Origin of the sequence: Haladaptatus sp. DYF46, from assembly GCF_021083305.1 — an archaeon.
In the GTDB taxonomy this organism is placed as follows: Archaea; Halobacteriota; Halobacteria; order Halobacteriales; family Haladaptataceae; genus Haladaptatus.
Window position 1 is genome coordinate 57,137 of the sequence record NZ_JAJFAY010000009.1, and the last position, 57,671, is coordinate 114,807.

A 57,671-nucleotide genomic window follows, 5' to 3' on the forward strand; every position below is an offset into this window, starting at 1 on the left:
CTCTTCTATGAAATCGGTATCAAAGGGAGCTTCTTTTTGACCGAGGTGGAAGTCGTTCGTCTCCAGCTTGTCGAAGGTCTCATTCTCATTGCTGGCTTCGTCATCTTGTTGTACTCGATCAGCAAAAACTGATCTTTTCTTTTTCTTGCCGTTGTATTCCCCCTTTATGCGTAGAAATAGATCATATGATGATACTGTTTGGATTGTTCTCTAATGCGCCACTGCTTTGTTACGGTCGTTTTTTGCTATTGCTACTCGCCTATGTTTGATCGGACCCGAGTTCCGAACTTTCTTCCGTTTATTAAACGTTTGGGTCAGCTACAGCGCATGAGGCTCTGCTTGCATACTATTCCCGATCCGGATACTCTAGTGAGAGAAGATGAACCGACGAACAATCTTACGAAAGACTGGTGTCGTCACAGTAGGTCTCTCGCTATCCGGTTGCCTCGGCAGCTCATCAAGTGATTCAAATGAAGAAAACGCCGGAGCAGAGTCTACCAATACAAAAACAACCGAGAGCAAATCTTCGACAACGAACAAAGTCCGTACGCTTCAGATGGGTGCCACAGCAAAACTTCGAAATGGTGTTCAGTTCGCGGTATCTGGAGTCGAACTCAAAAACCAAATCGTCCGACAAGGAACCTCGGTAGAACCAGCACCAAAGAAACAGTTTGCTATCGTCTCCATTGAGAGTCGAAACAAGGGCGATGAGAAACAGCAGTTACCAAGGGCGATAACGATGTCCCTCAAGGCGAACGGGAAGAGGTACTCAGCGACTAGTTATACTGGAAGTGAATACAACCAGTATCGGTACAGAGGAGGCGAAAGCGATCCTGGCGCGATTCGTGACGGTGAACTCCGTTTCGAGATTCCAGAGTCCGTTTCAAAATCGGGTCTCACTGTTCTGTGGACGTACGAAGGGTTGAAACACCCAATCACTATTCGGTGGCAGACGTAGTGAAATTTTTTCCTTTTGAAAGGTTGAATAGGCAATTGTAACGCCGCTACGTTACGATTCTGTCTCTTAATTGCTCGTCAAATCAGAGCATAAATACCGGCCGTTTCACCCTGGATACGGAACATACGAGATCACGTTCCAGATGCAGCCGTCCTATATTTGCACACTGGGCTTCCGCCGTTGTTCGACGCTATTGTTCGATGAGCGACTACCAAGTGTGAGCTTTTTCGTCTTCTTCTCCCCGTCCTCCAAGAAGGAAACTGTAATCGTCTCTCCGGGACTTTTCTTGAGTATTAGATACTGTAGCACATCTCGTGGTGAGGACATCTTCTTCCCGTCGATACGAAGAATGATATCTCCTCCTGTCGGGACAGCAATGCCATCTACAGTTGTTTGTCCGGCGCTTCCGTCGAGGACGCCAGCTGCAGGACCATTGGTTTGAACATCAGTCACGAGTACCCCACGTGGCGAGGACAGATCATATGCAGTCGCCACTGCAGCAGTGACGTCAGCGAGCTGTGCGCCTAAGTATGGGTGCTTATATTTACCGTTCTTGATGAGCCCAGGAACGACTCGATTGACCAAATTGGCTGGAATTGCGAATGCTACGTTATCACCACCACCTGAATTGATAACACCTACTACTTTTTTATTGAGGGTCATCAATGGGCCACCACTATTCCCAGGATTAACAGCCGCATCTGTCTGGATTGCGTTGGGAATCGTAAGCGGACTCCCTGGACTAGGAATAAATCGGTTGACTCCACTAACAATCCCTTCCGAGAGTGATCCTTCAAGACCATAGGGGCTCCCGATAGCAGCTACTTTTCGCCCAACAGCGGGTTCCTGTTCCAAGAATGGGAGTTTCTTAGCATACTTGGGTCTGTTTGAAACTGATACAACAGCGAGATCACTATACGGGTCCTTCCCAACGACAGTTCCTACCTGAGATTCGCCCTGTGTGAATTGCACATCGACTGTATCTACATCTTTAACAACGTGATAGTTCGTAATAATGTGCTTGTCGTCAAAGACGAATCCGGAGCCCAATCCCTTTTTTTGTCCGGCTGATATCCGCAACAAAACGACCGATCCAATTGTTTCCTGATAAACTCGTGTATAGACACTTGAGGTATTATCTGCTTTCGTTTGCGGTTGACTTGTTGTTTTCTTCATTCCCTCTTTTGCTGTTCCAGTGGTTGATTCGGGAGTACTGGAAGTGTCTTGAGAACCAATGGATGCACACCCTGCAGTTGCTGCTGTAAGACCTGTTCCAAATAACTGGAGGTATTGTCGTCGAGTTCGCTGTTTGCGTCCCATGTGTCTTATTTCTTCTTTGCCAGCCAATTATATCGTAGAGCACTGTTAAATCGGATGCAGCTGAAGAAAACCTTTAAACAAGTGAAACACACAGCGTGTATACTATGTTTATATTTGTGAAGGTCTCTTTGCCATATGATTGAGGTTGATGTCACATCTCAGTCGGCACTTTCCGGGTTCTTCGGTTCTGTACCCATTGCGTCACGGATGTTCAGAGTAGTGCGGTCGATAAGCTCTCGCACGCTCTCGTGACGTTTGATGAACAACCCGACTCCTGCCACGATGTAGATCACAGTATAGACGTATAGAATGAGAATACTGAGATTTGCAGTTGTGGGCTCCGTGGTGCTTTGAATAACGTAGAATTCCGCAACGACCTGCGAGACGAACAGGAAGAGCAACGCTACTGCCTCACGAGTACTAATCTCGAAGTTCGCCAGAATGGCAAGTGCGAAAAGACTCTGGGCGGCGGTGATCCAAATCTCGGCGGCCTGTTTCTGATCGAAGACGAGTGTCCCGATGTGGCCAGCAGCTATGGAGTACACGACCGCAAGTGTGCCAATGAGCAGCGTCCACTGATTGAGTTTCGAAGAAATCAATGCGTTGAACCCAGCAGTTGAGCGGGCTTTGTTCACGAGATAAGCGACGACGATAAGTTCGGGGCTTTCGCTCGCGAGCGGCGCGAGCCACTGAATCATGAAGAAGGGTGGAACTCCAAGAGACGTTCCGAGTTCCTCAAGACCCGATGCAAATGGATGCACCGCTTCGAAGATAATTAGCCCGGAGTACGCGAACAAGAAGAGGACGGTGGCTATACGCCGACCCCTCGGATACTCTTGGAAGTATGCTGGGACACCAACGTGCGCTTCGCTTTCCTCGACATCACCTCGAATAATAATGCCGATGTAGAGAACATAGAGTCCCACCAGGAATAGGGTGTCGGCGATACCGATACCACCCCCAAGCGGGACGAAGAATGCGTATATCGTCGCCACGAGGAGGAATGTGATCTCGAGCGAGATCCCGCGATCGATTGTGACGGCGTTATTGAGAAACCCTGCGCGTTGTTTGACAGCAGAGTCGCCAGATCGCTTTGCCCGATAGATCGTAAACAAGGCGATACCTGACCATCCGATCCCGATAAGGATTCGGTTCGCTCCAGTCATATTCGCGACCGCAAGGTTAGCTGCTTCGCTCGGGCCGGGATTGGCTCCCGCTTGCCAGGCGTATAGTGCGTCGACAGCGTATTCAGGTGCGACGGCAAGCACTGCTAATACAGCGATGGCAAAGGCGGTTGGAACGTCCTTTTCAGCGGTTTCTGCGGCCCAGGCGAGTAGAAACGCTGCCCCAAGGATGGCAAGCCCACCGACGAGAACTGCCATCATTGGGGTAATATTTGCGTGTGGATTCTCCGGAGAGGATGCTGGATCGAGGTGATAGCCGTTCAAGACGAATAACCCGACGAAGGGCATCGTCAGGAGCAACGCGGCAGCGACAGCAGCAAGTGGATGACGTAGGTAGTTACGCATTGATGTGATAATCAAAGCGAACTCATCTACCTTTTGTGGTATCAGTTAGGTTCGTGCCCAACGTGTGATATGGATATTTAGATTTCTCGACACACCTCAATACCGTTCTCCGAGAAGGTCGCTAACAGAGACACGTACAATTTAATCTTGCAATTCCGCTCAATGAGAGACGTTACTCAGTATCGTAGTCAATCGTCTTAGCTGAGTGTTTTGTTTCTTCGTCTCAGTTATAGCCATCTCCATCTGACAAGGCTGTCGCTTGCTGATTAGCCTCTTTGTACAATCCTCGGTATCGGTTGAGCTTCCGATAGAGCAAATAGCCGAAAAACCCGTCGTACACAATTACGAACCCGATGTACGCCATCATGTGTGGGACAGCAGGAACGACGGTGGAAATTAGTCCTGGCACGAAGCCGACGAGTGTATTGTATGTAGCATGGATGAACGCCGCAATGAGTAGTCCCTTGACGACGATTGGCCCGGCTTTTTCACGGTTGAACTTCGCCAGCCCGAGATAATATCCGGCGAACGCAGAGTAGATGACGTGGCCCGGTCCGGCGAACAACCGAACGACTGCAGTTTCCCCAGCTCGTAACAAGATGTCGGGACTTGAGGACTTGAGGACTTCTTGGCTGATATAGATCGCGTTCTCGATAGTCGCAAACCCAAGTCCAGCCATCGCCCCGTATACTGCTCCGTCGATAACGGCGTCGAACTTATCGCTTCTGTAGGCAAACAATCGGACCGCTAACCACTTTACTGTCTCTTCGACGGGCGCAACGATGAGATAGAAGAAAATTACCATTCCAACGACGGGGATCTGGCTGAAGATTGGTTCCGTATAGGAATTGAATATCGCCGCAAATCCAGCGAACAGTAAGCCGAGGAGGAATGTACCAACGAGTATCGGAAGTGGCTCTGACATTGTTACGTCTGCGTACCAGAGATAAACTGCGAACGCGAATGCAGGGACGATAGAAAGGAGAGCGAACAGCCCAATCCATGGATTTGTTAGCGCAGCTAACCCGCCTAATGCGATCTGTACAAAGAGAATCGCCAGTGCGAGTAGGATTACGATTGCTCGCCCGGTTGTGACGATTGCTCCATGCAGCTTCGTAGCAACCCGGTCGAGACGCGACCGTTGTTCCCACGTCGAGATACCGTAGAGATCAACCGAGTCGTCCATTCCACGGCTTACTGGGTCACTCTTCTTCTCCATGCTATCTTTTCTCTCACAGGTAGGGGATAAAATAGTTCGGAAGGATAGGCACTGTCTAGATAAGGAAAACCAAGCGATTGCGGTACGATTGGCGAGGTTTTTGCACTGCTTTAAATGACCAATAATTAATGATGTCGTCGGCTGTACCGTGAGACGATGGAATTCAACTGCGTCACGAAAAACCTAGTTATGATGAGGCAAAGTGATTCGTTTGCCACTCACGTTAGAGCTGTTGGAACGCCACTCTACAACTGAATCGCTTAACTAGACAGTATCGAAGGATATATTATAATACCCGACCCGAATGGTTTTTAGATGTAGAACAACCATCAACGACGGACATTAGTCGGTATTGCGACCAAATACGTGACGGTGGGTTCCCTAATACTTTCCTCGCGATCGATGCGGAGTTCGTGGTATAGTTACCGCCCTGTTGTCCCTTTCTTGATCCTGATGCAAAGGAGATTAGTGACTGCTCTGATTGCTTGACAGGTGTCTCGATAGCCATCTTTATATTCGATCTCCGGGGTTCTATCCGTCCTCGCCGCTTTCACCCTCATCGCCGCCTCCTTCGCCGGTTTCTTCTCCACCACCATCTTCACCATCTTCTCCTCCTCCTCCTTCGCCATTTTCTCCTCCTCCCTCTCCTTCTCCACCTTCACCGCCTCCGCCAAATCGTGCACAGCCAGAGAGGCCGCCGATGAGCAGTCCGGTTGCACTAAGCAGTTGACGTCGAGTGGTCATACTTGGCGCTACGCGTGTAATCGTAGTAAATCGGACGGCTTGACAGCAAAAATACCACCCCCATACAATCTTCTGAGTAAAACGGAAACATCCCGTTCTGGGCTGGTGTCTAGCTATTTTCTGTTTGACCCACACGTGGAATGCCTGGTGCACCATCGACCAGCCAGAGCAGGAATGCTAAAAGATAGGGTATTGAGTAGATTGCAAGAAAAATAAAATGTTCTGGAGTCAGCATTTCGTCGAAGAACTCGCTGAAGACACGATTGAGACGCCCGATTAGTGACGCTTCTGATTCATACGGGGGCAGTGTGACGAGGGGCCAGAGCAGTCGATCACTTGGCGTCACACCAGATTTTGGAACTGCGAGAATCGCATCACCGAGGAGATGCGACCAGTAGCCAACCGTGAATGCAACACCGAGGTCGAATCGGCTTTTAATAGTCGCTACTCCGAGAACGAGAAGTCCAACTGGTATCGCAACCAAGATTGAATGGGCAACTGAATACCCTTGCGGGAAAAGGTGCAGTCCCCATGAGAGGGTTTTATCCACAAGATCCGGCAGTTGAGTGCCAAATAATACTGCGAGGACCACTCCGAGTCCCGCTGGTGGTTTGCGTGTTACAAGCCGGTGTCCGAGCGAGTACAAGACGTATCCAAAAGCGGCATGCCCCCAGGGCATCATGGTTGGGTCACCATCAGAGGCCCACAGGAATCCTGTAATCGATCGGTGCGGAAAGCGACCATGGAATTGGTATTATCTGGAGGGCTCATCACGAGCAAATAGCAATTCAAACCCTAAAAGCCCATGCTATTCATCTGATCTGCTTTATCCGGCTGAATATTCTTCTAACCTCTATGGACTTTTTTCGTTATACGGGCGAGCAGAATGAGTACTTTGAGAGGTGGTACATAATAAAGACGACCATGCCGGTCATAAGGAATCCATCAATGAATAATATACTGATTGCCACAAACATCAGCGGCAAAGTTCACTGACTATCAATCATAGAGATCAGATAGGAACCATCATTTTATCGTCTTCAAAAGCCGGTCACGAATCCTGATCCGGCAGTGTTGAACTCATTAAGTCTTGTGCATGACTACAACAGATAAAACCACACTTGATGGTTAATCCCGATTCGGATCTTGTGCTTTGATGCAGCATGAACCGACGAAAACTCCTACAAACGACAGGTGCAATCGCGGCAGGTATCTCACTTGCCGGTTGTACTGGTGGAATAACTGGCAACTCGAATGAACAGGACAAGGGCGATGAACCAGTTAATACCGAAAATCCCGGATGGTTCGATATTGACTCTAATATTCTGGAAGAGAAGATGGGTCAAGAGGTGATGATCACTCAGTCTTCGCTCCTTAGAACCGCTGACAACTTTGGTGTCTTTTTCACCGTAAAAAACAAACACGGGGAACCGCTGAGTAACGTGACTGCTCACGCCCGACTAAAAGATCAGAATGACGAGATCATTGATGACTTCGAGACGACTCTTGCCGAGATTGAATCCATCGACGACCTCGCCCCGAACGAAATGTGGCGTGGTGAAATCATCTTCGAAGACACCAATCCAGACATCTTTTTCAATGAGGTCGTTGCATATGACATCTGGGCAACTGCACAAGCCGAGCAAACAGTAGCCGATTCTTCTGGCAACCAATCTGCTGGCAACGCAACGGAGGGTAATAACAAAACCGACGGCGGAAATAGCTCCTCATCATAACTTACCCTGTGCGAAAGTCATCAAAATTCCTTTTATTCAGCCAAATTGCTGTGACACCGTCCAGATAACGTTAACTTATTAGCTACTATTGAAGAGATAGGTTCTTCAATAACGCCCAGAGGAGAATGGATGAGAGTATCTCCTCCAGGGAAACAAAGTCGTAAAAGAGCCGTAATCGGTGTATAACAAACTACTGAACTACTGACTGTTCTGTAGCGATCTTAATGGCACCAAGCTATATCTCAAATCAACGTACAGAAAAAGTAGCACTCCTTATTGGATTTCTATCGCTTACAATATCGGCGCTTATAGCACATAGGAACCCGGCGAAATCATACGAACTCTCGATCTATCAGGCTACTCCAGTAGCGTTTTGGATTGGTGTTAGTATTGCGATTTTCATTGCTGCTATCCTAGCGTTCCGGACGATTGGATCTCTACGGCACCTTGCACTAATCCTCTCTGGAACTTGTATTCTGACGGTTGTAAGCCTTCCAATTATTCGTGGATATTACTTTTTTGGCCATGGAGATGCATTGACCCATCTCGGATGGGCACGCGAAATCAGTACCGGATCCATGGACCCTACCGAGTTACTCTATCCGGGGATTCATACGATCTCTGTCATCATCAGTACTGCTACCGGAGTTCCTCTCAATAGAGCCTTGCTGCTAACTGTTATCTCATTTGTTCTTCTTTATCTTCTATTCCTTCCACTCTGTACACGAGCGCTTGACTCTCACAAATACTCAATAGTGTTCGGATCGCTAGCTGCGTGTCTGTTGCTACCGATCAATGGAATCAGCCTTTTTGTGCAGCCTCACCCCGCATCACAAGCAGTACTCTTCTTGCCTCTTGTTCTCTTCCTTGCCGTGCGGTATCTCACCGGTAACGAGAAAAGTAAAATTCCCTTCGTTAAAACTCCATTTGGAGTATTACTTGCGCTTTCCTCCATTGCAATTCTACTCGTGCACCCCCAACAGACGGCTAACGTATTGATCGTGTATGGTTCTATTGTTGGTGTTCAGTGGCTCTATTCTTTATTCCGTTCCGATCACGTTATCGCTGGACAGCATCGGTCATTGTTCGGCCAGACTGTGTTTCTTGGTATTTTGTTCCTGATATGGATGCCAACGCATCAGCGTGCCAGTGGCTCAGCGAGATATCTCGTCCGTCAACTTCTCTTTCGATCGAATACTGCTGCAAAAGATATCACCCAACAGGCTGGTGGTCTCACACAGATCGGTGGAAGCCTTGAGTCGATGTTTCTCAAACTGTTCTTGATCAGCTTCATTTTCTGCGTGATCACCGCCCTTACGCTGCTCGCCGGTGTGAGCAATCGTCTTTCCACACCGCGAGTTAATCGATTTAGCAACTATCTCTTCGTCGCCTATATCCCCTTATTTGCACTTTTTGGAGCCTATCTCATCACAAGCACCGGAAAATTCCATTTTCGCCAACTTGGGTTTATTATGGTGATTACTACGATCTTCGGTGCGATTGGATTGACACACTTTACTGACTATCTTAGTCACCGTGTAAAACGGACGGAGCTGGTGAAATCTCCTCTCACAATATTTTTCATCGTACTACTGGTTCTTTCTGGAGCGACTCTATTTCATTCACCGTATGTTTTCCAGCCATCGGAGCATGTAACCGAGGGAGAAGTAACTGGCTATGAAACCGCATTTGCCAACAGGGGAAACTCGTCATTTATCGGGTTACGTGCGCCCGGAACGCGGTACGCTGATGCATTGTATGGAGTTCGGGAAAGAGATCCTCGCGAATTCCTCGGTGACAGTCTCTATGCTGATACGCCTGCAACCGGGAAGAATTTTACCGGGTCGTACTTAGTGAACTATTACAACTCAAGTCACTACTTGCCAATTACCGCTACTGGTCGACAGCGTGAAATTCGTGTATATAATGGACTTCGGTTCCCTCAACGAGGGTTCCGGTCATTAGAGAGCCATCCGAGGATCGCTCGGGTGCAGTCTAGTGATGGATTCCAATTATATTATCTTCGCACATCAGAATAGCATTTGTGCCACAAAGCTGTTTTTGTTCCTTGATTGGCTATCGATATGCTATCTTTTCTCTCACAGATAGGGACTAAGATAGTTCGGAGGGCAGGTTGAAACACTTACCCTGAATGGCCTTTTTGACTTATAATAAACATCAAGAACGCACATTTAGTTGGAATTGTGCCGATAGTCCGCGCTGTGAATCAAAGTGAATCTATGAGATGTCATAGTTGTAGATGTTTTGGCTTGCTCACTGCGCTCTGGTTGAGAATCAAATTCCATAATCTTGAGTACTGTCTTCTTCAATAATTTCCATAACTTATGGAATAGATTTACACTGGTATTAAGATGGTTGAGTGTATCTATCCCGTATGGTATTTACTATGGCTTTAGCGCAAGCGGGAGGGATTCCACCAATTACAATTAGCATGGTAGTTGTATTCGGAATCGTCTTCCTCGCGCTTGTTCTCTTTGTGACAGAGTTACTGCCAATTGATGTCACTGCAATTCTGATAATGGTCCTTCTTATGTTTCTTGAACCATGGACCAAAATCTCTGTTTCAGAAGGGCTTTCAGGATTTTCGAATACAGCGACCGTTGCTGTCCTCGCGATGCTCATCCTCTCTACAGGGATCAGTAGAACGGGACTAGTTCAAATCATTGGTCGAAAGATGGCTGCGTTTGCGGGTAACAACCCGACAAAGCAACTTATCGCGACGATCAGTGTTACTGGCCCCGTCTCTGGGTTCATCAATAACACTCCAGTAGTTGCCATTCTCGTGCCAGTTATTTCTGACCTTGCTCATGAGGGAAACACGTCCCCCTCGAAACTTCTCATCCCACTTTCGTATGCCTCGATGTTTGGTGGGATGCTCACACTTATTGGAACCTCGACGAACTTACTCGCCTCGAGCGTTTCTGACCGACTGATCGGCCAACCGTTTTCGATGTTTACGTTCACCGGACTCGGCGTCATTGTGCTTGCCACTGGCACTATCTACTTGCTGACTGTCGGTCACAGACTCATTCCTGAACGTGTTCCAGCACGGGAGGATTACATTGAGGAGTATGATCTGCAGGGCTACGTGTTCGAGGTCATTGTTCGCGATGAATCATCGATTGTTGGGAAAACCGTCCAATCTGCGATCGATGAGTCACAGTTCGACGCAGACATCGTCCAACTGATTCGCGACGGCGAACAGTTTTTCGAGGGTATCGCGAGCAAGCGCATTCGTTCTGATGACATCCTCACTGTACGTACAGATCGGAAAACGCTTGAAAACCTCCGCGAACAGGAGGGCCTCGACCTTGTTGGGACACAACCAACTGACTCAGAACTCGAACCGGAGGAGAACGGAACACAAACGCTCGTTGAGATCGTTATCCAATCTGGATCGTCACTGCTCGGTGAGACGATTTCTACCTCGTCGTTTCGTGAGCGATATGACGCAAGTGTCCTTGCCTTTCGATCCGGCGGAAAGACGATACGGAGTCGGCTCAATAATATCGAACTACAAGTCGGTGACACACTTCTTGTCCAAGCGCCGAGTGATAGTATTGACCGACTCAGTCGCAACCCGGAATTCATTGTCGCTCACGAATCTGACTCGCCTGATTACCGGACAGAGAAAATCCCATGGGCAGTGGGTATTCTCATTGGTGTTGTCGGTCTCGTTGGAATGCCGTGGGGGCTATTGGCTTCAGTGACTGGTATCGAGGCGCTTGCTGGTCTCGAATTCAATATCGTTCAGACAGCACTTGCAGGTGTTGTGTTGATGATCGTCGCTGATGTAATCAAGCCTGGTGAGATATACGAAGGCGTCGACTGGAGTGTTATTTTCCTCCTTGCAGGTGTCATTCCTCTTGGCGTTGCCTTGGAACAGACGGGTGCGGCAAACCTCCTTGGATCGCTTGTCGCTGCAACCGCGAATTTCCTGCCGCTGATCGGTGTCCTTTGGGTGTTCTACATCGCAACGGGGATTATCACGAGTATTATCAGCAACAATGCGAGTGTCGTCTTGATGATTCCCGTCGCTGTCGAAGCGGCTCGAGATATTGGTGGCAATCCCTTCGCATTTATTCTTGCAGTCACCTTTGCTGCGTCAACGGCATTCATTACGCCTGTTGGATACCAAACGAACCTGTTTGTCTATGGCCCGGGTGGATACAAATTCACAGACTATACGAGAGTTGGAGCTCCACTTCAGCTTCTACTCTCTGTTGTGACAATCCTTGGAATTGCGTTCTTTTGGGGAGTTAGTGCACCTGTCTAACGAAGTTAGACGAGTATGACGCTGGGTTCGATCAGAAGTTATTGATTTGTGCGGCAGCAAGTGGGTATCTCCGCTCGGGTGGTGTGGGCCAGTTACCGCAGCATTTGGGCAAAGGCGAGTAAATCAGTCCTCTTCGAACATGCGCTTGAGTCCCACCCCGGTGATGCCTGCGAGGCCGGCGAGAACGCCGAATCCGGGTTGACCGGCGGTATTTTCGCTGCTATCATTCGTATCACTGGATCCTCCCGACCCGGGATTCTCCTCGTCCGTTCCGGCCACGGTCGCACCCATCGGCTGCCCGTTTGCGGCGTACGTCGGTATCGACTGTGCTTCGAGGCCGACGTAGTTACCGGAACAGGTCTTGGTGTTGTTGATGATGAACGGCTGTCCGATTTCGATCTGCTCTTTGTTTCCGTTCATGTAGAGGTCCGTTCGTACCGACTGCTGTGACGTGCTCTCTTTTCCGAGGTTGTCGATGAAAACGCCGTTGTACACCCATGTCTCGTTCGCATTCCAGTTCGGGAACTCGCACGTCGAAATAACGTCGGGATTCGCCTGTTTTCGCTTCACGTCGGCGACGATGACGAATTGCCCGGCGTAGTTGTTCTCGAACAGTTTCGACTGTCGAGCGACCATCTGTCGCGTCGTTCTGTTCTGTGCTGTGTCGGTCGTGGTTCCGTCCTGTGCTGCTACTGTCGTCGATGCGAGGGTCGCACCGACAACACTACTCGCTCCCGCGAGGAACGTCCGCCGTGTGTGTGATCTCTTATTACTCATTGTTCTGGCTCACGCTTGGTTAGAAACTTATTCGAGAGCGCATCCAGGAGACCGCTCTTCTGGTTCGGATAAATCATTCTCTCCTGAGTATACTGACTCGTTCAACGTTAATCGGCAGCCATAGTATTAGCGATTGCAGTTGAACCAAAGATTTATTAGGTCCTCTTCGTCACCCAGAGATGATCTCTCCATGTACCTACTCGGTTTTGCCACAGCTATTCATCTCCCTTTCGGAAATTCTCTTAGTATTAGCCGTAGTGAGTTGCGACTTCCCGGTAGCCTAACCGTGCAACCATCACGTCGTTAGTCTTGGCGACGCTCTTCGCATGCTCGAGGACGTTGAGGTACTTGTCCTCTCGACCTTCTGACTCTCAGCACGCTTTTCACGGAAGTTCACGCGTTCGGTGTCCTGTTCTGAGCGCTGGACTGTCTCGAAGAGCTGACAGCCTGCATCTAAGGCCTATGATTGAGTCATTTTCTCAGTATCAGTACTGGTGTCATGGTTTGGGAACCATACATTAAGGTGACCTATTATAAAGAAAAAATACCCCGAACTACTGCTATTTTGGTGCTGATGTCGAACCATAGCGATCAAAAGAAAAGTAGCATTAATCGACGAATGGCCATAAAATCACTCGGAGCGGCTGCCATTGGTGGCGTCTCAATTGCGACGCTCGATCCCGAAATCGTAACAGGAATTACACCGCAATCAACAGATGGCAAAGCTGTCGGCTGGGAGGGCGGCAAAAAGAGTAAAACGATGTTCCCGCTCTCCGTGATGAGTGGCGGTCCCACGTCATCAGGAGTTATTCTCTGGACGCAACTCTCTGCGGATAGCTGCCAGTCTTCGTCACCGGTTCATGTACAAGTAGCAACCGATGACTCGTTCTCGGATCCTGTATACGAAGGGAAGGTCACAGCAGAGAAGGTTTCTCCCGACCATAATAACATCGTCAAGATGGATCTCGATGGGAAACTTCCCGCTGATAGTCATCTCTTCTATCGATTCCATCATGCTGGTGTGACGAGCCAGATTGGACGGGCTCGTACACTCCCGAAAGAAAATGCGAGTCCCGAAGCAGTTCGTCTTGCGGTTGTCACGTGTCAGTCGTATCAACAAGGGTATTATCCTGCCTACAGTCACATCGCTCAGGAAGATCTCGACTATATTGTTCATCTTGGCGATCAAATCTACGAATACGCAGGTAAATCCGATCTCGAAGGACGTTCAGTATCGCTGCCGAGTGGCCATGATCTCGCTTGGACGCTTGAGGACTTCCGTCATCTTTGGGAGACTTACCGCGGTGATGGGTTCTTCCAAGATGCACTGGAACAACATACATTCATCCCGACGTGGGACGACCACGAAATCGTCAATAATCGGTATTGGGACTATGAAAACGACCGACCATGGACGAAGGATCATCCACTCAACGACGACTCCGAAGCGATTACCAAGCTGTTCGCAGACGGGATACAAGCGTGGTGGGAGTACAACCCTGCACGAGTGACGTACAATCCTGATGCGGAGTCACTTCTTGAACAATTCCAGATGTGGCGCAGCATTCGGTTCGGTGATCTGCTGGAAATGCCGGTTACCGACGAACGGCTGTTCAGTTCGCTTCCACCAGGTGGCGACGCAGCTGGACAACGACAGTGGGGGATTCCGCCGAACGCACCCGAAGCTGATGATGCTGATCGGACACGCCTCGGTTTCGAACAGCGTGAATGGCTGCTTGATACACTCAAGGAGACCAACGCAACCTGGAAGGCATGGACGAATGAACTCGCGATCTCACCACTGTGGCTCTCATTTAGCGACAATATGCAAATTTCGAAGAACTATGATGCGTGGGACGGCTACCAGCATGAACGAAACGAAATCATGGGCCAACTCACTCACTACAACGTCGACAATTTTGTCGCGTTTACCGGTGATATGCACACATACATGGTGTCGTATCTGATGAACGATTGGGAACGAACCGAGAGTCGAACACCGGTCCCATCGAAAGAAGAACTAGTTGGTGTTGAGCTTCTCACACCGGGAATTTCAAGCAATTCAGGAACCTCAGACTTCTGGGGTCCAGGCGAAGAAGTCACAGAGGAGTCCGCTTCGGAGTCGCTTACTAACGAAGAAATGGTTGAGACGGTACTTGAGGAGAACCCGTGGGTTGAGTTCTTCAACGCGAAGTACAACGGCTATTCAGTTGCCGAATTTACGCCTGATGCGTGTACATGGACGACGTATGCAGTTGACGATACGGTTAATAAAACGGATGCACGTCGTGAAGTTCTCCGGAAGTACGAAATTCCGGAAGGCGCTGTCGAACTCAACGAACTCGAATCGAATGATTTGAAAAACGGATTTGCCGCACAAGATTCGTAGATGCCTTTCTAAAGATTCTACTCTATTCTAATCGTAGGTTTCTTGAATAGTACGTCCGTCAAGGGAACAGTCACTACTGGCTAGATTTGACATCTGCCCCCTCCCTTCAGAGCGAGGTTTTGCACCTGTCACCTCCGTACTCATGGATCGGGTTTCGAAGCAACAGGAGGACTACAATCGACGCGGAGTGTGGCAGTACTGGAACGGGCGGCGGATTTAGGGTTGGCACGTGGTCCGATCGTCTCGAAGAGCTGACGGCCTGCATTCGCGGTTTACTCAGAATTCGGCTGTAGCAGTTCGATTCCGCGTTCCACAATTGCATCAGTAATAAAGAGGCTCGTCTCTGTCTGGAGGCTCCGCATCAGTGATGCAGCCTCGCTGCTGGGTACGATATCTCGATGATACGCGAGTGCGATAACACCAATCGAGCCGTGGACTTCGATATTTTGGTCTTGAGCGAACTCTCGTGCTGCCAGGTCGTCGGTAAGAAAGACGGTGTCTTCTCGTTCATGAGCTACTGCCAGTGCCGCTCGCTCGCCTGCGTCCAGTTCAGCACTGCTCTCGATAGGATCCACAACCTCGATCCGTTCCCACTCAAGATCTGAGAGCTCCGTCGGAATTCCCCCTTCTTCGAGTTCTTCATACACTGTATCAGGGATCAGTAGCTCGTCAATTGCCGTCAACAAGTCGAGTGCATCGATTTCTGCAAGGTGGATAAGTGGGCCTGTATCCGCGACCGCAACAATCGTCACGCGTTGAGACCCCAGTCAACATCATCTTCAACGGCTGCTGCTTCGCGGTCGGCTCGCTGGACGTTTTCGAGTCCAACCAATTCGATTGCCTCTTCGCGAGATAGCTCACCGTCGATATATTTCCCGAGGACGACGTTCTCCCACAGATCCGCGATCCCGAGTTCAAGGGCTTGCTCGAAAACCTCCGACTCAGGGACACCTCGTGCATCGGCGATTTCACGGACACGATCGGAGATTTCAGCTGCCATAGTACAGAGTATGGGTTGCGTCACTTAAATATCATCGACAGTCGTGGTTCGACACCAACCAACTCGATAGACTCAATCACTTGCTTCCGACCACAGACACGGTGGCCGGTACAACCTCTCCCCCTCCCCTGGCTTTGAGCCGATAGATGCCGATACAACTGCCGTACTCACGAGTAGCCGTACGGCGTCTGTCCCGAACTGTGTCAATTCGGGACGTCCACAACCGCGTTTGCGTTGGTGTTCGTGTTAGAGTTATGTCCCTCTCGGGCGTGATTTCGTCCCGACCACGCTACTCTCCGGCACCCCCGTCTGTGGTCGGACTGTCGTCCGTCGTTTTGCTGTTCACTTCACCGGGCAGCTCGACATCGGCCTTGAGGACGAGACGCTTCTCTTGGTAGCTCAATCCGTCCTTCGACCGTTGGCGCTTGATCTTTCCAAGACGCCCGTTCGAGAGTTCGTGCATCGCATCCATCGGCTGTTTTGATCTATACTCTGAAACTGACTATTCTGTGATTTTCAGTGATCTTTGAGTTTCCGTGGATACCCACTCGTCTCACCTGCTTGTTCGCTCTTCGTACCTACCCTTTTCTTTGGACGATTTTCGAGGTGCGAAAGGCGATATAACGGTCTTAAAATTGCATATAACAACGGAGGACTGATCTCAGCGTGTAAAATCGTGTTTGCAACTGATTTCGATCTCTGGAAAAGATAAATACACCGATTTCAGCCCTCTTCCGGCTAATTACGGCATTTGACGCCAATTGCTCGTTTCATGTTACCAATGATATATGAAACTGGTCATCAATCGTGCATGAATATGGATGGTGGAAAACGGCTCACACTGCTCTATTCTCCAGTGAGAGCCTCGTAATCGTATTTGCAAATCCGTCGCTTCGAACAGTACGAATCAGCAATTTCGGAGTGGGTACTCACTGTGATAGGACAGGGAGATCATCTTCTTACAACAGGCTATCACCTGCTAAGGTTTCAGGAGAATGGATAGAGGATTGTACATGGCATCGTCGATAGTGTGTGGGTGACGCCAATCGACGAAGAAAAACAGACGTCGCTTTCAGAGCTTGTTTCGGAGATCTCTAAGCAGGTAGAGATTCGGCTTGAGCATGAAGCCCACTACGACTGGATATCGTTTGTGCCGTTGTGTGATTCGGATGCGGGGGCGTTAACGAAGTATTTCGGATAAGTCGCTGGTGAGGACGAGTACAAGTATCGGGGCATCGAGTGCCGTCAGCGGAGTACGCCGTCGTATATCGACGAAGCGCAGAAAGCGTTGATTCGAGCAGTGGATGCGTATCGGGATCCGGAAGCGGTTTGTGAGGAATTGCGGACGTGGGTTGATCGCCTTGAACGGGGTGCGGTCGATCCGAATGAGTTGGTAATCACGAATCGGGTTTCGAAGCAACGAGAGGACTACACGGGGTTATCGAGTACGATCGGCGAAACAAGGATATTCGCTATCGTGATGGCACGATACTCGAAGATTTGCTTGAGGTTGTTTCTGTTAATTCTCAACCGGCATAAGTTACAGTTTAGAACGTCTCAAAAGGCACAGTAGTTCACGCCAATCATAAATGCGGTTTATGCTATTGCGCTGAAAAGCTCCACATTCTATCCTCTATGACTACCGGAATAGCTCAATGCATGTGTGAATAAATACATTATAATTGGTATATCCGTCCAGTGCTATTGGGCGTAGCTATTATGCTCTATCCGAACTGTAAGCGACACTCGCGATTGTGGCTCAAATGGCTGGTGTCCCTGTTAAAACGGGGCAATAAAAGGGACAAATACTTATTATCGAGGATAGCAAGAACAGAAAGGTTATGTCACTCTCTACTGCAGTGCGGCAGTGGTTAGCTGACGGAGATGACCTCATTTACGAATGTCGACGCTGTGGAACGACGCTGAAGCCCACCGAGCAAACGTGTTCAACCTGTGGGTCGACCGAAATCGTCGAATTCGATGTTTTATGATCTCTCTCCTACTTACCTGACTCATTATCACGATCTTTTAACCACTGATCAAGGAGGTCACGGATTGCTGCATCACGGTTTTCCCGATGGTGAGCAAATGCAATGTCATCGATTTGCTCGAGTTCCTCGGCTGTGAATTCGAGCGTGACCGAGTCCATACCGAGGAAATCCTGATCCATTGAGAAATGTCACGGATGCCAGCCACAAATATATTTGTCAGACGCTCGTCTGGCTTACGGACATATTCTCATATGTGACCATGGATGGCTGCGACTCTCGAACTGCTACAAACACCACTGACATACGATCCCGATTCTGTGTGTATGGCGGGGGTAGGACGGAAATTATATCGATGAAAATCAGTTGTTATCTATCTAGTTTCCAACCATCCATGATTCGGACAGTGGGGGCGAAAGCATCCGAAATGTTATATCGGTCCTCGCTCTTCATTCCTTCATCGAATGGTGTTACGCCACCGCATACCACCATGACTCACCAACCTGATCACAATACAGATACCGAAGAGTTCGCGGTGCATCTCGATGCTGAAACCACCTTCTTTCGTGACCTTGTCGAACACGCACTCGATGGGTTTCTCACTCTTGATCCGAGTGGGAGAATCGTATTCTCAAATCAGGCGGCTGAACGCCTTTTCGGCTGGTCTGAGGATGCTCTCATCGGTCGATCGATGGTTGAATTGTTTCCCGAGCGCCATCGTGATGCCTACCGTACATCGTTCCAGCAACAGGTTCACGACGACACACAGGAGCTCGATCATGAGTACGTTGAACGAGTTGGATTGCACAAGGACGGGTCCGAGCTGCCCTTGGCGTTCTCGTTTTATGAACATGAGTATGATGGACAGCGACTTTTTACGGCGATTATCCGTGATATCTCGGATCGAAAACAGCGAGAAAAAGAACTCAAGAATACCAAAGAAAAGTACGCAAAACTCGTTGAAACCGCTCCTGACGCGATTTTTATCGCGAACGCTGACACTGGGACGATCGAGGACGTCAATCAGGCTGCCGTCTCGCTCATGGGTAAACCACCGCATGAGCTCTGTGGGATACACCAGTCGGAGCTCCACCCTCCTGAACAGGCCGAGCAGTATACTGCAAACTTCCAAGAGCACGTCGAACGTGGTGGTGTCCGCGGTGATTCAACGAGTGTGATTCGGCACGACATGGACCAACACGTCGTTCACGACGATGGCTCTCGCGTTCCTGTCGAAGTGAGTTCCGGTGTCACTGAATTGGACGGGAAAACAGTCATACAAGGCATCTTCCGTGATATCTCTGAACGGCAAGAATGGGAAGAAGAGCTGCGGCAGGAACGAGATCTTACTGAACGAATTCTCGAAACAAGTCCGATTGCAATTGGTGTCTTCACACCGGATAGGCAACTCGTCCGGGCGAATGAACAAGTCGAAGAGATCCTTGGGGTTTCAGTCGATCAGTTGACGAGTCTTTCTACCTTGGATGATGCGTTTACCCTGTATGATTCCGAGAATCGACCCATCGATCCGAACAACGGTTTAATGGCAGAAGTCATCGAGACTGGGTCCGCAGTGTATGATTATGAAGCGATTCTTGAGCGAGCGGATGGAAAGCGATTGTGGATTTCACTCAACGCTGCACCGCTCTGGTCGCCAGATGGCGAACTCGAATATATTGTCTTGGTTGGCGAGGACATCTCCGAACGAAAAGAGCGCGAAAACGCTATCGAACAGCAGCATGATCGCCTCGAAACACTGAATCGAATCAACCGACTCATTCGCGAGGTCAACCAAACGTTGGTTCGAACGACAACGCGGGACGAGATTGAGACCAGCGTCTGTGAACGACTCGCTGCGTCCGATCTCTACCAGGACGCGTTCATCGGTGAACGGTCCTTACCGAGTGGCGGAATTGAGCCCCGCACCGGTGCAAACCTTGATTCGAACTACTTCAATCTCCTTGACGAAACGGATTCGGCCGAGACGAGCACTGGCGGTGCTGCCCAAGCAATGCGGACTCAGGAATCACAACTCATCACATCGATCGAATCTGATCCCCGATTTCCCGATTCATTGCGAGATGAAGCACTAGCACGTGGCTATTGCTCTGTGCTGTGTATCCCGCTTGTCTATGGTGAGACGACGTATGGTGTGTTGGTCATCCATGCGTCCCGGTCTGATGCGTTCAGTGAACGAGAACAAGTCGTCTTCGAGGAACTAGGCGAGACAATTGGCTACGCGATCCATGCCGCAGAGAGTAAAAAGCTCCTCCATACGGATAGCCACTATGAGCTTACATTCGATCTCACCGAGACGACCGCGTTCTTTGTCACTGCATCTGCTGACTTACAGTGCTCGATCACCCTCGAAGATCTCGTTCCCTCAACGGACAAAGAACTCCTCTACTATATCACACTAGAGAATGCTCCAGTCGAGTCGTTTCTCGAGATGGCACGCCACCAGTCGATTGTTAAAAAAGCCCGCTGTATCAGTACAGAGGCGGAGACCAGTTTGCTTGAAATCGTCTTTATGGGAGCATCGACGTCTCCACAAGTTCTCATCGAACGAGGTGCCCGCATCAAACACGCGAAGGTGACTGAAGGGAGGGGATCACTTGTTGCTGAGGCGCCTGCTGATACTGATATCCGAGCGCTCACGGATGCTGTGCAGTCAATTTATCCGAAGGCTCGTCTTACAGCGAAACAGGAGGTAAAGCGTTCTCTCCCACCGCTCAGAAGACAGCACGCGCGCCTGAGGGACCAGTTAACTGACCGCCAGCAGGCGTCCTTGACCGCGGCATATAATGCAGGCTTCTTCGAGTGGCCGCGTGAGAGTACTGGCGAAGAAGTTGCAGATTCGCTCGGGGTTTCGGCACCGACGTTCCACCAGCATCTCAGAGCGAGCGAACGTAAGCTCTTGGCAGTGTTCTTCGGAGAAGCAGAACCAGTGGAATAGCACGTCGTTCCTAACTGTTTAGGAAAGCTGCTTTTTGAAAGTGATACACAATTAGGCTCCATGAGTACACCACAATCGACAAGTTCAGGAAATCTCTCCAAAGAGCAGGTGGTAGGCCTGTTGGGGCATGAACAGCGTCGTGCAATCATTACGTATTTCGATCAGAAGACGACCGATCGCGCCAGCGTTGACGACCTCGTTGAATATATTGTCTCTTCGGGCTTGAAGAGAAAGAACCCCTCGGCTGAGCACCGTGAACGGGTCAGAATCGGGTTGTTTCACAATCACTTGCCAAGATTAGCGGATGCTGGTGTGCTTGAATACGATCAGCGGAGTGAAACAGTACGCTATTGGGGTGATTCTCGACTCGAAACCCTTCTCAAGGTTGCTCCCAGCGATGAATACCCAATCTAACTCTTTTCCAACTCGTTTGATGGTAAATTTGGGTGAGAGAACATACGTTCTACAGTAGGTCAAGAGTTGCACTCATGAGGTCTGTGTGTTGGCTACACGGACACTGTACGGTCGTCGATTACATACTCGGTCCTTACCGTCGGTTGTCGCCAAACTGTACCGCCGATTACACCGTTGTAATAGAGAGGGATCGCGAACGCGACCCCCTCCATTTCGCAGAAATAGACGCAGAAATAGACGCACTCCACCGTACCCAAAACACTAGTACCACCATGTGTCACCGGCAATGCGGTGTGAATCTCTTGTGGTGGTGCCGCCGAAATGGGGGTTCTGTGAACCCCCGTGATTACAACGCTATAATCAGCGCCCTCCGTTCTCCATTTCGGCGTTCGCTTCGTGGGCTCGCATCCATCCAGCTAAGTCGGGGTGGGCGAACGTGATCTCAATGTGGCGGCCTCCAACGCCCATTGCGTCGTCCATACACAGCGTTCGGGATTCCTTGTAGGTCACACCGGGCACACGCTCGGCCATCTCCTCCATCACCCGATAGCCATCGTTTGTGTACGCACAGCCGTAGTGAGTCGCGACTTCGCGATATCCAAGTCGTGCAACCATCACGTCGTTCGTCTTGGCGACGTTCTTCGCATGCTCAAGCACATCGAGATACTTGTCCTCGACTTGCTGACTCTCAGCGCGCTTCTCGCGGAAGTTGACGAGTTCGGTGTTCTGTTCCGAACGCTGAATCGTCTCGAAGAGCTGACGGCCTGCATTGGTTGCTTCCGCGGCGAGGTTCGGAGAGTCATCGTCAACACTCTCTTCGGTTTCGTAATCGCGTACGAGGTTGATTATACGCGAGACTGACGCCCGAACTTGTGCATTCTTCTCCTCTACATCGGTGAGCTCGTCGACATTAGCTTGTATCGTCTCGGTCGTCTCTTCGAGACTATTGAGCTGCTGTCGATCCTGGGCACGCTCTTTCGACGCCTCGGTGCGATAGTTTTCGAGTTCATTGACTCACTGAGTTCGTTGATGCAGTGATCAACTGGTACGTTAATCATTTGCTGTCGTTGGTCTATATGAACGACTGATTCGCTTCCAGTGGCCCCCATCGAAGCGATAATACGTTACGATCGCTGGAATGCCAGTTTCGACGATCAAGGTGAGTGACAGGGCAATGAGCCCGACGGAGGTCGTTGCACCGAGGTACGCGACGGGAAGGGCGAAGAGATACAAACCCAACGTCTGTCCATAGAATGGCCACCGGGTGTCCCCTCCTGCACGGAGTGGACCAGTTGCGCTCCCGATCACACCATAGAAAATGACGCTCACGCAGGTTGCGTAAATCAAGTTCTTCACAATTGGGAGAACGGCTGGATCACTGACAAACACTCGACTGATAGGATGGGAGAACACAGCAACAGCGATTGCAATGAGCACGTACACAGCCACTGTGAATCGGAATACGTCTCTCGCGTATCCCTCGGCTTTCCGTTCGGCACCAGTCCCAAGTGCTTGTCCGACGAGGCTGCTCGAAGCAAGACTCAATCCCCAGCTAGGTGTATCCATAAGTGCTCGAATCCGAAGCGCGATGACGAATGCAGCAACAACGTTCGGGCCGAAGAGGCCAACGATGGCAATCAAGGGGAGCCGCCCTCCGGTTCGAGCAAGGTTCGTCAGAACGAGTGGTGTTCCAATCTCCGTAATTTGGTGCATGAGCGGCTGATCGACATGTGGACCATCGAGAGTAATCGTCACGGGGAATGCCCCGATCAGTGGAAGGCTCCCAGCTATGAATCCCCAAGCAAAGAGAATCGTCACGAGGACTGTGCTAACCACCGTTCCGATCGCTGCACCGAGAACCCCGAAGCCAAGTCCAAATATTAGAACAGCATTAATGCTAATATTTACCACTGCACCACCAGCACGGAGGAGCATCGGTATCCGTGCGTTATCAGCACCGACGAGCGTTCGGCTTCCGATCAGATTCACTGCTGCGAAGGGGATCCCAAGTGCAACGACTTGGAGATAGCTGGCCCCGTATCTGATTGCAAGGCTATCGGAGCCAACAAGTGAAATCAAGGTATGAGGGAGGAACCAAAGCAGGAGTGCCAGCGGTATCGTTACGGCAACCGCTAAAAACGTGCTCGTCTTGACGATACGGTTGAGTTCGTCATATCGGTCCGTACTAAACCGCTGTGAGATCAGTCCGATTGTGCCGTCTGCGATCCCCCCACCAAACGAAAAGGCGAGCCCCCAGAGCGGTGACGCAAAGCCGATACCTGCAATTGCCGCAGGACCCACTGCTAGTCCGACCATTGCGATATCCGCTGCTGATTTCGACATTCGAGCAACACCGGTGATAATCCGGGGCCATGCAAGTCGAGTGGTGTGGTAGACTCGATGCTCATCGATCAGGTTTAGCGCAGCCAACAAATGGCCAACCTGAAGGAGAACACCTCTCACGGGATTGTATGATTTGAGTTCCACAGAACGTACCGCGACATATGGCAGTTGTGTATAAATCACTTGTGAGGCATTGAGAAACAATCTAACAAACATTCATGATTGAGAAGAGATCTCAATATATACCCGTCTTCTGAGAGTAGTCTACAATATGATTGTACTTGCGTAAATCAACGAGCGTCGAAGAGTCACTCGACTGCGGATACGAAGAACTGAAGATGTGGGCGACACGTGAAGCACTACGAGACGTCGATCTCTGCCCGGACGATATTGGCGGTTCGCGGTCGGCTCGCTGGACGTTTTCGAGCTGTGACTAATATATTTACGTTGGTCCACCACTGTCGTCTGAACACGTGGGTGCCGTTGCAGTCGTTGTTACATATCGGTGACGGGGTCTAAGGGCAGTTAGTCGCCCTCGTACTACCTCACGAACAGAACCCACAAATATCGTCGTTTGTTTCCATTCTGTTCCACTGATGATAGCTATCTCGGACGATTCAGACGCGGTTCTGACCACAGACACGGTGGCCGGTACAACCTCTCCCCCTCCTGCTGGTTTCTAGCCGATAGATGCCGATACAACTGCCGTACTCACAAGTAGCCGTACGGCGTCTGTTCCAAACTGTGTCAATTCGGGACGTCCACAACCGCGTTCGTAGTGGTGTTCGTGTTAGATTCGTGTCCCTCTCGGGCGTGTTTTCGTCCCGACCACGCTACTCTCCGGCAACCCCGTCTGTGGTCGGACTGTCGTCCGTCGTTTTGCTGTTCACTTCTCCAGGTAACTCGACGTCCGACTTAAGCACGAGACGCGTCTCCTGGTAGCTCAATCCGTCTTTGGATCGTTGGCGTTTGATCTTCCCGAGACGGCCATTCGAGAGTTCGTGCATCGCATCCATCGTCCGCCGGGCAAGTTCCTGGCTGTACTTCTTGCTCACACCAGACTCTTTCAGCCGAATCCAATCAGCCAGCTCTGACGCATCAAGGTAAGCTCGGATCTCCCCACTGCCGGTCGACCAGAGTGAGTAGCGACCGGCTTCATCGCGTTCGCGCCACACCTTGCCTGCGAGTTCGTCGGGCTTCCGATTCGTGACCGACGCAAGCATCTCGTCGTCATAGCGGGAAAGTCGCTGAATCGGAAGGAGGTCCGCTGTCGAATGGGCGACGGCACCACCGCGACCGAGCGCGTCTTCCTCACCAGGAAGACGGAAATAGGTGTTACCGTCGTCTTTCGTGATGCGTTCGAGTTTATTGCCATCGACAGTGATCCGCTCTTTGTCGACGTTGTCGGCAAGCAAGTGTGCACCTTTCTCGAACTCGCGAGCTTGCAACTCATCGATACATTCGCCACAGGACTGCGTTTTGCGGGCCAGTGCCTTTCTGTGGGCTTTCGCTTTGGCTGCTTTGTCTTCTCTGGCATCGACTCGTTGTTCGAGTTCATCGATTCGCTTGTCTTTCTCGGCGACTTCTGCTTCGAGGTCGTCAACACGGTCAGTAAGTGACCGGATGTGCTTGGCGAGGTCACTGATCGAGACGTCGTTGTCATCGAGAACACTGGACGCTCCGGACGTAGTGGAGTCACTCATTGGCAGGCACCTCCACTGAAACCACAGTGTCCTCTGCTGGCGTCGAGAGGCGCGGCAGGCGGGCGATGGTGGTGAGCGAACCGATACAACGGGTAGTCGTGTCAGTGGCGGTGTGAGTGTACTCGAGAACAGTCATGGCGGAATCGGGTTGACTGGTGCAGTGGAAGGTGGCTTGCTGAATGTCGTCCTGTGCCGTCGTCGTAATCGGTGGAGCCGTCAGAACCAGATGCGGTCCACAGTGTGTCGGTGCGTTTGTCTCCTTGACGGTGCAAATCGTCCGTGGCAACTCCGTGGTCGTGATACGAACGCAGTCACTCGGTGAGAGGTGTGTCACGAGCGAGTCGGCATTGCGTGGATTCAACGGCGTTGGTGCAGACCAACTCACGCTTGCTCACCTCCCGTCGGACTGACGATGCACTCGACCGTGGCATACGTGCGCAACCAAGCATACGAGCCGGAGGGGGTGCGTCCGTAATGATCGAGTTCTGTGTCGGTGTGTTCGATTGCGTCGTAGTAGCGGTACTGCAGGCGGTACAGATCGTTCGATGGCGTGGCGACGTACAGGACGTGTTCACCGGGTTCGGGACCACGACAGGAGAGTGCGGGCTCTGAATGCTCACACTGATAGACGATACCCGTGAGCGTGCGCTTCTGGGTGTGGATCTGAATCGGATCCGTACACGCCAGTGCGAGGACCGTTCGCTGGTCGGTCATCGCTCGGCCTCCCGTTTCTGGCGAAGACGCTGACAGAGCTGGCAGGGTGCGTACTGGTCGTCTTGTGCCTCTGTGCGAGTGCAATAGGCGAGTGGGTTGTCGGTATGCAGCGTACAGAGGGTGTGGTTGTCCGCATCGAGTTCGTGATAGGCGAAGGCGTCGCCGACAAATTGATCGACGATAGCGACCGTCTCATCGCCAGGATAGGGGTCACCAGCGATGCGTTGGTTGCGTTCGGTGTCGGTGAGACTGCTTGTGAAGCGGTTGTCACAGTAATGGGAGTCGGTGATCTTCACCGCGTAGGTGCCACAGGCCGGACAGCGTTCGAAGGTGTTCTCGATCTCCTCGGCGGTGATCGAGGTGGACGTGCGGGTCATCGCCCATCACCTCTGATGGCTGTCGCTCTCTGGGAAGGGCGTTCTGTGGGGTGCATCTACGCGTGCACCTCAGTTGGGGTGGTGTGGGTAGTGGCGTCGATCCCATAGCACCGTGCGAGGATACGCTGGTAGTGTGCGCGGGTTTCTGCGTGGGTTTCGCCCGGTGGTGTCGAGGGGAGGTTGGGATTGCCCGTTTTGGTGGTGGCGACCGAGCGGTAGGTGTCGGTATCCTCGGGAATCTGGAAGCCCTCTTCGTCGTAGTCGATCGGGCAGCGGCGTTCGAAGAACTGCTGGCAGTCCGGCGTGGCGTAGATGCAGTACAGGTAGGGCTCTTGACTGGTGGTCTTGGTTCGGGTTTGAAAGCCCACGCGGAGTTCGACAAGATACGCGCGGGTGATTGGCTCGTCGGTATCTGGAGTGGGTTGGTCTGGGTCGTGGGTAGCGGTGTCGGGTGTGGGTTCGAGGCGTTTGACGGGGTGGAAAACTTTCTCGCCGAATTGGGCCTCGAGTGAGAGCAGCCCGCCGTTGGGTTTCTCGTCGAAGGACGCCATTAGTCGTGTCCTCCGTCGAAGGGTGGTTGGTAGTCGATGCGTTTTTCTACGGAAGGGGTATTGCTAGTCATGCTTCTGTGGCACGCAGAAGCGCGGTCGGTGTGCCAGCACCGGCCTTTTCAGGCGAACCACACTTCTGACTTGTAGTGTGAGATCTATCCTCTTAGTATTTACGTTGTAAATACAAATGTAGACTGTAACAGAAACGACTATGATTGAACAAATAGATATTATAACCATCGCCCAAGAATGACTATTCATAGAATGGCCAACGAAGAAAACTTCGACGAGCTTCACTGGAAGATTATCGAGATTCTTCGCGAAGGTCGTGGAACACCAAGCTATCTCGCGACTCGAACAGGAGAAAGTCGACAACTCATCTCAAAACGCCTTCGTGATCTTCAGATGGCGGACGTCGTTCAGCAGATTCACCGCGGATTATATGAACTCGCCCCCGAAGAAGTCCCAGACCGAAGCTGATAGCTTGATTTGGCGAGATTAGAGATTTGAATTACTGTCTATTCTCCTTTTGAGAACGCCACAGACTGCCAATACGTCATCTTAATCAATGACATGACTTGCAAATTGATGGTCTGCATGTGCCCGCACCACGTCCACACAACTCCTACTGTAAACACATGGTTGCCGTCGAGAACGCGACCGACGACGGGACGCTCGATGCATTTCCATCGGACGACGAGACCGAACCCGAAGACTGCGACTGTGACGGCCTCGGTGGCTTCCCGTGCTGGCCGTGCGTGCGAACGGGACGGAAGGAACTGCCGAACTAACCCCGTTCGGCTTGTCTATCGTTTGAACCCACAGTTATACCGTCGTTCATCCAAACGTCTATATGCCATCAGTTCTTGTGTATATATGAGCGCAGAGGTGCTGCGTGGAGCCTGTGTGACCATGCCCCGGAAGCCCGGCGGTGCAAACCAATGGGCGTTGACGACGGACGTGGGCACAGGAAATGCACCTGTCTCTAAATTTCAGAGAGTTGCATCGCCAGCTCTTCATACCCATTCTCGTGTACATACCGAATAATCGGCTGTAGGGATTGCTCAAACGAATATGGTTCCCCACCACCCATATAGCCTTCAAACCAAGAACAGACACGCTGACTAACAGTTTCTGCACGACGCTGTTCAAGACATTCTGTCGTAACCCGATGTGATGAGTTCACCATCGAGTTGTATGCTTTGCCCCAGTGGTTGTGATACACTTCTTTCGAGATTGGTGCAGGTGGTTCTACGGTAGCGCAATGACGGGGGTGTTCAATTGTGTGTGCGAGATGGCTGGCACACAGATCCGCAAGTAGGGCTGTCGGGTAGTAGAGTTCTGATTGAATGCAGGTCGCAATCGGTGGTATGGCAGATGAAATCCCGCGAATGGCATTGCCAAATCGATTCGCCTTATCTTCGTTGCCATCGAGAATCACTATTGCTTCTGGTGTTTGCAGTTCTTCGACGAGAATTGCCGATTGGACGGCCTCTATTCGTTCTTGATCTGAACCGTCATGTCCCAGATGAGCTGTTGCCTTCAATCGATGCCCATTAGCAACGATAGCGTTTTCAAAAAGGTGGATACTGTCCTCGTGGTTGAGATTGTGGGATTTGTCTCGAAACGGGAAGAAGTTGTGTCCATCAGCAGCGGTATACAGACTGTCGAGAACCGCAATTTCGTCCGTTCGTTCTGCATACGCAGCAACTGTGACAGTAACGTTTCCTACGGTACTTGCATCGATCACAATGGATCGCTCGTAGGTCGACTCTTCAGCTCGAAATGGGCGCACAGCTTAGTTGTTTGTTTCCGCTAATCAGCTTTTCAGCCTTCCGTTTTCACTTCGCTGAACAGAGGTTAGTTTCACCGCCATGTCGATTTCACTGTAATCTCCGAACCAGCCCAACTGCGATCCCCATTGCTATGTTATCCATCGTAACTCTGATACCGACTCGAAGGTGTGCACAAATTCATGAGTAACTGAATCGATAACGAGAACACACCTGTCCGGTGCTCTTGAAGCTGACGAGACGGCACAGCAACGCGCACAGGCCGAAATTTTGCCTTCGGATGCCCCCGGGCTCGTTGAAGTCACCAATAAGAGCCACGAGAACCCCGCAGCCCACCAGTACACAGTCTCCATCGACGACGTGACCGAGGAACTGATGGCTTGCACGTGCCCGCACCACGTCCACCGCAACGCATTCTGCAAGCACATGGCTGCCGTCGAAAACGCAACCGACGATGGGACGCTTGAGGCCTTCCCGTTCGAGGACGAGCGTATTAGTGGCCCGTACACCGGCTATGACAAGTACGGCACGGTCGATCACACCTACTGGACGTGTGAGGACTGTGGCGCGGAAGCCACTCGGAAAGACGCGCTCACCGACTGCTGCTAACCCCGTTTCCCTTTTTGATTTATGTCTCGCCAAACAACGTTGTCCGATGGTGCCCAGCGAACGCTCACAGAGAGTGAAAATAATGTGTCTGATGACTCTCCTAAAGTGTCTGGGGCCCTGTTACTCGAGTGACACCGTTTCAATAGAATATTAATTAATATTATTTAGCACTTTCAATATCTTAATCTTGCTCAGGAATTGTGATCGTTGATTCGCCATCGATCACCCGAAAGCCACCAACTTCCTCTCGCGCCGACACTTCTTGCTGTGGATATGGAATTTTGATTCCCTCTCGGTCATAGGCGAGTTTGACTGCTCGAACCACGGCAGTCACTGCTCGCCACTTCTTGCGGCTACTCGGTTTTTCGATCCAGAACCGAAGTTCAAGAAGGACTGAAGAATCCCCAAATTGCTTTAGAACGACGTCTGGACTCGGCACCACCAAAATATCGTCGATACCTTTCATTGCTTCTTTTGCAACTGCCATCGCATGATCGGGGTCAGCTTCATAATCTACCCCGACCTCAACACCGAGTCGAAGTCGTCCTTTGCGCCCGATATTGATGATTGTACTACTACTGACAACGTCGTTTGGGAGCATGACGTATTTCCCTTCGAACGTCTCGATACGAGTCGTGAAAATCGTGATGTCAGTTACGATCCCCTCATGCTCATCGATTTGTACCCAATCGCCAATCTCGAACGGCCGAGAAAACATGAGCTGAAAGCCAGCAAGCAGTGATCCAAGCGTTTCATTCGCTGCTAATCCGATTGCGGCACCAAGCAGTCCAGCACCCACAAATAGTCCTTGAAGGTTTATCTTCCAGACACTTAATAGAGCAAGAAGTCCAACGACATATACACCAATAATAGACAATCGGGAAACAACCTTTCCCTGGTGGCGTGTGATCTCTTCGGTCTGTTGTAAGAGCCGGTCAACAACTCGATCGACCATTCCAGCACTTACGTACGCTGCCGTACACACGCCGAGTGTCAGCACGATCTGAAATCCGGTCCTTCGGACTGCGCCGAGTGCTTCTACACCTTTGACCGCTTGGTGCGTCTGTTCCCAGATTACGACGTAGAGACTACCACTCATCCCAATGAGAATCAGACTCGTGACGAGTAGACCAACATTTACCAGACGAGATGGATATTCACGCTTTGCAACCCGTGAAAGTCTCCAGAGTGTCCACTCACAAAGGATGAACCCGATACCCACAATGAGTGACAGGAAAAACTGCCCCTCGGAACCCGGAAACTGATTAACGACCCACTGGAGGAGCGATATGAGAATCATCGACATTGCCCTCTCGTGAACAGGTATTGGGAGGTGCTATCAACGCGGGATATCCAGGTCTGGTGGTGTGATTGTTGTACGATGCGTGCCATGCGTCACATTCGAACACAGTGTCGTCACAAGAATGTACCGAAGTTATATTTCGTCTACAATTAAGATATTCTCAATCCGATAATGAGCAGATGACTGCTGCAATGATCCCAATTATTTATCCATCTTGGAGCCTGCTACCTTACATAATGTCACCCGCAAATTTTCAACAATCACAGTCGGAGATTACCGACGATCTCCCGGCGATTGATTGTGATGCGTGTCAGTCTGCTCTCGACCCTGCTAGCCAGCAAGCCATGTCATTTCTCCTTCTGGATCAGCTTCGAGTTCCTGTGCTCAGTTGTGATGACCATCTTGAACAGTTCAGTTCGATTTGTGGACTCACCTCTGATGACACAGCGACGCTTCTCCATCACCACCCCGCTGGTGGTATCTCATGTCCTGGCTGTCGCTTCGCGTCATACTCTGCAGCCCAATCCATAGTCCCGGTCCAAGACGGGGCAATTGTACCCGTTGCATGTCCAGAACACCAGTCGAAGATTATTCAGCGTTTCCAGACTGGGCTCCAAACACACCAACAACTAACCTCCAGTCTCGGTACTACCACTAGCTCATTCCTGTGAATTCTAGCGCCCTGATCGAGATTGAGAATACTGTTACAGTAGCGAAAAACAGTGTGTTAATCGCTTGATGATCTGTTCTCGAAAAATAGCGATATTATCTCAACTATACTCCTGAGGAATCAACGAAGGTGTCTAAATACCGTCGAAATCGTTTAGAGTGATTCACAGGCAACGCCGTCATCATCGCCGTCAAGCCGATGAGGGTCACTCGGATCCTGCTCAAGCACGGCTTGGGCCTGTTCCTGTGTATCGAAGTGACTACAGTCGTAGTCGCCATCCGACGGCAGTGGTGGGATATCTACGCTATCAGATGGCGCCTCGGTCATTTCAGTCGCCGATGGAGTTGGTTCGGGTGTCGAAGTTGGTTCGTCAAAATCCCACAATCCAACTTCGTTCTGCTGGGCGTTCGCTTCAGCAGTCTCGAAGTCGCTTCGTTTCGAGAACGAACTCTCGTACAACCGGGCATATCCGTTTGTCAACAGCTGACGATTGAAATTCTCACCATCGACGTAAATATAGACCAAGAGCCGCCCAAAGGTCCCACGTCGGTCAGCTTCCGGATCGGTCTCTATTTGGACTGTTTTCCCGTCCAATTCGTCAGTCGCAAACTGGCTTGCCCACTCGCCCCATTCGTAGAGATGGTCGCGTCCAGCCGTCGAATCTGGGATTCCCTCGAACTCATCGGGATTGACTCGACTTAACGTCGTTTCTGGCGTATCAACTCCTAAAAGGCGGAGTGTGTCGGTTTCACCGTTCGGGAACTCGACTTCCATCGTGTCGCCATCGATGACTCGGGTGACAGTGACTGTCCATTCAGTCCCGCTTTCTGGCCCACGGGCTGCTTGTGTTGTCGGAGTTGGTTCCGGTGTAGTTGTCTGCGTTGGTGTCCGAGTCGACGCTGTGGTTTGTGTTGGAGTTGCTGTTGGCGCCGATGTTGTGATTGTTGTCGGTTGCGCTGTCGTGGTTTGAATTGTGGTTGTACTAGTTTGCGTCGCTGTTGACGAAGTTGCTATTAATGTTGTCGTGGTCTGTGTTCGGGTAGGTGTTTTGGTTGTTGATGTTTGCGTTATCGCTGATGACTGCGTAGTATCGGCTACAGATGTTGTCGATGTTGTTGTTGTTGTTGTTTCGCTAGTAGTACTACATCCTGCTACGACGAGCATTAGAGCAAGTGCAACCGCAAGTGGTATCTTCGAATAGATCACGTTGTTTATAAAAGATGTTGAAATAGATAAAACTATGTTTTCTAGACTGGTTCTCTACTCCTCTCAACACGAAGCCATCTCTTAGCGTCCTCTCATAATTAGTAAACCACTTATTCCGAACGAAGTAATCTATCGGTGAGCGAGGGTTGCTAAGCCAGGCCAACGGTGGTGGGCTTAAGACCCGCTCGTATAGGCGTCCATGGGCGAATCCCATCCCTCGTATTCGGATTCACACTCAATCAAAACTATAGCCGGAGGAGAGCAGTTTCACCCCGACAGATGTCTCTGCCATATCAACGGTGTCTTGAGTTGCTAGCCACATTTGTCGTCTAATGCAACAACGTGTACAAGCTCCAGAAGACACAGACGATCCACAAACAAAACCGCCGACCGACGTTCTTGCTGAACTTCCACCAAGTGCAAAACTGGTTGCGAAAGTACTCGAATATAATGACGACGCGCTCACGCAGGCTGAACTCACCGACAAAACCTTGCTCCCACCGCGCACGGTTCGCTACGCGCTCACTCGACTCGAAGAACACGATCTCGTCAGCTCACGCTTCTCATTTGCTGATGCACGAAAACGCTGCTATTCTCTTGCCTTCGACTAATCACGCACAACAAACGTGAAAACCCGACAACCACTCTCTAAGGTACCTATTGTACCTATTCTTCCGGAATCCACCTGCAGACTCAATTTCTCCGTTCTAACGCACCGCATTCATGCAACTCTTCGAGCCGCTGATGCACAGGTTGCCGTTCCATTGCAACCGCATCTGCCACCCATCGAGCGGTCACTGCCAGAAACTCGGACTCACGAATCACTCGAAGGATATCGTTATCAGTGATCGGAATTACTGGTCTTTTTTCGACTATTCTGCCACTGCCCTTTTGTAGTATTATACCGTCTGAACGTTTGTATGGCCAGTTTGATTGTCAAAGCAGCAGTGAAAGAACAGCTCGAAGGACAGAATGTGGCGAGTGACTTTTACGATGCACTCGATGAGGAAGTTGAGACGATTCTTGAGGACGCTGCTCGACGAGCCGAAGAGAACGACCGCAAAACCGTCCAAGCGCGCGATTTGTAGCTGCGCATCGTCTTACTATAGCAGTAATCTGTTTTTTGTCACCGCTCGGAATGCACTTCTTAGCAGTTGACTGCTATTCTGTTCGAATTCAGATTACACGACGCGCCTTGGGCTTCTTCTTTCGAATTTCGTCGCTCTTATGGAGTCAAGTGAGAACGTTACATGCCGACCGTCGCGACCATCCAAGTTCGTCCGCGATCTCGCTCGTCATGTAGGGTTCGAGCGGTTTCATGATCTCCAAGACGGCCTCTTCGGTGTGTTCTTGGACATATTCTCCGCTCTCATTGCGTGGCCTCTCATCGTTCTCTGTCATATCTACCTCTTCATTTCCCGTGACGTGGACAGATTCTTTCACGGAATTTGTGGTTTTATAACCAGTTCCTTATAGAGAATAGGAGAGAAGAACATTCCTCTCGGGGAAATCAGATTTCACCGCGCTGCTGAGACAGCGCGGAAGTGGGCTTCTCACAAGCCAAGGGAGAAACCCGTGAGTACGAAATCGCCTACGCAACTTGAAGCTGACGAGACGACACAGAACCGTGCACAGGCCGGAGCAATTTTCATTCGATGTCGATTCTCAAACGACGACCTCGTCAACTATATAGGGACAACTTGCCCCCAGATTGACTGCTGGGTCGTGAGAATTGGAGATATCAAAAACTCCTGCAACGATTTCCATACGACGTAAGATCACCACCACTATGCATCTCTATTGAAAACGCGTCAAAAAATCGATGATCGAAACACAACAAGAAAAGGAGACGAAAGTGATGACCAACTAGATTCCAACGTAGTCAGTCCGTTTCAACTACCCTTGAAGCGAAGTACTGAGCAGGTTGAGTTCGCTGCTGAAGATGGACGCATCACCGCTGAACCGCCGCGTGTCCCCTTGGCTTAGGGACTGGCCACCTTGTTTGAACATGAACGTGGTGATCGAACCCTGCCCACCACCGCCATCGCCACCGAGCAGGTAGCGGATGATGTAGCCGTTGTAGTTGTCCGGCTGGCTGATCTCCGGCACGTTGCCGCCACCAGGCCGTTCGAGGAGGCGAACCGTTGTCGCTGCTTCCAACGAGTTCACGACCCGGAACTGCACGTTCGGGTGGTAGTCGTAGGTGTAGACCAGTACGTTGGTGGACTGTGCTGCCGCGGTGCCAGCACTCCCCAATCCCAATGCGAGCGCACCCGTCGCGAGCGCGCCTTTCTTCATGAACGATCGTCGATCATTCGACTCGATGTTGGTTCCGTCTTTTATTGTCTCTTCTGACATTCTTTAATTCTCCGGTCATAACTATGCTCATCTCCAGTATAAAGCACCCATAATGTTCAGAATTTCAACATACTCCTACTGTAAGCCCCCTGTTGGTAGTGGTGATTTCTGGTGTGGTATCGAGGATTACTAGCCTCCATTTCTCTCCCAAACAGCGGGAATCATCAAGGGTGAGTAAAGGACGCTGTAGACGAGCCCGGTATTCATGGGAAGTGATATTTACCCATGAAAGGATCGCCGAGATCGCGAGCGAGCCCGAGACAATTCTTCTTCCGATGCTCGCGGAGGCAGGGTTCATTGACTGGGATCGAGAGTCGGGGGAGATCCGCCGTGGGCCGAATTTTGAGGGGTTACGCCCGTTACTTGAGTTGATCGTGGTCCATCAGGACGAACTGCCCGATGGGCGGTTATTACGAACGAATTGGGTAGATTAGTGCTTTCCGACGCAAGCAGCACAGCGCACCACCGCAACGCATTCTGCAAACACATGGCCGCCGTCGAAACCGCAACCAAGGACGGAACACTTGACGCATTCCCATCGGACGACGAGCGTATCAGTGGCCCGCACACTGGCTACGACAAGTACGGCACCGTCGATCACACCTACTGGAAATGTGAAAACTGTGACGTGGAAGCCACCCGGAAGGACGCACTCACCGACTGTTGCTAACCCGTCTCCCTTTTTTCATTTCTGTCACGCCAAACAACGCTGTCCGATGTTGCCTAGCGAATGCCCAGCGAAAGCGCGGATACGACCGAACGCGACGACACGCCGATGACTGAGCGCGCCCTGCTTGACTGAGCACAAGCGCACGCGGTCGCTATCGCCTTGCATCGGATTGAGAGTGCGCAACGAGTTAGTATATCATACTAATCTTCGTGCTTTAATTCTCCAGTTATCTTGAGGCATTTTGGTTCGCTCTTAGTCATCGAGTGCATCGATGGACTCGAGATAGTCACGAATTTCGACTACGAACATTCGATAGCGCTCAAGATCCTGTAAGGCATTATAAACCGTGTCATGGTCGATAATTCGGCCATATGTATGTGAGAGTACGTTCCGGAATCGTGCCCCCTGTGCCATTTGCTCAGCTGTGGCGGGAGTCAGCACGCCGATTTCACCAAGCGCCCGCATCGATTCCGGATTACTTCGTGGTGGTTGCCCACGCTCATACTTTACGAGTTCTTCTCCAATATCGATCGATGCCTCGGTCATCTTCACAAATCTCTGCTCGACAATATCACGGGAATCGGAATTAGCCTTGTATGCTTGCCGACTCAATTGTTGCTTCCGCGCAAGAACTCCCAGACTCTCCTCGATAGTTTCAACTGCAGTCAGAATTCGATTGAGACGATCCGCTGGGAAGCCTTCTGTCGTCATCTCTCTTCCCGTGATCCATCGGTTGCTGGTACAGCCGACCCGCCAAGGTGTTGGTCGATCTTCCCAAGTGCGTCATCGAACCGATCACGCGGCGATCGATTGTCAAAGCCTCCATTCGTCACCTCGTGACGAAGCTCTTCGGCGTGCTGTTGGTCGCCGACGAGTAGGACACCCTCTTTAAAAATATTCTCCGCAATAGCCGGTGAGAGAGTGTGAACATCCACCAGATCTACATCATCGGTCCCAAGCGTGGCACTCAGGTCGGCACTCAGGCCGAAAAACGCCTCATTGTACGCAGGATCGGCCCGCTGTGTGATATTGAGTTCAACTGCAATGTCGATATCACTCTCTGAATGCAGCGTTCCTGTTGCGTGTGAACCGAAGAGGATTGCGAGTTGCACCGAATGCTCTCGGAGAACCGATTTCAATCGGTTGATTGGAAGAGAGTTATCGATGGAAGCTGTCTCGACGGTTCTCATTGTGGAATAGATACGCGCTAGGGACATATAAAAACCAAGCGTGAACCCATGGCAGCCGTTGTAGGCACCGCTACTGACGGAATACTCGATGCGTTCCCATCTGAGAACGAAGCTTATGTGGACAGATCCATGAGTGCGGAAAACAACTGCATCCCTTGAAGCTGCCGAGACGGCACAGAAACGCGCACAGACCGAACAATTCAGTTTCCAGATCGAGGCTCCCGGAATGGTCGAAGTGACCAACGAGAGCCACGACAATCCCACTGAACACCGATACTTCGTGACGCTGGACGACGTGACGGGCGACGCAATGGCCTGTACGTGCCCACACCACGTCCACCGGAGCGCATTCTGTAAGCACATGACGGGCGTTGAAGATGCCGCTGCTGACGGCGATCTTGACGTCTTCCCCTCGGAGGACAACGACGAGAGCGACGACGTTGAGGCTCCTAGCGACGACGAGAACAAGCCGCCGGAGGATTACGATTGTGACGGCCTTGGTGGCTTCCCGTGCTGGCCGTGCGTGAGAACGGGACGAAAAGAACTACCGAACTAACCACCGCTTCAACCCTTTTTATCCATGGCACGCCAATTGGCGTTCTCGGATACAGATAACTAGCGAACATTCGTAGAGTGTGATAATACGGCAACCAACAGTTCTACTGTTCATATTGTAATACTCAGCTCGAACACGAGTTAACAAAGAGTGCGATTTATGTTGGTGTCGGTATAGTTATGTCCTGAGCAGGGGGTTTCATGGCGGGAGAACATCACACGGCACAGACGCAGATTGAACCATGTGAGAACTGCAAGCGTGAGACCACACATACAGTTTCGATCGAGATCCGAACTGAAAGTATGAAACAAGAGAATACCGAGTTCTCGCGTGAACCATATCGAGTTGCAACGTGCCAGAAGTGCGGTGAGACAACAAGCCAACGAATGAACAACGTGTAATACTAGTAGCCTTTCACTAGCTATTCTCCGATCGCATTTCACGAAACAAGTTTCCGTCCCTGTGAACTCGCCCACGAGATCACACTCTTGCTGACCTGGAAGGCCTACCGATACCATGATTGAAACAATTCAGCGAAACCGTCCGGCACGTGATTCATTCACGCGTAGCAGTACCATGAGTTCGATGACACGAATCACAGAGCAACGTTTACCGCTGGGTGGATAGCTTCTACTCCACGTGCTGCGAGCGATTTACCGCATCAGAGGATGACTTGTTCATGAGGAAGTGGATACTGTTCGTCAGCACTTTTCTGTCGTCGGCAGTACTATCATCTCTTGACCCAGTTCATTTCAGTCATTACACCCCACAGATAGTGTTATTCAACCAATACTTATCCTCTTGTCCGCTGTTGAGAGCGGGTATGGTACCATCACCAGGATTTGACATCATTGGGATCGCTGGACCCCAGTGGACTGAATCCGAGCTTCAATCGCTCTCCAAGGAGTTAAAATCCCACGTCGGCGGCGATTTCACCTCCGCTGTTATCGGGGCCGAGACACTGATGCGAGTGTTCGGTGCGGATGACCCGTATCAACTACTCTCATTACCGAAATAGAGCTGTGACCCACGGAACAGCCGGTCTTTCTCGCATGCTCCAACCTCGGTTTAAATGTCCTTGTCCTGTCACAGTTCCAAATTGTCCACTTTCTCTCTGACAGCAATCGAATGACACACAACTAGGTTCATTCTCTGTTACTCATCTCCCGTCGTGATTTAGGCAGCCAAGAACAAATTGGCTGTACTCTCTTTTTCTGATGACCCACGTGATAGCGTGGAGGAGACCTAATACAATGACACAACACGACATCGTCACCAGTACTGTCCTACAAATCAGCGGCATTCCCGGATGGCTGCAAGACCCAATTTCGGGGTTCATCGCACTGCTCCCACGGCTCATTGGTGCACTTGTTATCCTGCTCATTGGCTGGGTGATCGGACGCGCCGTGGCGGCAGTTGTCCGACGAATTGCCGATCGAATTGAACTCGATCGAATGGTGCTCGATACACCACTCGGACGAATGTTGGGCGGCACCGAAAGTGCAGTGTCGGGTGCATTCGGCAAACTCGCTGCATGGTTCATCTATGCACTCGCGATTTTGGCAGCAGCAAACGTCCTCGCAATTTCGACACTTTCACAGTGGGTTGCGACAGCTGTCTCGTACCTCCCAGCACTAATCGCTGGTTTGTTGGTCATCATTCTCGGATTCGTGGTGGCTGATTTCATCGGCGATGCCATCATGCGAACGCGAGCAGCAACACATACTGCCTACACCAATTGGTTCGCGACGGGAACTCGACTATTCTTGTACTTCACCGCCATTGTCATTGGTCTCGACACGATGGGAATCGACGTCGGTATTCTCTATGTCTTTGGTCGTGCCCTTGCATGGGGATTCGCAGCCGCCATCGCTATCGGCGTGGGCGTCGCGTTTGGATGGGGTGGACGTGACTACGTTGCCGAGCATATCGGTGAATGGATGAGCAGTGCCCAGCAGGGAACTCCAAGCCCACAGCCAAGTGACGACGATTAAAACCCCTTCTGGAGGTTTTCATTTGTAGGTTTACTATGAAACCCTATTACTAGCAGGCGGAGTTGTCGAGAACGATAAATCCGCCCTCAATTCAGCGATCGTCGCTATAGAACGTCCTCAATTGTGGCGGCTTGCGTCAGACCATCGAATTTGGAGATGACCGCTCCATCATCGTCGAGAACGATTGTCGACGGAACGGACCGAGCACCGTACTCGTTGGCTTTGGCTGTCGCCTCCGTCGCATCGATTTTCTCGAACTGTACACTCGGTCGGTCCGCTGCCAGCGATTGAAGGATTTCTGCTTGCTGCGGGCACTGACCACAGGAGGGTGTCGAAAACTGGAGTATCTCTGTCATTGTTGTCCGTCTTCGGTCTAGCCAATCGATCCACCTTAATTGTTCTCTTGCTTGCTGGCTACCATGAAAATCACATATATTGTATAATATATCCGTCATACACACTTTTTACTGGAGGAATTGTATGGATGACGTGCAATGGACGTGCGGTATTTTCGTCCGACCGAGTCAGTCATGAGTTATCATCCGAATTTAGGTCCCGCTGTTCGAACGGCAGAACGGTACATTGACGGAGGAATGGATACGGCAGACGCGATCTCAGAAGCCGCGTTCGAACACGGAATCTCCCGGAATCTCGTCTATCGGGAATATATCGAATACATCGAATCATAGGGTTCAGAGGGTTCTACGGGGCTACCCCGTTATCCTTGGAGTGCATCATAACCAGAGAGTCGATGTACAGCCACTCTCGTCCATAAGCGCTAGCGACCAGTTTAAAATCTGGATGGTTAGAGCCAAGTCGGATCGATTTTTCAACTCCCAATGTTCTGGGGGTCGTCAATAACACAAAAAACGGATGGGGTGAGTCTCACTGCAGATGGCGCTATTGCATGGCGTATCGGATACCCGCTAAAACGAGCACAACTCCAGCGAAGGCTGCAGCAGTGACGAAGACTGTTCGAACCCCGAACGGATCGGCAATAACTCCGAAGAGGATCGGCGAGAGGAATTGTCCAACGTACCCGGCTATCGCCACGTAGGAACTGAACTGACCTTGTCTATTGGCAGGAATCAACTCCTCGACCCAGAGCAGGACGGTCGGAAAAACCAATCCCTGTCCCACGCCGAACAGCACAACCGGAAGAATTGCGAGAAGGGGTGATGTGGCAGCTGCGGCGAGACTGAAGCCGACAAGCCACAGTACAAGAGCTACACCAGTGAGCTGACGATAGTTGAATCGTCGCTTGATCCGGTCGTAGAAGTACGCGCTCACACCGCCGGCGATACCCAGCGCCGAGAGGTAGAGGCTGATGACGAACGACGACGACACTCCAAACCCAGCGAGTAACTGCGGATAGTAAACAACAATCGAGTAGAGCAGTGCATTCGTTGCAAAGTACAGCCCGTAGACGAGCGGTAAGAGCGGTGTTCGCTGGAATTCACGGATGACACCACTGATACCGCCGTTGTCGGGATCGTTCCCACCGCGAGTTGAATCCAACGTTGGCTCCGGGACGGTGAGATATGCGAGGACACCGAGTGGGAGGGCGAGCAGGTAGACGCCAAAGGGAAGATGCCACGAGATGGTACCAAGCACACCGCCGACAAGTGGCCAGACCGCGGCCCCGAGACTGTTTGCGCTTCCGCGCAGTCCCATCGCCTTATCCTGCCGTCTGCCAGCGAAGAGGTTGTAGATGAGCACCGTAATCGAAGTGTAGACGAATGCCACTGCGACACCGAGTACTGCTCGGGAGGCAAGAAGGACAACGAACGAATCAATAAATAACCCCGCTCCACCCGCGATAGCGTACAGGAGCAAGCCGAGAACGTACGGCTGGCGGGGACCATACCGATCGATGAGCGACCCCGCGATCGGACTCGTGAGAACGATGAATAGGCCGTGTGTCGTGATAATTAGTCCAGCGAGCGACCCCGAGACGCCGAGGCCGTTCTGGATGCCGTTGACGACCGGGCCGAGGATCGCACCTGCCATCACGGTCAACGTTCCCGATGCGATGATGACCCAGAGGGCAGTTTCCGGTGAGCGCGATAGCAACGACTCTTCCCCTCCGTGTCGATGTTTGGTCGGCGATTCGTCGGGCGGTTCGGTCATTGATGATCCTCTATCTCTGCTTCTATATCGACACCGAGATTCTCAGTGGCGACCTGCAACCCTTTCGCGAGCGTCGCTATTTCGTCGTCGCTGAGTCCCTCCACTAGTTCGGCGTCGATGGTCGTTTTCAGGTCCTCTATCTCCGACCGGATGGCTTCCGCGTCGTCCGTGAGATAGAGCAGCTTTCGCCGCTTGTCGTCGGGGTCAGGGTGGCACTCGACGTACCCTTTCTCTTCGAGTCGCCGGACGACGCGAGCGATGACTCCCTTGTTCAAGTGATGCCGCTCGACGATCGTCGTCTGTGAAATCCCTTCCTCGTTATACAGCGCGAAGAGGACACGGTACTCTCCCCGACCAATGCCGTATGGTTCAAGCCCGCGTTCGATACGGACACTCAATGCGCGCCCTGCGAGTGAGATTTTAGGGGCGATTTCTGTATCGGTCATAGGAAAAGTAGTTGCTGTAGCAACTTAATCGTGCCGATTAGTTGCCTCCGCAACTAAATACCTAGACGTCGAACCATGGTCTAGACAGTAGCTCATGACTGATCCCCCCATAAACGGAATTATAGTATCAATCATGTTGTGGAAGGCGTCGGTTACTGACCGAATTCTTATTTAAGTAGTTCTCGCAACAAGGAACAGATACGAGGGAGATTTTCACGGGTTGCAGTGTTCTGCGTGAGTCCGTTCTCTCACTCGTGCTTGGACTTTGAACCTGTTGTGAGTTAGTAGATCATACTAACCTTTATGTTTCCACTTCGCTTCGGTCTCTGAACGGCGCCAACGAGGCCAGGACAACCTCGTCGAAAACGCGCTCATCCTCGGACAGGGTGCCGCTGACCGAACGCAACGGGCGTCCAAATGAATCCCTTGGAAACGCAACCGCGCTGATCAACCGACGCCATCTCTGACCTGCGCATATGACAGATGAACGGATCCTCAGCTGCGTTGAATGTCAGTGGCAAACAAGTACACGCGAGCATTCGTCGCATGAAGTCAATCAGCGTGCAATACGGCATTTTCGTGCGACCGGGCATCAAGTAACCTCTCCATCGTGGGATTTCTATGACGTGGCTGATCCGTCTCGGCAGCCAGTACTGCAGTGTTCCTCGTGGTTTCTCCGTCGGTAGTCGTAATCCGGTCACGACGACCACGGAGAACGAGCGTGTTTGTCTCCCACCAATGGAGAGGGCGTTGAACGCAGACAATCGTGTCACCAAAACACGGGTCTTGTGCTCTTCGTCACGCAGAACACGCTCTTATCACGCATTCTAACCACGATCACCCACTCATTCCACTGTTGACTGTCACGCTCAACTCGACCGAATCTTCTAGTTTTTGCAACCGCTAGAATTGGGCGAACAGTATCGCTACCAATTGAACACAACGGTTTGATCGCTTTGTCCGCTTCGTACAAGGGGCCGGATCTTCGGCTACGGCCTCTGCTGCAGTGAATGAGCTACCTCCACCACTCGTGTCTGGATCTATCGATACCAATCAGCTATCGTACTCTCACAGGCGGTGCGTGAGCTGACCGGCATTAGTCCAGCCACGCAGTTTTCCGCTCTCTCGATCGTACTTAATGACATCGTGCTCGGCGAGGAGTGGCAAATGATCGCTCCAGACGGCCTCCGTAATCTCTTCGAAGAGTCGAGTTGATCTGTCTCCCGAGCATCCCTCCAATTCTTGGTAGGTGAGGTGTTCGATTAGCGATTCGATTTTGACCGGCCCGTCACATACCTGTAAATACGAAAGAATCACTCGTCGGCGCCGGTTCGAAAGCAATTCGTTGATTTCCGTTTCCGAAAGACTCCCGTCAGTTTCTTCGTTAGTGATGCCTTCGAGATTGTTGATCGTTTTTCCAGATATCATATGTATGACCGAATAACGTGTTATAACTGAGTTGCGTGGCCATTTTTCACGTCGGTGCCATTCATGCAATCTAAACACCCATGAACGCTGTTTTGATTGTCACCGAAGACACGTGCAAAATCACGCGTCACAAAGCTGCCACAGTTTTGACAGCGAGTGTCAGCGATTCGTGACTCTGGTTGGCGTGAGATGGTTGTCTGAGACATTATTTACTTTTTGTTCACATGTTGTTCGCGCGCTGTTTGGTTGTCGTACCACACTGCTGGCACTCTGTGACGCGGTAAGGCTCTCGAGAGAACGCTGCATTTGAATTGTCTTCGTTCTCGGTGATAATCTCGATCGTTATCTGGTGCGGTGTCATCGCGTTGCAGTTCTCACACTGTTCCCCGGAGTGGCTCTCGGCAGGTGATGTTGTTACCATGAGTTCTGGTAGTTCTGCAGGACTGCAGTGCATCCCAATCAGTTGCGCTTCGGTACAGGAAAATAGAACAAGTGGAAACCGTCTTTAAGTATGGGCTTTGAATGCAAGTCGTATTTAACCCGGGAGATAACACTATTTTGCCGCCATCGAGGATATTGCTTAAAAATCATGAAGTGTATACACCAACTTGCGTTGTTCCGCTGTGTTTGCTGTTGCAGGTGATCGGGTCAATACTCTTGATGACACGTGCTTGGAAGCGCACCGAATAACTGCTATTGGTAACTGGAGGACAGTCGGCCGGCAGAAACAGGGTGCCTACTCTGTTGTCAACCACCCCGCTTTTCAAGTGAAATTCAATATCATAGACAGTCGACATCTGCTATCTGGACAATCCACTACTATCACACCACAGTTCCGGAGTAAATCTACTGTACACTACCGTGAGACGCTCTCTTCTTCCATAATCACACTCGCTCTCACAGACAGTCCTAGTAGCTCACTCCTAATGACAGTCCTGCTGCTGTTCACGGAAAACAGTTCGTTGGCCTAAACCCGCCCACTTCCTAACTCGTTGCAACATGCTGGACAGTCCCTTGGCTGTCATCGGATACGCCCAACTCCTGCTAATGCAGAGATGACTGTCCCACGAGCTGCAACACTACCAACATCCATTGTAGACGGGCGCGTTAAGTCGTTTTAGTCATCGGTCTTCACCCGGAGAAACCGACGTGGCTGGCCTTTTCGATCTCGAATCCGTATCGTGGACGGAAGTTGCCAGAGTCGATACACGGTGGCAATGTCGGAGTCAACCCCCTGAATCGACCCAAACGTATTCGTCGCGAACACGACCACCCCAAGGAACCACACCATGGAGAACGGGACACTCAGGGCGATCACGACGAGCGCAACCTCATTGAGAACGACAAGCGGTGCCAGAGAAATTACAAGCTGTTCGTTACGTGTCTTAGTGCCTGCTGAGACAACATACGGTGTCAGGTCCCGTCGTTTAATGTCGATGCCAAAGGATACCTGACACCCATACCACCAGCCAACGAGCGCATGTAGCCATTCATGCAGCACAAAGGTCACGCAGACCGTGATGACTGGAACGATAGCCATCGCGAGCGTCTGGGTTGGAAAGAGGAGAAAGGCCGCCATGTCGATGAGCACAAACAGCGCCCATGCCACACCCACGGCTAGTGGGAAGAACGGCCCAACAGTCCACGATGGCTCAAACGGTTCGTAGGCGAGCCCCCTGTTCTGGGTCATGTGCTCATAGTATTCCTTCTGCTGTTCTTCCTCGGTCTAAGAGCGCTTACAGAATTCAAGACCAGTTATAGAGTATACTCAGTGAAGTCGACGCCATTTGTAGTCATTAACAAGTGTTCGGAGGCGGGTAGCACCACGGATGAGAATCCGCACTGCTCCGATAACCACTCCAATCATCGCACCAACAAAGACGGTTTGTTCGACGATTCCATAAAGGGGAAGAAGTCCTACTTGAGCACAAATGAGCAGTATCACTGCCGTGATCCAGAAAAAATATGCCCCGATGAGAAGGCGATACCGGAAGTACATGAGTTACCAATAAATTCATTACAAAATAAATATTTGCATAGCATCATCTTCTGGGGTAGGGGGACTGTTATCCCGACGTGCAACACCCGCGTTTACGTGAATTCTAGGTCCCCTGATCGATTGCCAAAGCCCGATCGAGTTGCCATTCGCAAGTTTGGAATCTACTCGTGCAACAGCGGCGCTTGCCATGGGATGTTGAATTTAACCGGCCCAATAGGAAGCCGGGCAGAGCTCGATCCGCTGGATGTTCTCTCTGGCGCTCGGTCACCTTTCACCCGTGCTGCTCGACCACGGGGTTCCTCTTCTCTCACTGATCGGGGGTTCCGGTGTCGTGTTCCTCCTTGGGGTTCGCCCTCTCGATACTAGCTGGGGTTCCACCCTGCTGTAGCAGCCTGGGATTTTTCTCTGTTGTGCTGTCGTTGATCGATACCCGCGGTAATTCCTTCTCTAGTTCTTGTTGTAGATTCCTCAACTGAGCTCTCATATGGGATTCAGCTGGTCGAACCAGAAATGGGATTCAGATGTAGCACTCCATTGTGGGATTTCAGGTGTGTCGTCTCATGTGGGATTCACCCTTGCTGATGCTGTTGGCTGTTTGTCTCTGATTGGTGCTGCTCGAGTTCAGCTTTGCTCGCCCTGCTCGGCTGATCGACCGTCGTCTTGACTCATTTCACCACACCGGACTTCCGCTGTAACACTGCCTCTGTTTTGTTGCCTGCTGGCTTCCCCTCTCGCTGAGAACTATAATATATTTGCCATTAGTGTATAGCTGCTGACTGCTGTTGCTCTATATGCTGAACTTGATCTGACCTCTCCTCGTTGCCTTCCACTTTTGCTGTCTCGCTTTCGGTTTCTCGATCGCTGTTCTCCCTGTTCCTATCCTTGACATTTCCACCGGCTGTAGCACCCTTGGAACACCACTTTCTCGTTCTCTATTGGATACCACCCTGCTGTTATTCTCGGCTGATTGCTGTCGCTCCTCACTTCTTGTATCACTCTACTGATTCCCTCCTGAACCCCCTCTTTTCTCGACTCAGTTGAACCCCTTCTTTCTTGTTCTCGTCCTGTTGTCTGCTGTTTGCTCTTCCTGTTTTTCCCCTTGCTGTTCGCCTAGTTCTTGTCGCTCTGCTGTTCTCAATTCAATATCCACTTTTTGATACTTCTTCGATTTCTGCTTGGCTGTTGCTCTGGTGAATCCCCCCTGTATCGAACTGTACTCTGGTCGGTCTGTCGCTCTCAGTTGAATCCCTGATTGCTTGTTCCTGGTTGAATCCCTTCTGTGTCGTTTGTGTTGGTTGTCGGCCTTTGTCGACCTCGGCTTTGTCTGATTTCAATTATTTATTTTTTTTCTGGTGTGCCTCGCTTGGTTGGTATCCAGATTGTGTTTCGTAACGGGTGGTGTTCCCGTCTATTGTTATTGTGCTTCCTTTTAATACCCTCAATACCCCCTACTAACACCCCTTATTGTGGCATGTATTTTATAGCCGTCAAATTAAGGCCTATATTTGAGGGCATTGGTTTTATGTATATAGATATGTGATAGGTAGATATGGTTGATTCTCGGCCAGACTTTAATTCGAATCTCGACTGGATTTCACGCCAGATACTCGCGGCCATCCATGAGTCAGATGGGACCGCCGATACGAGTGAGATCAAGGCGATCACAGGTGTCACCGAGGGAACCAAGGTGCCATATCGACTCAAGAACAAGTTGGCTCCCGACTTCGTTGATCTGATGCAGCCCGAGATGACTGATGATGGTCAGATACCACCCAAGGTTGCTACCCTCACAGCCGACGGAGAAGACCTAGCTGAGGCGATTGTCGAAGAGGAGTTTGACACTGCTGATCTCTCAGATGACTTAGAGAATGTGAAGGCGGATGTCTCTCGGTTAGCCGCTCGGGTTGACGACCTGGAGAACGGGAGCGAGTCAACAGTGGCAGTACAGAGTGAAGATGTCGATTTGAATGAACTAAACCGAGGAGTCGAGAAGCTGCTGGAGCAGATGACGATCATGAACGACTATCTCAACGAGAAGCATGATGGGGAATTGCGGGAGTTTGCAGAAGAGAAAAATCCCGACCCGTCTCTGGGTTAAGTCAGGATATTGAAACGGTCTGAACCGTCCTCATCCTCGTCTGATTGACTCTCGTTCATGGTCGGTTCTGCATCGCTCGATTCGGTTGGTGATTCAGTGCTTACCTCTGCCTCACTCCCCGTTGGTTCAGTAGCAGCCAGTTCTTCAGTTATTTCATCGTCCGTATCTGCGGGCTGCTCTGCTGGCTCTGTGTCGTTCGATTCATCCGATGGCTCATCATCTGGTTCTGATGCCGGGTCCGTTCTCTCTGCTGCTGGGCCTGCCTCTTGCTCCGGCTGTTGATCGTCGCCGCCCTCGTTGTCACTTGTCTTCTCGCCGGTCTGCTCATCACCAAACAGTGGTCGAATCTCACCCCGCTCGTAGCGCTGCGGCTCGTCGTAGGTGTCGTTGTCGTCATCCGGGAAAATGACGAACTCAAAATCATCCTCGATCGGCATCCGACTGAATTCTACCTCGGGCAAGTATGGACGTGGAACTTTCTTCCACTCGTCTGCCCATTCCTCTTGACTGCCGTAGGTGCGCTCGGTTCCGTTGTGGTAGATCGTATAGGTCCGCTCACCCGGATCGTAGTGATAGTAGGCGGGAAACTGCGCCTTGTCGGCGGCCTGCACGCCATCGGTGCCGATGAACCGGGCATACTCCTCGTTTGTCTGGGTGTGAACTAAGACGATCTCATTGCCCTCTTCCCGCCACTGCACCGTATCACTATCCTTGTTCAGACCGTCTACAGCGGGTCGGAGTGCGTATCGGTTCGCTTCCGGCTGGACTGCTTCGCCCATATTGAAGAACACCCGATTCCCGTCAGTGCCTTCGCTTGCACAGGTCAGTGCCGAGTAGTCTGTTTCAACGCCTCGCCCCCGCCCGGTCGTCTTGTAGATGATCCGTTCGCCCCGGCGCGCCCAATACTCGAACGTGCCTTTCGATGCCGTTGCGTCCTTGGTTGTAAACACGCATTTCCGGTTGTCGTCAATGGCTTTACGCAGATTCGTGAGCGTTTGCATCGGCCGTTGAATCGTGGTCGTCTCGGCTTCAATGCTGATGTGCTGGCCGTTAGAGAACTCGTAGAGGTCTCCATAGCGATTGATTAGCTCCTCGCGCTTCTCCTCGATCTTCGGGAGGGTTGGCTCGGCTGTTGGATCAATCGGGAGGTCCGCAACACCATCGGGAAGTTCACCGCCTTCGTCCTGGCTCGGTAACGAAACCCGACAGCCTAACCGGGTGAACGCTTTGAATGACTCACCAAGCACCCAGCGGTGATCTTCACCGCCACCGCTGCCGCCCTTGCCGGTGTCCTGCTCGAACAGTTTCGTGTGACCCTGCTCGGTAAGTGACGCCATGACTTTCCCGTCTGCTCGCTGCGTCTCGACCAATCCACCCAGCTTCTCCACCACGAGATTCGTGAACGCCGGGTAGTTATCGTAGTTCGTCCGCCGTTTACACTCGGCTTCGATCTCCCGTACCGAGACGCTACCCATCCCGTCGCCGATCCGCTCGACCGCCGCCACAAAGAGCGCTTCCAACACGTCCTTGTCCGTCAGTTCGTCCGGTGCCTGCTCACTGTCTTGCTGCTCTTCAACGGTCGTTTCAAGTGCCTCACCTAGGCTGCCGAACTGGAGGTTTTGTTGTATCTCCTCGTCCGTCTGTGGTATCCGTCCGTACTGATCGAGCGAGGTCCGGATCACCTCGTCTACTTCGTCCTCGGAGCGGAGTGGCGGGTAGGGTGGGAACGTATGGAGTTTGAGCGGGTCACTGTACCCGCCACTATTCAGGGGCACACGCGTCCAAATCCGGTAGTTCTCCGTCTCTATGAGGTCTTCAACCTCGTACCCCCGGAATTTCTTCATAAGCGGCCGGGCGTCATCATCATCATTCACCCGGAACGCCATGAGGTTGTTACAGTTGTTCTCAACCGCTTTTAACACTCCAGCTTTCTTGAGTTGGGTGGGATACTGACAGGCTAACGTAACCGAGAGTTTCATCGAGCGGGCCCGCGCGAGCATGTCCTCCACGTCTAGATTCTCATTCAGCACTTTGTCCGACTCGTCGAAGATGGCAAAGAACGGTTCGCGCTCCTTGCCATCGAAGGATTTGTTCTGGACTGCGGTCCAAATGGGACGCATCGTCCCGAGTGAAATCATCTGCTTAATATCGTCATTCGTGACGGGGGTGCGGACGATGACAATTTTGTTGTCGTTGATGATCTCCTCAAAGTCGATCGTCGATGAGCGACACGCGGCAATACGTCGGATGATGCCGTTTTCGACCCACGATTTGATCCGTTTGAGCAACGGTCGCACTTCATCGTCTTCCATCTCCGCGATTTCATTGACGAACTCGGCTACAAACGGATCCTCAACTTCTTGGGCGAACTGCTCGCGGCGCTGCTGATTGAGCAATACAAAGTAGAAGTCGATGATCGAATAGTAGTCCTGGGGATGGTCAGCCTCCACGTTGTGCCGGAGCATTGCCCGGCCCATCGATTCAGTAATCGACTCCATGTTGATTCCCCAATACTCGTCATTATCGAAAATCGCTTTTAACACCTCCAGGCGGTCTTCAATCGCCCGTTCCCGTTCGGCGTCGGTGTCGCACTCGGGCACGTCGAGGAAATTGATCGCGACGGTTTTTTCGAACTCGTCGCTCCCTGGCTCAATCCACACAACATCATCTAGTCGATGCTCGGGGAGCATGCGCAACAACTCACGGGAATCCTCGGCTTTCGGGTCGAAATAGACGAAGCCATGGCCCGCATACGCGAGTTGTACCATCTGATTGAGCAACAGAGTCGTTTTTCCCGCACCAGTGGTGCCGACCACCCAGAGGTGTTGGAACATATCTCTGAACGGGAAACCCGTCGCGGTGTAGCCCTGCTGGGCAGAGACGTTGTATCCAGCCCAGATCGGTGACTGAGAATTCTCATAGCCATCTTCAATCCCCCGTCGAATCCGCTCACTCGCCACGAGGTCGTACTCTCGGTCTGGGCTCGTGCTTGGGGTCTTCGTCGCCACGTAGGTGCCACCCTCCCGAATGTGGTCTTGTGGGTCGATCTGGTAGGGTTCGCCCGTGAGTGACTGCAGTTCGTCGGGTACGTCGTTCACCTCGTCTGTAGCCGGTTCGTCTGCTGCTGGCTCGTCGTCTGAATTGAAGTTGAATAGTGACATGGATGGGTTGGAAATGATGGGGTGGTCGTTACTGCTGCTGTGCTGAATCCGGTGGAATACTGCTACCCCGCTGGGTGTTTTTCCAATCGATATTCGGTGTGTTGATCTCCTCGTTCGGGATGTGGGCTGCACCTGCTAACTCATCAATCGTGAGAATCATCTCGCGGTCGTGCCATTCACGAGTGTGGAATGACTCGATAATCGCTGGAAGGCGACTCTTCGAAATGGGCGTTGCCTCGAACCCTTGTTCAGTCTTGCTGTTGTAGTAGCGAGTAAACATCCCCGCCACGCCTTCACAGCGGGCTTCGGCCTCGTACTTGTCGGGTGAAACGGCGATTATTCGGAGGTTCGTATTGAACGCGTACTTTCCGCGCTGCTGTTCGATGATCTTCGCGGCGTCCTTGTCCTTTTTCGATGCCTCGCGTTCGCGTGGATCGAGCCATCCCGTTACCGTGTTTTGGCGCAAACCCTCGGCGACATCATCGACGCTCTCACCGCTGCGCAGGAGGCCACCCCCATCGTCGGTCGCCCACTCTTTGGGTTCCGGCCGAAAGACGACTTGGACGACCACCCGCGTCTCTTCTGGTCCTTGCATTTCGGTCGTCACTTCGCTGTAGGGGTCATGAGTGAACCCATCGCCTTCGTGATGGCGAATCGGATAGAAGTAGTGACGCTCAATATCGAGTTCCGCAGCGGCCACATAGTCGTCAGTATTGATAGGTGGGAATCCATCACCGTCCTCGACGGTATGCACGTCTGAGTTCGCATACGCATTTTCCAAGTGTGTCGTGTACTTGATGGCGGCTTTCTCGGTTGCAGCGTGCATGAGGAATTTCACACGGCCTTCATCAAACCAGAGTTCGAACGCGTGATGGTCGCTCACGTTCTTTCCACGAAGCCCCTTTGTCTGCACGTCGTGGATTGACTGCAACAGGCGGGCCGCGCCCTGGATGCCGTCGTTGTCTTTGTGCGGCGTGATTCGCAGGAGCGTCCCTGGCGTTTCCTCGGCCGGTTGGAAGTACTGCTCGCTGAGTCTAGATGCGGTGAACGTGCTGTTCGACCGGCTGAATAGCCCCATCAGATCTCACCCCATTCGTCCTCGATGTACGGCCGGAACGGCCCGTCCTCACTCGCCTTGTAGCTATAGATGACGTCCTCGAAGGGAGAGGCTCGTTCTTGAGCGTGCATCCACCCTTCGACGTCCGCGTAATCGACGAGATAGTCAGTGTAACCCAGCCCATCCTCGCCGCGTTTGGCCTGGCTGGTAATGAAGTTCAGTTGCTCGTCGTTCATCCCAAAGCGCGTCTTCGCGTCCTCTTCCTCCAGCTTGTCCGTGTAGAAGAACTCGGTCGTCGGGACCTGGCCGAGAATGGCGCGTTTGGACTCTTGCATGTCCTTGTCGTCAGCGCTCGCGAAGTCGCTCGGGCGGTGCGAAAGGAACCACAGCCCGGCGTTGAAGTGCCGCCAGTGCCGCGCCGACTGTTGGAGCCACGCTAGGATTTCCTTCGACTGAAAGAGGTAGTGCGCTTCGTCGATCACGAACAGCGTCTTACTCGGCGCCCGTTTCACCGCCTGGTAGACCTGGCCGAGCATCAACTGGAGCATGGTCGCTTTGTCCGCCGCGGCGCCGAGCCCCTGGATCTGTTGGAGATCGAGATACGATACTTCACCTGGGCGAATGTGCGCCTCGGATTCCCCGACGAGCGCATCGTGTTCTCCGCCCTGTTTGAAGCCACTGAGACGGCGAAGGAGCGGGCCCGCGTTCTCTTGGATCTGGGCCTTCTCTAACTCCGAGTCGACGTACTCGCCCGGATTCTCGCCCATGTCGTTGACGGTCTCCCGGAAATTGGCCATCGTCGGGCTGTTCTCGGCTTTGTGCGTGGTGACGTCCTCTTTCAGCACCCCCGCCTCCTCGTAGGTGGCATTCAGGGCATCGGAGACGAGCGGCGCGAATTCGCCAGCTTCGTCCCCAATCATGTCGAGGATGAAGTTGCGCGCCTCGGTGAACTTCATATCGTACGGATCCAGGTTCCCCGATGCCGCTAACGCTTCCTCGGGCGTTTCCTCGATGTGGAGCGGGTTGATCGTCTGTGAGCCATCCACTGTGATATGCTGGCCGTTCAAGAGTTCGATGAGACTCCCGAACTCGCCCATCGTATCGCACAGAATGAGCGTACGGTCCTCGCCTGCCAGATACCAGCGGGTCGCTTGCTTGCCGACGTGGTAGGATTTCCCGCTGCCGGAGTTCCCGATCGTCAGTCGGTGACCGGGCGCGACCGAGAATTGGTCTTTGATGATTTCGCTGCCGTTCTGGACGTTCCGGCCCTGCTCGACGCCGTCCTCCTGGTCGATATAGGCGGATACCGGCGGGAAGGCCGCCGCGATAGTCCCCGAAAGGGTGAGCGAATAGCGCTTGCGTGTTGAGACATCCGCGAATTTGTCCCGTCCGTTCGGCGAACATGACTCGAACAGTTCAGCCTGGCGCTGTTCCGGGGCCAGCACCGTCAGATGAGCGGGTGCGCTTTCGAGGGTGTCCCGAACGTTGTCGCAGTCGTCTTCGAGCGCCCGGTGTTTCGCGATGTCCAACGTGAGGTCGTCTTCGGTCGCTAGCCCCTCTTCGATTCGCTCCTCGGCTTTATCGAGCGCCTGCCGAGTACCAGCCCGAACCGTCACGTACCCGCTCAAATCCCACGGTTGGGCTTGCGTGTGGTGGAGAAGTTTGTACATCTTCACGTATGGGTCCAGGTCGTCTTCGACGAGAATCGCCGAGACGTCGCTCACGTCTTTGCGCTCGTCGATGTTCGCGTCAATCTCCCCGATTGTGTCCTTCAACTCCAGCTCGGTCATGCGTTTGTCCCGCTCGCGAACGTCCAAACAGACGTCCACATCCACGCCTCGCATGGTGTAGATCTGCTCCAGGAATTTCTCGCGTGGCTCGACCGGCCAATCAGCAATCCAGTAGGTTCGGCAGTACTGTTGCCCCGTTCGAACGTAGCCATCGCGAGCGTCGAAGGTTTGCGGGGCCAGGAGTTCCTGTACCCGATCATGAGCCAAACCGGTGCCACCGTCGTCGCCACCCGTGAGCGGAGCGAGCAACCCTTCGCGAACCTGCGCGAGGAACGACGTGTCTTCGTCGGCGTCCTCATCCGCGTGCGTACTCGTTGCGACTGGTTGCGAGACGGTACCGCCGTCCGTTGTCGCTTCGACCCTCGCGACGTCTGCGACGCCCGTCCGTGGTGTATCGGTTGCATTCACGGCTTCCGGGCGCGGACTGTCGCCCTTCTCGGCACTATGCGGCCATACCGCGGCATCGATATCTTTCGTCACCCGTTCAGTGTCGAAGGAGTGTTCCGTACCGCTCCAGTAGCGGCCCAGGAGAAGCGCATGCTCAGCCGGACCCACTTGGGTGGTCTCACACCCGTCAGTGCTCCCGAACGCCCGACAGAGGCGAGACAGGCGGGTTTTCACTTCCCGCTGCATCCGCCGCCGCTTTGCCTCCCACTGTTCATCGTCGCCGCCGAATAGCAGCGAGCGAATCTCGCTCTCGTCGGTCATATCCGACACGGCGACTTCGTCTGGGCGAACCTCGACGACGAGATAGTGCTGCCACTCGCGAGCGTCGAAGCGGGGGAAATCGGTGTTCTCGGTCCACTGAATGACGCTCCGTAACAGTTCGCGGGCCAGTTTCCATTCCTCGCCGGCGTACTCCGAGGAATAGAGCTTCGAACGATATTTCTCGGTGACGTCGCGCGGGTCGATTTCCAGCGCGGAACTGAATAGGCGGAAACTGAAATCGCTCACGTGCTGGTCGAGTTCAGTTCGAACTCGGCCGATCATTTCTCGCGCCTCGCTCTCTTTCTGCATCGCCGTATTCCGACCAGAAATCCGCGCCAGTGCAACGAGACGGCCATCCTCCATTTCGGCGGTGCCATCAGCGTGGATCCGCTTCACGCCATGGACAGTCGCCGCTTCGTCGCCCGTTTTCGGCAGGGTGCGGCTAGCCTTCAACTGGGCGAGCGGGCCCTTAATCCGGTCCAATCCCGAGGTGTACTCGTCGGAAGAGATCGCGAGCCCGAAGGCGCCAAGGCCACCCAGCGCGCCGACACCGGCGCCCACTGCAGAGGGGACAAGTGGGGCGCCGAATAGGGCAGCGAGGCCACTAACGCCCATCAGACCGGCACCTGGGGCACTGTAGAGCATATCGTTCACGTTGAATCCGTGAAAGTCGAGACTGGAGTCGACGTAGGGCGGGACGAGTTGTGTCGGGTCTTTCGGCGTGTCTTCGTTGGTTGTCATGGGTAAGGCCCGTTTCCCAGCCTTGCACTGGGACGGCGGCGTGAACCGAAACGGGTCGTAAACCTCTCGTGAGATCTACTTCAACGACTGAACCTGAGACCGAAGCCAAGGGTACCGAGACAGATCCCAACCACAAACCACTCCGAGGCCAATACTGGGCGGAAATGGGTGAAGATAGACATACCTCCGAGTGCGCACCCTGAGAGCCGAGATGTCTCTTTCGTCATCGAAAGCGGACAAACTGGGAGCACGGAGAGGACAGGAACGACGACGAGCAAGGCACCTACGAGAAACAGCACAGTCCCAAGTGCCGAAAGGCGCATGTCAGGAAGAATCTCATCGGTGGACTCGTTCTGACGTCGTTCCGCTGAATGTTCTGTCATTGTTGAGGCCCGTTTCCCAGCCTTGCACTGGGATGGTGGCGTGAACCGGAACGGGGGTTAGTCGTCGTGCTGTTCTGCATACCACCGAGCCACATTCGCGGCCATCAGCCGGGATTTCCCGATTCCGGTCTGTCCAAGTGTGATTCGGTGGTATCCGTCGTCTTCTGCCAGTTCGAACGGGTCGGCTGTGGTATCATCTGTCATAGTTGATCACTCGTATCGCTGAAGGATATCGCGACCACGGTTCAGTTCGTAATCAGCGCGCTCCTGTTCTTCGCGGGCAGCTTGGGCGTCGATGCCGCCGTCAGCATTCAGTGCGTTATCGACCGAGTGGTAGTTCACCGTCTCATTGTCCGCTGACGAGCCAGCGCTAAACGTCGAATTCTCTGACTGCTCCCAACTCGACCCATCGTCGCTGCGATAGTCCTGGTACTTCTCATGGACCGCATGGCCGACGCGCTCACCGGCCTTGTCAACGTATTCGCCCGCCTTTCGCTGGTTTGACGCGGAGGTGCCGAGCGCGACCGACGCCGCGTCGTTCGCATGCGCGAGCATCTCCTTCGGGAGAATGACCAAGGCGAAGACGAGCCCGCCAACAACGAGGACAAACGTCTCCAGAATACCGAGCGCCCCTGACGTCCAGGGCAAATCGGCAAGCAACCGAAGGACGAGTGCCTGAAAGAGCTTCGTGACGATCACGACGCCAAAGAGGTAGACGAACGTGTCGCCGATGCTCTTCAGGAACCCGGAGAAGCACCGGCACGACCAGGCGAGCGGCCATAAGAACACGCTCAAGTAAATGAGGGCGCGCTCAAGGCCGAGGACGAGAATCCCGACCGCGATCGTCCCCGATTGTATCAATCCAAGGAGCGCACCGACGCCAATCCCGACGCCCAGCTTCGCGAGTTTCGAGTTCGTCCGAATGAACTCAGCACCATCAGGAGCGACCGACATGGCTGTTTCATTCGCGAGGTGGAGGATGAGCGGGGGGATAATCCAGGTCGTCGCGACCATGAGAAACGCGATACCGACACGCTTCCAGGCCTGGCGCTTTTCGTACGGGTCCGAGCGGTAGAACGACATACCGAACCCGGCCATGAGCGCCACCGCAGCGAGGCCAGAGGTCCACCGAGCGGCTGTATACACACCGGGCCACAGGCCATTCTGCGGATTGACCCACGTACTCGGTTTGTCGGCTTGCCCGGGCGCTGGCACTGCCGCGACGCTATCACGAACCGTATTCGCGATGCCTTTCCCGATGCCGAGGAAGATTCCAGCGATCGCTTTGAGCTGGCCCTTCGCCATGTCGACCGGGTTAATCGATGGGACTAGCCCACCGCCACCACCGCCAAGGATGTCGTCGACAAGGCCCCCGCCGCCGTCCTTGCCATTCCCGCCGCTCGTCGAGTTGTTCCCGCTCGTCGTTGTCGTCGCGTTAGCCGGCGGTGACGTTTGCCCGGCGCCAGGGAGACCGATCCAGTGGTTCTGCTCGGTGGTCGAGTTGTTCGCCGCGGCTGATTGGGCGCCGACGGGTGTAGCGAGTAGTACGACTATCGCGACGAGACAGAGCGCCGGCAGCCAGCTGGTGTTACGATTCCATATCATGGTCAAAAGAGTGAGCCAGGTGGCTCACATGATGTTCGCGAAATTCACGCACGACAGCGTGCTCACTCCCGCTTTGTCGATCACGACCGCAAACAGCGGGAAGAACCACGCGCCAAGGAACGTGATAATCGCGCCCTTGAGCGCTTCGCGGCCCTCTTTCTTTTTGTCCGACCGGGCACTCCCCATCTTGTTCACGGCGATTGCACCGCGAAACGCCGAGAGGAGAATCATCCCAAGCGTGATCATCCCGAACGCGAGTGTGATCACAGGACCAAGCCCAGACGAGCACATCACGTCACTCGCCTCGTTGGTTGCTTGGGCTGCCACCGGCGCCGAGAAGACCGAAGTGACAGTGATGATGACAGCTCCCTGATGGATGTAGCGATCGGGGATGGCGTGCCACTTCTCGTTAAGTATGTTCTTACGGGAACGGTACTTCTTAATCGCCCGGAGACGGGCTTTCGAGAGCTGTTCGCTGACGAATCCCAGCCTGATTTTTTCGCGGTATTTGGACATAATGCAATGTGGAATATATCATCTCATCACATATAGGTTACGGACACAGTGGGTTAGTTATAGTTTACGGTCTAACCCACTGTGTCCGTAAACCTATTAACAGAGGAGACGAGAATATTTTTCATGACTGTTAGCAAACCCAGTACTATGGTTAGTCTCACAGAGGTCGACAAGGAGATTATTGCACTACTACGCGACGGGCGGGCGACGCAGTCCTACATCGTAGATGAAACGGGCCGCTCCCG

The 57,671-nt window shown here is 52.3% G+C and carries 56 protein-coding genes (2 of these 56 running past the window's edge); 21 read left to right on the top strand and 35 right to left on the bottom strand.

The annotated features are described in order from the left end of the window. Together LJF34_RS25600 and LJF34_RS25605 are read left to right on the top strand one after the other, a co-directional pair. Positions 1–132: the 3' portion of a hypothetical protein gene (locus LJF34_RS25600; protein ID WP_231188950.1), read on the top strand. Its footprint begins 189 nt before the window's first position; the window shows 132 of its 321 coding nt (coding positions 190–321); the start codon falls outside the window, past its left edge; it ends in the stop codon at positions 130–132. A 247-nt stretch (positions 133–379) separates the two neighbouring features. Further along, positions 380–958 (top strand): DUF4352 domain-containing protein, encoded by a 579-nt coding sequence (locus LJF34_RS25605; RefSeq protein WP_231188952.1) that lies wholly within the window; start codon positions 380–382, stop codon positions 956–958. Between the two features lie 153 nt (positions 959–1,111). Here the strand turns inward: LJF34_RS25605 and LJF34_RS25610 are convergent, their stop codons facing one another. The 5 genes from LJF34_RS25610 to LJF34_RS25630 all read right to left on the bottom strand — a co-directional run bounded on the left by LJF34_RS25610 (position 1,112) and on the right by LJF34_RS25630 (position 6,452). Beyond that, the gene (locus LJF34_RS25610; RefSeq protein WP_231188955.1) at positions 1,112–2,278 is read right to left on the bottom strand and encodes a trypsin-like peptidase domain-containing protein; all 1,167 of its coding nucleotides are present in this window, start codon (positions 2,276–2,278) and stop codon (positions 1,112–1,114) included. Between the two features lie 158 nt (positions 2,279–2,436). After that, positions 2,437–3,807, bottom strand: coding sequence for a sodium:calcium antiporter (locus LJF34_RS25615; protein WP_231188957.1), 1,371 nt, complete (start codon positions 3,805–3,807; stop codon positions 2,437–2,439). 223 nt (positions 3,808–4,030) lie between these two features. Then, positions 4,031–5,026 carry a PrsW family glutamic-type intramembrane protease gene (locus LJF34_RS25620; RefSeq protein WP_231188959.1) on the bottom strand — a complete coding sequence of 332 codons (996 nt, stop codon included), beginning with the start codon at positions 5,024–5,026 and terminating at the stop codon, positions 4,031–4,033. A gap of 422 nt (positions 5,027–5,448) precedes the next feature. Continuing rightward, the gene (locus LJF34_RS25625) at positions 5,449–5,700 is read right to left on the bottom strand and encodes a hypothetical protein (RefSeq protein WP_231188969.1); all 252 of its coding nucleotides are present in this window, start codon (positions 5,698–5,700) and stop codon (positions 5,449–5,451) included. A 179-nt stretch (positions 5,701–5,879) separates the two neighbouring features. After that, positions 5,880–6,452: a metal-dependent hydrolase gene (locus LJF34_RS25630; protein ID WP_231188971.1), complete on the bottom strand. Its 573-nt coding sequence runs from the start codon at positions 6,450–6,452 to the stop codon at positions 5,880–5,882. A 481-nt stretch (positions 6,453–6,933) separates the two neighbouring features. Here LJF34_RS25630 and LJF34_RS25635 point away from each other — a divergent pair, with 481 nt between their 5' ends. The 3 genes from LJF34_RS25635 (at position 6,934) to LJF34_RS25645 (ending at position 11,803) form a co-directional block, all read left to right on the top strand. Beyond that, positions 6,934–7,506, top strand: a complete 573-nt coding sequence (locus LJF34_RS25635) for a twin-arginine translocation signal domain-containing protein (protein WP_231188973.1) — start codon at positions 6,934–6,936, stop codon at positions 7,504–7,506. Positions 7,507–7,730: 224 nt separating this feature from the next. Continuing rightward, on the top strand, positions 7,731–9,545 hold the full coding sequence (locus tag LJF34_RS25640) for a hypothetical protein (RefSeq protein ID WP_231188976.1): 1,815 nt from the start codon (positions 7,731–7,733) through the stop codon (positions 9,543–9,545). 356 nt (positions 9,546–9,901) lie between these two features. Beyond that, positions 9,902–11,803 carry an SLC13 family permease gene (locus tag LJF34_RS25645; protein WP_255666499.1) on the top strand — a complete coding sequence of 634 codons (1,902 nt, stop codon included), beginning with the start codon at positions 9,902–9,904 and terminating at the stop codon, positions 11,801–11,803. Between the two features lie 123 nt (positions 11,804–11,926). On the opposite strand, the gene LJF34_RS25650 is transcribed toward LJF34_RS25645, so the two are convergent. Next, positions 11,927–12,580 (bottom strand): hypothetical protein, encoded by a 654-nt coding sequence (locus tag LJF34_RS25650; RefSeq protein ID WP_231188978.1) that lies wholly within the window; start codon positions 12,578–12,580, stop codon positions 11,927–11,929. Between the two features lie 499 nt (positions 12,581–13,079). Between LJF34_RS25650 and LJF34_RS25655 the strand changes: the two genes are divergently transcribed. After that, complete coding sequence (locus LJF34_RS25655; RefSeq protein ID WP_231188983.1) at positions 13,080–14,969, top strand: alkaline phosphatase D family protein; 1,890 nt, start codon at positions 13,080–13,082, stop codon at positions 14,967–14,969. 272 nt (positions 14,970–15,241) lie between these two features. Here the strand turns inward: LJF34_RS25655 and LJF34_RS25660 are convergent, their stop codons facing one another. From LJF34_RS25660 to LJF34_RS25675, 4 genes are all read right to left on the bottom strand, one after another. Then, entirely contained in the window at positions 15,242–15,721 is a 480-nt protein-coding gene (locus LJF34_RS25660; RefSeq protein WP_231188985.1) for a nucleic acid-binding protein, read from the bottom strand. Beyond that, positions 15,718–15,969, bottom strand: coding sequence for a hypothetical protein (locus tag LJF34_RS25665; protein ID WP_231188987.1), 252 nt, complete (start codon positions 15,967–15,969; stop codon positions 15,718–15,720). Before LJF34_RS25665 ends, LJF34_RS25660 begins: the two co-directional genes overlap by 4 nt. A 289-nt stretch (positions 15,970–16,258) precedes the next feature. Continuing rightward, positions 16,259–16,432, bottom strand: coding sequence for a hypothetical protein (locus LJF34_RS25670; protein ID WP_231188989.1), 174 nt, complete (start codon positions 16,430–16,432; stop codon positions 16,259–16,261). 1,536 nt (positions 16,433–17,968) lie between these two features. After that, the gene (locus LJF34_RS25675; RefSeq protein ID WP_231188991.1) at positions 17,969–18,139 is read right to left on the bottom strand and encodes a ribbon-helix-helix protein, CopG family; all 171 of its coding nucleotides are present in this window, start codon (positions 18,137–18,139) and stop codon (positions 17,969–17,971) included. A gap of 212 nt (positions 18,140–18,351) precedes the next feature. Between LJF34_RS25675 and LJF34_RS25680 the strand changes: the two genes are divergently transcribed. Both LJF34_RS25680 and LJF34_RS25685 read left to right on the top strand, forming a co-directional pair. Continuing rightward, on the top strand, positions 18,352–20,913 hold the full coding sequence (locus LJF34_RS25680; RefSeq protein ID WP_231188992.1) for a PAS domain S-box protein: 2,562 nt from the start codon (positions 18,352–18,354) through the stop codon (positions 20,911–20,913). A 60-nt stretch (positions 20,914–20,973) separates the two neighbouring features. Further along, positions 20,974–21,327, top strand: a complete 354-nt coding sequence (locus LJF34_RS25685; protein ID WP_231188993.1) for a hypothetical protein — start codon at positions 20,974–20,976, stop codon at positions 21,325–21,327. A gap of 360 nt (positions 21,328–21,687) precedes the next feature. On the opposite strand, the gene LJF34_RS25690 is transcribed toward LJF34_RS25685, so the two are convergent. Next, positions 21,688–21,984, bottom strand: coding sequence for a hypothetical protein (locus tag LJF34_RS25690; RefSeq protein ID WP_231188994.1), 297 nt, complete (start codon positions 21,982–21,984; stop codon positions 21,688–21,690). On the opposite strand from LJF34_RS25690, the gene LJF34_RS25695 reads away from it, so the two are divergent. Next, positions 21,973–22,188 (top strand): hypothetical protein, encoded by a 216-nt coding sequence (locus LJF34_RS25695; protein WP_231188995.1) that lies wholly within the window; start codon positions 21,973–21,975, stop codon positions 22,186–22,188. The genes LJF34_RS25690 and LJF34_RS25695 overlap by 12 nt on opposite strands. A 189-nt stretch (positions 22,189–22,377) precedes the next feature. Here LJF34_RS25695 and LJF34_RS25700 read toward each other — a convergent pair whose 3' ends face one another. The 6 genes from LJF34_RS25700 to LJF34_RS25725 all read right to left on the bottom strand — a co-directional run bounded on the left by LJF34_RS25700 (position 22,378) and on the right by LJF34_RS25725 (position 27,015). Further along, complete coding sequence (locus tag LJF34_RS25700; protein ID WP_342765910.1) at positions 22,378–23,814, bottom strand: MATE family efflux transporter; 1,437 nt, start codon at positions 23,812–23,814, stop codon at positions 22,378–22,380. Between the two features lie 689 nt (positions 23,815–24,503). Next, positions 24,504–25,373 carry a hypothetical protein gene (locus LJF34_RS25705; protein WP_231188997.1) on the bottom strand — a complete coding sequence of 290 codons (870 nt, stop codon included), beginning with the start codon at positions 25,371–25,373 and terminating at the stop codon, positions 24,504–24,506. Beyond that, a complete protein-coding gene (locus LJF34_RS25710; protein WP_231188998.1) occupies positions 25,366–25,758 on the bottom strand; it encodes a hypothetical protein in 393 nt (130 codons plus the stop codon). The genes LJF34_RS25705 and LJF34_RS25710 overlap by 8 nt, the downstream gene beginning before the upstream one ends. Further along, complete coding sequence (locus LJF34_RS25715) at positions 25,755–26,087, bottom strand: hypothetical protein (RefSeq protein WP_231189000.1); 333 nt, start codon at positions 26,085–26,087, stop codon at positions 25,755–25,757. The genes LJF34_RS25710 and LJF34_RS25715 overlap by 4 nt, the downstream gene beginning before the upstream one ends. Beyond that, entirely contained in the window at positions 26,084–26,464 is a 381-nt protein-coding gene (locus LJF34_RS25720) for a hypothetical protein (protein WP_231189002.1), read from the bottom strand. Before LJF34_RS25720 ends, LJF34_RS25715 begins: the two co-directional genes overlap by 4 nt. A gap of 56 nt (positions 26,465–26,520) precedes the next feature. Then, entirely contained in the window at positions 26,521–27,015 is a 495-nt protein-coding gene (locus tag LJF34_RS25725; protein WP_231189004.1) for a hypothetical protein, read from the bottom strand. Positions 27,016–27,279: 264 nt separating this feature from the next. Here LJF34_RS25725 and LJF34_RS25730 point away from each other — a divergent pair, with 264 nt between their 5' ends. Both LJF34_RS25730 and LJF34_RS25735 read left to right on the top strand, forming a co-directional pair. Next, on the top strand, positions 27,280–27,495 hold the full coding sequence (locus tag LJF34_RS25730; RefSeq protein WP_231189006.1) for a helix-turn-helix domain-containing protein: 216 nt from the start codon (positions 27,280–27,282) through the stop codon (positions 27,493–27,495). A 119-nt stretch (positions 27,496–27,614) separates the two neighbouring features. After that, positions 27,615–27,806, top strand: coding sequence for an SWIM zinc finger family protein (locus LJF34_RS25735; protein ID WP_231189008.1), 192 nt, complete (start codon positions 27,615–27,617; stop codon positions 27,804–27,806). A 194-nt stretch (positions 27,807–28,000) separates the two neighbouring features. Here LJF34_RS25735 and LJF34_RS25740 read toward each other — a convergent pair whose 3' ends face one another. Next, on the bottom strand, positions 28,001–28,765 hold the full coding sequence (locus LJF34_RS25740; protein WP_231189010.1) for a hypothetical protein: 765 nt from the start codon (positions 28,763–28,765) through the stop codon (positions 28,001–28,003). A gap of 313 nt (positions 28,766–29,078) precedes the next feature. Between LJF34_RS25740 and LJF34_RS25745 the strand changes: the two genes are divergently transcribed. Then, entirely contained in the window at positions 29,079–29,417 is a 339-nt protein-coding gene (locus LJF34_RS25745) for an SWIM zinc finger family protein (protein WP_231189012.1), read from the top strand. A gap of 181 nt (positions 29,418–29,598) precedes the next feature. On the opposite strand, the gene LJF34_RS25750 is transcribed toward LJF34_RS25745, so the two are convergent. Both LJF34_RS25750 and LJF34_RS25755 read right to left on the bottom strand, forming a co-directional pair. Continuing rightward, positions 29,599–30,516: a mechanosensitive ion channel family protein gene (locus tag LJF34_RS25750; protein WP_231189014.1), complete on the bottom strand. Its 918-nt coding sequence runs from the start codon at positions 30,514–30,516 to the stop codon at positions 29,599–29,601. A 1,027-nt stretch (positions 30,517–31,543) separates the two neighbouring features. Next, positions 31,544–32,164, bottom strand: coding sequence for a thermonuclease family protein (locus LJF34_RS25755; RefSeq protein ID WP_231189016.1), 621 nt, complete (start codon positions 32,162–32,164; stop codon positions 31,544–31,546). Between the two features lie 764 nt (positions 32,165–32,928). Here LJF34_RS25755 and LJF34_RS25760 point away from each other — a divergent pair. Beyond that, entirely contained in the window at positions 32,929–33,207 is a 279-nt protein-coding gene (locus LJF34_RS25760) for a helix-turn-helix domain-containing protein (RefSeq protein WP_231189018.1), read from the top strand. 309 nt (positions 33,208–33,516) lie between these two features. Further along, positions 33,517–33,684 carry a DUF1931 domain-containing protein gene (locus tag LJF34_RS25765; protein ID WP_231189019.1) on the top strand — a complete coding sequence of 56 codons (168 nt, stop codon included), beginning with the start codon at positions 33,517–33,519 and terminating at the stop codon, positions 33,682–33,684. 145 nt (positions 33,685–33,829) lie between these two features. Here the strand turns inward: LJF34_RS25765 and LJF34_RS25770 are convergent, their stop codons facing one another. Together LJF34_RS25770 and LJF34_RS25775 are read right to left on the bottom strand one after the other, a co-directional pair. After that, positions 33,830–33,997 carry a hypothetical protein gene (locus tag LJF34_RS25770; RefSeq protein WP_231189020.1) on the bottom strand — a complete coding sequence of 56 codons (168 nt, stop codon included), beginning with the start codon at positions 33,995–33,997 and terminating at the stop codon, positions 33,830–33,832. A 495-nt stretch (positions 33,998–34,492) separates the two neighbouring features. After that, entirely contained in the window at positions 34,493–34,954 is a 462-nt protein-coding gene (locus LJF34_RS25775) for a twin-arginine translocation signal domain-containing protein (RefSeq protein ID WP_231189021.1), read from the bottom strand. 433 nt (positions 34,955–35,387) lie between these two features. Here LJF34_RS25775 and LJF34_RS25780 point away from each other — a divergent pair, with 433 nt between their 5' ends. Next, complete coding sequence (locus LJF34_RS25780; RefSeq protein WP_231189022.1) at positions 35,388–35,624, top strand: hypothetical protein; 237 nt, start codon at positions 35,388–35,390, stop codon at positions 35,622–35,624. A 252-nt stretch (positions 35,625–35,876) separates the two neighbouring features. Here LJF34_RS25780 and LJF34_RS25785 read toward each other — a convergent pair whose 3' ends face one another. After that, entirely contained in the window at positions 35,877–36,335 is a 459-nt protein-coding gene (locus LJF34_RS25785) for a HepT-like ribonuclease domain-containing protein (RefSeq protein ID WP_231189023.1), read from the bottom strand. Continuing rightward, entirely contained in the window at positions 36,332–36,814 is a 483-nt protein-coding gene (locus LJF34_RS25790; protein ID WP_231189024.1) for a nucleotidyltransferase domain-containing protein, read from the bottom strand. Before LJF34_RS25790 ends, LJF34_RS25785 begins: the two co-directional genes overlap by 4 nt. A 133-nt stretch (positions 36,815–36,947) precedes the next feature. Between LJF34_RS25790 and LJF34_RS25795 the strand changes: the two genes are divergently transcribed. From LJF34_RS25795 to LJF34_RS25810, 4 genes are all read left to right on the top strand, one after another. Further along, a complete protein-coding gene (locus LJF34_RS25795; RefSeq protein ID WP_231189025.1) occupies positions 36,948–37,370 on the top strand; it encodes an SWIM zinc finger family protein in 423 nt (140 codons plus the stop codon). A 200-nt stretch (positions 37,371–37,570) separates the two neighbouring features. After that, positions 37,571–37,771, top strand: coding sequence for a hypothetical protein (locus LJF34_RS25800; RefSeq protein WP_231189027.1), 201 nt, complete (start codon positions 37,571–37,573; stop codon positions 37,769–37,771). A 422-nt stretch (positions 37,772–38,193) separates the two neighbouring features. Then, positions 38,194–38,388 (top strand): hypothetical protein, encoded by a 195-nt coding sequence (locus LJF34_RS25805; RefSeq protein WP_231189029.1) that lies wholly within the window; start codon positions 38,194–38,196, stop codon positions 38,386–38,388. A gap of 235 nt (positions 38,389–38,623) precedes the next feature. Continuing rightward, positions 38,624–39,364 (top strand): hypothetical protein, encoded by a 741-nt coding sequence (locus tag LJF34_RS25810; protein WP_231189031.1) that lies wholly within the window; start codon positions 38,624–38,626, stop codon positions 39,362–39,364. 104 nt (positions 39,365–39,468) lie between these two features. Here the strand turns inward: LJF34_RS25810 and LJF34_RS25815 are convergent, their stop codons facing one another. From LJF34_RS25815 to LJF34_RS25835, 5 genes are all read right to left on the bottom strand, one after another. After that, positions 39,469–39,720, bottom strand: a complete 252-nt coding sequence (locus tag LJF34_RS25815) for a thioredoxin family protein (RefSeq protein WP_231189032.1) — start codon at positions 39,718–39,720, stop codon at positions 39,469–39,471. Between the two features lie 544 nt (positions 39,721–40,264). After that, positions 40,265–41,374, bottom strand: coding sequence for an MFS transporter (locus tag LJF34_RS25820; RefSeq protein WP_231189034.1), 1,110 nt, complete (start codon positions 41,372–41,374; stop codon positions 40,265–40,267). 116 nt (positions 41,375–41,490) lie between these two features. Further along, positions 41,491–41,940, bottom strand: a complete 450-nt coding sequence (locus LJF34_RS25825; RefSeq protein WP_231189036.1) for a MarR family transcriptional regulator — start codon at positions 41,938–41,940, stop codon at positions 41,491–41,493. Between the two features lie 1,068 nt (positions 41,941–43,008). After that, on the bottom strand, positions 43,009–43,368 hold the full coding sequence (locus LJF34_RS25830) for a hypothetical protein (RefSeq protein WP_231189040.1): 360 nt from the start codon (positions 43,366–43,368) through the stop codon (positions 43,009–43,011). A 1,117-nt stretch (positions 43,369–44,485) separates the two neighbouring features. Further along, complete coding sequence (locus LJF34_RS25835; protein WP_231189041.1) at positions 44,486–45,058, bottom strand: DUF3267 domain-containing protein; 573 nt, start codon at positions 45,056–45,058, stop codon at positions 44,486–44,488. Between the two features lie 1,858 nt (positions 45,059–46,916). Between LJF34_RS25835 and LJF34_RS25840 the strand changes: the two genes are divergently transcribed. Next, positions 46,917–47,465 carry a hypothetical protein gene (locus LJF34_RS25840; protein ID WP_231189044.1) on the top strand — a complete coding sequence of 183 codons (549 nt, stop codon included), beginning with the start codon at positions 46,917–46,919 and terminating at the stop codon, positions 47,463–47,465. Here LJF34_RS25840 and LJF34_RS25845 read toward each other — a convergent pair. The 6 genes from LJF34_RS25845 to LJF34_RS25870 all read right to left on the bottom strand — a co-directional run bounded on the left by LJF34_RS25845 (position 47,462) and on the right by LJF34_RS25870 (position 57,426). Continuing rightward, positions 47,462–50,626 (bottom strand): type IV secretory system conjugative DNA transfer family protein, encoded by a 3,165-nt coding sequence (locus LJF34_RS25845; protein WP_231189046.1) that lies wholly within the window; start codon positions 50,624–50,626, stop codon positions 47,462–47,464. The two genes, LJF34_RS25840 and LJF34_RS25845, sit on opposite strands and share 4 nt — an antisense overlap. Before the next feature lie 28 nt (positions 50,627–50,654). Next, on the bottom strand, positions 50,655–51,704 hold the full coding sequence (locus tag LJF34_RS25850; protein ID WP_231189048.1) for a hypothetical protein: 1,050 nt from the start codon (positions 51,702–51,704) through the stop codon (positions 50,655–50,657). Beyond that, entirely contained in the window at positions 51,704–54,922 is a 3,219-nt protein-coding gene (locus LJF34_RS25855; protein WP_231189050.1) for a hypothetical protein, read from the bottom strand. The genes LJF34_RS25850 and LJF34_RS25855 overlap by 1 nt, the downstream gene beginning before the upstream one ends. 440 nt (positions 54,923–55,362) lie before the next feature. Further along, positions 55,363–55,509: a hypothetical protein gene (locus LJF34_RS25860; protein ID WP_231189052.1), complete on the bottom strand. Its 147-nt coding sequence runs from the start codon at positions 55,507–55,509 to the stop codon at positions 55,363–55,365. A gap of 6 nt (positions 55,510–55,515) precedes the next feature. Beyond that, positions 55,516–56,910, bottom strand: a complete 1,395-nt coding sequence (locus LJF34_RS25865) for a hypothetical protein (protein WP_231189054.1) — start codon at positions 56,908–56,910, stop codon at positions 55,516–55,518. Positions 56,911–56,934: 24 nt separating this feature from the next. Next, a complete protein-coding gene (locus tag LJF34_RS25870; protein ID WP_231189055.1) occupies positions 56,935–57,426 on the bottom strand; it encodes a hypothetical protein in 492 nt (163 codons plus the stop codon). Positions 57,427–57,573: 147 nt separating this feature from the next. On the opposite strand from LJF34_RS25870, the gene LJF34_RS25875 reads away from it, so the two are divergent. Further along, positions 57,574–57,671, top strand: partial view of an ArsR family transcriptional regulator gene (locus LJF34_RS25875; RefSeq protein ID WP_231189056.1) — the 5' portion only. It continues 124 nt past the right edge of the window; 98 of the gene's 222 nt are visible here — the first part of the coding sequence; the start codon lies at positions 57,574–57,576; its stop codon lies off the right edge, out of view.

What these genes read in the sequence shown, in the direction of transcription:
- LJF34_RS25605 (WP_231188952.1), top strand. Translation starts at nt 380, where the DNA reads ATGAACCGACGAACAATCTTACGAAAGACTGGTGTCGTCACAGTAGGT.
- LJF34_RS25610 (WP_231188955.1), bottom strand. Translation starts at nt 2,278, where the DNA reads ATGGGACGCAAACAGCGAACTCGACGACAATACCTCCAGTTATTTGGA.
- LJF34_RS25615 (WP_231188957.1), bottom strand. Translation starts at nt 3,807, where the DNA reads ATGCGTAACTACCTACGTCATCCACTTGCTGCTGTCGCTGCCGCGTTG.
- LJF34_RS25620 (WP_231188959.1), bottom strand. Translation starts at nt 5,026, where the DNA reads ATGGAGAAGAAGAGTGACCCAGTAAGCCGTGGAATGGACGACTCGGTT.
- LJF34_RS25630 (WP_231188971.1), bottom strand. Translation starts at nt 6,452, where the DNA reads ATGATGCCCTGGGGGCATGCCGCTTTTGGATACGTCTTGTACTCGCTC.
- LJF34_RS25635 (WP_231188973.1), top strand. Translation starts at nt 6,934, where the DNA reads ATGAACCGACGAAAACTCCTACAAACGACAGGTGCAATCGCGGCAGGT.
- LJF34_RS25640 (WP_231188976.1), top strand. Translation starts at nt 7,731, where the DNA reads ATGGCACCAAGCTATATCTCAAATCAACGTACAGAAAAAGTAGCACTC.
- LJF34_RS25645 (WP_255666499.1), top strand. Translation starts at nt 9,902, where the DNA reads ATGGTATTTACTATGGCTTTAGCGCAAGCGGGAGGGATTCCACCAATT.
- LJF34_RS25650 (WP_231188978.1), bottom strand. Translation starts at nt 12,580, where the DNA reads ATGAGTAATAAGAGATCACACACACGGCGGACGTTCCTCGCGGGAGCG.
- LJF34_RS25655 (WP_231188983.1), top strand. Translation starts at nt 13,080, where the DNA reads ATGGTTTGGGAACCATACATTAAGGTGACCTATTATAAAGAAAAAATA.
- LJF34_RS25665 (WP_231188987.1), bottom strand. Translation starts at nt 15,969, where the DNA reads ATGGCAGCTGAAATCTCCGATCGTGTCCGTGAAATCGCCGATGCACGA.
- LJF34_RS25670 (WP_231188989.1), bottom strand. Translation starts at nt 16,432, where the DNA reads ATGCACGAACTCTCGAACGGGCGTCTTGGAAAGATCAAGCGCCAACGG.
- LJF34_RS25675 (WP_231188991.1), bottom strand. Translation starts at nt 18,139, where the DNA reads ATGGATCAGGATTTCCTCGGTATGGACTCGGTCACGCTCGAATTCACA.
- LJF34_RS25680 (WP_231188992.1), top strand. Translation starts at nt 18,352, where the DNA reads ATGATTCGGACAGTGGGGGCGAAAGCATCCGAAATGTTATATCGGTCC.
- LJF34_RS25685 (WP_231188993.1), top strand. Translation starts at nt 20,974, where the DNA reads ATGAGTACACCACAATCGACAAGTTCAGGAAATCTCTCCAAAGAGCAG.
- LJF34_RS25695 (WP_231188995.1), top strand. Translation starts at nt 21,973, where the DNA reads ATGCTCAAGCACATCGAGATACTTGTCCTCGACTTGCTGACTCTCAGC.
- LJF34_RS25705 (WP_231188997.1), bottom strand. Translation starts at nt 25,373, where the DNA reads ATGAGTGACTCCACTACGTCCGGAGCGTCCAGTGTTCTCGATGACAAC.
- LJF34_RS25715 (WP_231189000.1), bottom strand. Translation starts at nt 26,087, where the DNA reads ATGACCGACCAGCGAACGGTCCTCGCACTGGCGTGTACGGATCCGATT.
- LJF34_RS25720 (WP_231189002.1), bottom strand. Translation starts at nt 26,464, where the DNA reads ATGACCCGCACGTCCACCTCGATCACCGCCGAGGAGATCGAGAACACC.
- LJF34_RS25725 (WP_231189004.1), bottom strand. Translation starts at nt 27,015, where the DNA reads ATGGCGTCCTTCGACGAGAAACCCAACGGCGGGCTGCTCTCACTCGAG.
- LJF34_RS25730 (WP_231189006.1), top strand. Translation starts at nt 27,280, where the DNA reads ATGGCCAACGAAGAAAACTTCGACGAGCTTCACTGGAAGATTATCGAG.
- LJF34_RS25750 (WP_231189014.1), bottom strand. Translation starts at nt 30,516, where the DNA reads ATGAGTGGTAGTCTCTACGTCGTAATCTGGGAACAGACGCACCAAGCG.
- LJF34_RS25755 (WP_231189016.1), bottom strand. Translation starts at nt 32,164, where the DNA reads ATGGAAGTCGAGTTCCCGAACGGTGAAACCGACACACTCCGCCTTTTA.
- LJF34_RS25760 (WP_231189018.1), top strand. Translation starts at nt 32,929, where the DNA reads ATGCAACAACGTGTACAAGCTCCAGAAGACACAGACGATCCACAAACA.
- LJF34_RS25765 (WP_231189019.1), top strand. Translation starts at nt 33,517, where the DNA reads ATGGCCAGTTTGATTGTCAAAGCAGCAGTGAAAGAACAGCTCGAAGGA.
- LJF34_RS25770 (WP_231189020.1), bottom strand. Translation starts at nt 33,997, where the DNA reads ATGACAGAGAACGATGAGAGGCCACGCAATGAGAGCGGAGAATATGTC.
- LJF34_RS25775 (WP_231189021.1), bottom strand. Translation starts at nt 34,954, where the DNA reads ATGTCAGAAGAGACAATAAAAGACGGAACCAACATCGAGTCGAATGAT.
- LJF34_RS25785 (WP_231189023.1), bottom strand. Translation starts at nt 36,335, where the DNA reads ATGACGACAGAAGGCTTCCCAGCGGATCGTCTCAATCGAATTCTGACT.
- LJF34_RS25790 (WP_231189024.1), bottom strand. Translation starts at nt 36,814, where the DNA reads ATGAGAACCGTCGAGACAGCTTCCATCGATAACTCTCTTCCAATCAAC.
- LJF34_RS25800 (WP_231189027.1), top strand. Translation starts at nt 37,571, where the DNA reads ATGGCGGGAGAACATCACACGGCACAGACGCAGATTGAACCATGTGAG.
- LJF34_RS25805 (WP_231189029.1), top strand. Translation starts at nt 38,194, where the DNA reads ATGGTACCATCACCAGGATTTGACATCATTGGGATCGCTGGACCCCAG.
- LJF34_RS25810 (WP_231189031.1), top strand. Translation starts at nt 38,624, where the DNA reads ATGACACAACACGACATCGTCACCAGTACTGTCCTACAAATCAGCGGC.
- LJF34_RS25815 (WP_231189032.1), bottom strand. Translation starts at nt 39,720, where the DNA reads ATGACAGAGATACTCCAGTTTTCGACACCCTCCTGTGGTCAGTGCCCG.
- LJF34_RS25820 (WP_231189034.1), bottom strand. Translation starts at nt 41,374, where the DNA reads ATGGCAGGTGCGATCCTCGGCCCGGTCGTCAACGGCATCCAGAACGGC.
- LJF34_RS25825 (WP_231189036.1), bottom strand. Translation starts at nt 41,940, where the DNA reads ATGACCGATACAGAAATCGCCCCTAAAATCTCACTCGCAGGGCGCGCA.
- LJF34_RS25830 (WP_231189040.1), bottom strand. Translation starts at nt 43,368, where the DNA reads ATGATATCTGGAAAAACGATCAACAATCTCGAAGGCATCACTAACGAA.
- LJF34_RS25835 (WP_231189041.1), bottom strand. Translation starts at nt 45,058, where the DNA reads ATGACCCAGAACAGGGGGCTCGCCTACGAACCGTTTGAGCCATCGTGG.
- LJF34_RS25840 (WP_231189044.1), top strand. Translation starts at nt 46,917, where the DNA reads ATGGTTGATTCTCGGCCAGACTTTAATTCGAATCTCGACTGGATTTCA.
- LJF34_RS25845 (WP_231189046.1), bottom strand. Translation starts at nt 50,626, where the DNA reads ATGTCACTATTCAACTTCAATTCAGACGACGAGCCAGCAGCAGACGAA.
- LJF34_RS25850 (WP_231189048.1), bottom strand. Translation starts at nt 51,704, where the DNA reads ATGGGGCTATTCAGCCGGTCGAACAGCACGTTCACCGCATCTAGACTC.
- LJF34_RS25855 (WP_231189050.1), bottom strand. Translation starts at nt 54,922, where the DNA reads ATGACAACCAACGAAGACACGCCGAAAGACCCGACACAACTCGTCCCG.
- LJF34_RS25860 (WP_231189052.1), bottom strand. Translation starts at nt 55,509, where the DNA reads ATGACAGATGATACCACAGCCGACCCGTTCGAACTGGCAGAAGACGAC.
- LJF34_RS25865 (WP_231189054.1), bottom strand. Translation starts at nt 56,910, where the DNA reads ATGATATGGAATCGTAACACCAGCTGGCTGCCGGCGCTCTGTCTCGTC.
- LJF34_RS25870 (WP_231189055.1), bottom strand. Translation starts at nt 57,426, where the DNA reads ATGTCCAAATACCGCGAAAAAATCAGGCTGGGATTCGTCAGCGAACAG.